Source organism: Gammaproteobacteria bacterium, assembly GCA_032250735.1.
Classification (GTDB): Bacteria; Pseudomonadota; Gammaproteobacteria; order SZUA-152; family SZUA-152; genus SZUA-152.
The window spans coordinates 1-49,120 of record JAVVEP010000021.1 but is presented as its reverse complement, the minus strand read 5'-3'; the positions used below and the strand labels follow the sequence as shown (position 1 = coordinate 49,120).

At 60.1% G+C, this 49,120-nt stretch carries 46 protein-coding genes and 3 tRNA genes; 30 read left to right on the top strand and 19 right to left on the bottom strand.

Annotated elements, in window-relative coordinates; genetic code table 11:
- Nucleotides 1–245 precede the first annotated feature (245 nt).
- The 3 genes from RRB22_11885 to RRB22_11875 all read right to left on the bottom strand — a co-directional run bounded on the left by RRB22_11885 (nt 246) and on the right by RRB22_11875 (nt 682).
- Nucleotides 246–320 (bottom strand) — tRNA-Thr (locus RRB22_11885).
- Between the two features lie 64 nt (nt 321–384).
- A tRNA-Gly gene (locus RRB22_11880) sits at nt 385–458 on the bottom strand.
- 139 nt (nt 459–597) lie between these two features.
- Nucleotides 598–682, bottom strand: a tRNA-Tyr gene (locus RRB22_11875).
- Nucleotides 683–878: 196 nt separating this feature from the next.
- Here RRB22_11875 and RRB22_11870 point away from each other — a divergent pair.
- Nucleotides 879–2,402 carry a fumarate hydratase gene (locus RRB22_11870; GenBank protein MDT8385104.1) on the top strand — a complete coding sequence of 508 codons (1,524 nt, stop codon included), beginning with the start codon at nt 879–881 and terminating at the stop codon, nt 2,400–2,402.
- A gap of 42 nt (nt 2,403–2,444) precedes the next feature.
- Here the strand turns inward: RRB22_11870 and RRB22_11865 are convergent, their stop codons facing one another.
- Nucleotides 2,445–3,008, bottom strand: coding sequence for a YqhA family protein (locus tag RRB22_11865; GenBank protein ID MDT8385103.1), 564 nt, complete (start codon nt 3,006–3,008; stop codon nt 2,445–2,447).
- A 157-nt stretch (nt 3,009–3,165) separates the two neighbouring features.
- A complete protein-coding gene (locus RRB22_11860; GenBank protein ID MDT8385102.1) occupies nt 3,166–3,435 on the bottom strand; it encodes a DUF4398 domain-containing protein in 270 nt (89 codons plus the stop codon).
- A 218-nt stretch (nt 3,436–3,653) separates the two neighbouring features.
- Between RRB22_11860 and arsC the strand changes: the two genes are divergently transcribed.
- Together arsC and wrbA are read left to right on the top strand one after the other, a co-directional pair.
- Nucleotides 3,654–4,013, top strand: a complete 360-nt coding sequence (gene arsC, locus RRB22_11855; GenBank protein MDT8385101.1) for an arsenate reductase (glutaredoxin) — start codon at nt 3,654–3,656, stop codon at nt 4,011–4,013.
- 75 nt (nt 4,014–4,088) lie between these two features.
- Nucleotides 4,089–4,685, top strand: a complete 597-nt coding sequence (gene wrbA / locus RRB22_11850; protein ID MDT8385100.1) for an NAD(P)H:quinone oxidoreductase — start codon at nt 4,089–4,091, stop codon at nt 4,683–4,685.
- A 90-nt stretch (nt 4,686–4,775) separates the two neighbouring features.
- On the opposite strand, the gene rimK is transcribed toward wrbA, so the two are convergent.
- The 5 genes from rimK to RRB22_11825 form a co-directional block, all read right to left on the bottom strand.
- Nucleotides 4,776–6,185, bottom strand: coding sequence for a 30S ribosomal protein S6--L-glutamate ligase (gene rimK / locus RRB22_11845; protein MDT8385099.1), 1,410 nt, complete (start codon nt 6,183–6,185; stop codon nt 4,776–4,778).
- 120 nt (nt 6,186–6,305) lie between these two features.
- The gene (gene hda / locus RRB22_11840; protein ID MDT8385098.1) at nt 6,306–7,001 is read right to left on the bottom strand and encodes a DnaA regulatory inactivator Hda; all 696 of its coding nucleotides are present in this window, start codon (nt 6,999–7,001) and stop codon (nt 6,306–6,308) included.
- A 98-nt stretch (nt 7,002–7,099) separates the two neighbouring features.
- Nucleotides 7,100–8,158, bottom strand: coding sequence for an AI-2E family transporter (locus RRB22_11835; protein MDT8385097.1), 1,059 nt, complete (start codon nt 8,156–8,158; stop codon nt 7,100–7,102).
- A 41-nt stretch (nt 8,159–8,199) separates the two neighbouring features.
- A complete protein-coding gene (locus tag RRB22_11830; protein ID MDT8385096.1) occupies nt 8,200–8,760 on the bottom strand; it encodes a CDP-alcohol phosphatidyltransferase family protein in 561 nt (186 codons plus the stop codon).
- 374 nt (nt 8,761–9,134) lie between these two features.
- Entirely contained in the window at nt 9,135–10,247 is a 1,113-nt protein-coding gene (locus RRB22_11825) for a DUF2066 domain-containing protein (GenBank protein ID MDT8385095.1), read from the bottom strand.
- A gap of 98 nt (nt 10,248–10,345) precedes the next feature.
- Here RRB22_11825 and RRB22_11820 point away from each other — a divergent pair, with 98 nt between their 5' ends.
- The 4 genes from RRB22_11820 (at nt 10,346) to RRB22_11805 (ending at nt 13,259) form a co-directional block, all read left to right on the top strand.
- Nucleotides 10,346–10,498, top strand: coding sequence for a hypothetical protein (locus RRB22_11820; protein ID MDT8385094.1), 153 nt, complete (start codon nt 10,346–10,348; stop codon nt 10,496–10,498).
- The gene (gene purM / locus RRB22_11815; protein ID MDT8385093.1) at nt 10,495–11,568 is read left to right on the top strand and encodes a phosphoribosylformylglycinamidine cyclo-ligase; all 1,074 of its coding nucleotides are present in this window, start codon (nt 10,495–10,497) and stop codon (nt 11,566–11,568) included. The genes RRB22_11820 and purM overlap by 4 nt, the downstream gene beginning before the upstream one ends.
- 183 nt (nt 11,569–11,751) lie before the next feature.
- The gene (gene purN / locus RRB22_11810; protein MDT8385092.1) at nt 11,752–12,441 is read left to right on the top strand and encodes a phosphoribosylglycinamide formyltransferase; all 690 of its coding nucleotides are present in this window, start codon (nt 11,752–11,754) and stop codon (nt 12,439–12,441) included.
- Complete coding sequence (locus tag RRB22_11805) at nt 12,438–13,259, top strand: phosphatase PAP2 family protein (protein MDT8385091.1); 822 nt, start codon at nt 12,438–12,440, stop codon at nt 13,257–13,259. Before purN ends, RRB22_11805 begins: the two co-directional genes overlap by 4 nt.
- Before the next feature lie 102 nt (nt 13,260–13,361).
- Here the strand turns inward: RRB22_11805 and RRB22_11800 are convergent, their stop codons facing one another.
- On the bottom strand, nt 13,362–14,975 hold the full coding sequence (locus RRB22_11800) for a glycosyltransferase family 39 protein (protein ID MDT8385090.1): 1,614 nt from the start codon (nt 14,973–14,975) through the stop codon (nt 13,362–13,364).
- Between the two features lie 196 nt (nt 14,976–15,171).
- Between RRB22_11800 and RRB22_11795 the strand changes: the two genes are divergently transcribed.
- The 3 genes from RRB22_11795 (at nt 15,172) to RRB22_11785 (ending at nt 18,034) form a co-directional block, all read left to right on the top strand.
- Entirely contained in the window at nt 15,172–16,179 is a 1,008-nt protein-coding gene (locus RRB22_11795; GenBank protein MDT8385089.1) for a lysylphosphatidylglycerol synthase transmembrane domain-containing protein, read from the top strand.
- Nucleotides 16,172–16,921, top strand: coding sequence for a DUF3108 domain-containing protein (locus RRB22_11790; protein ID MDT8385088.1), 750 nt, complete (start codon nt 16,172–16,174; stop codon nt 16,919–16,921). The genes RRB22_11795 and RRB22_11790 overlap by 8 nt, the downstream gene beginning before the upstream one ends.
- A 300-nt stretch (nt 16,922–17,221) precedes the next feature.
- Nucleotides 17,222–18,034: a DUF1194 domain-containing protein gene (locus tag RRB22_11785; protein ID MDT8385087.1), complete on the top strand. Its 813-nt coding sequence runs from the start codon at nt 17,222–17,224 to the stop codon at nt 18,032–18,034.
- A gap of 269 nt (nt 18,035–18,303) precedes the next feature.
- Here RRB22_11785 and RRB22_11780 read toward each other — a convergent pair whose 3' ends face one another.
- From RRB22_11780 to apbC, 3 genes are all read right to left on the bottom strand, one after another.
- Nucleotides 18,304–18,693 carry a hypothetical protein gene (locus RRB22_11780; protein MDT8385086.1) on the bottom strand — a complete coding sequence of 130 codons (390 nt, stop codon included), beginning with the start codon at nt 18,691–18,693 and terminating at the stop codon, nt 18,304–18,306.
- Nucleotides 18,694–18,865: 172 nt separating this feature from the next.
- A complete protein-coding gene (dcd, locus tag RRB22_11775; protein MDT8385085.1) occupies nt 18,866–19,432 on the bottom strand; it encodes a dCTP deaminase in 567 nt (188 codons plus the stop codon).
- 177 nt (nt 19,433–19,609) lie between these two features.
- On the bottom strand, nt 19,610–20,701 hold the full coding sequence (gene apbC / locus RRB22_11770) for an iron-sulfur cluster carrier protein ApbC (protein ID MDT8385084.1): 1,092 nt from the start codon (nt 20,699–20,701) through the stop codon (nt 19,610–19,612).
- 224 nt (nt 20,702–20,925) lie between these two features.
- On the opposite strand from apbC, the gene metG reads away from it, so the two are divergent.
- The 19 genes from metG (at nt 20,926) to RRB22_11675 (ending at nt 42,323) form a co-directional block, all read left to right on the top strand.
- The gene (gene metG / locus RRB22_11765) at nt 20,926–23,064 is read left to right on the top strand and encodes a methionine--tRNA ligase (protein ID MDT8385083.1); all 2,139 of its coding nucleotides are present in this window, start codon (nt 20,926–20,928) and stop codon (nt 23,062–23,064) included.
- A gap of 181 nt (nt 23,065–23,245) precedes the next feature.
- Nucleotides 23,246–23,827 carry an electron transport complex subunit RsxA gene (gene rsxA, locus RRB22_11760; protein ID MDT8385082.1) on the top strand — a complete coding sequence of 194 codons (582 nt, stop codon included), beginning with the start codon at nt 23,246–23,248 and terminating at the stop codon, nt 23,825–23,827.
- Nucleotides 23,828–23,888: 61 nt separating this feature from the next.
- A complete protein-coding gene (gene rsxB / locus RRB22_11755) occupies nt 23,889–24,461 on the top strand; it encodes an electron transport complex subunit RsxB (protein ID MDT8385081.1) in 573 nt (190 codons plus the stop codon).
- Nucleotides 24,461–26,137 carry an electron transport complex subunit RsxC gene (gene rsxC, locus RRB22_11750; GenBank protein MDT8385080.1) on the top strand — a complete coding sequence of 559 codons (1,677 nt, stop codon included), beginning with the start codon at nt 24,461–24,463 and terminating at the stop codon, nt 26,135–26,137. The genes rsxB and rsxC overlap by 1 nt, the downstream gene beginning before the upstream one ends.
- Nucleotides 26,134–27,216, top strand: coding sequence for an electron transport complex subunit RsxD (gene rsxD, locus RRB22_11745; GenBank protein MDT8385079.1), 1,083 nt, complete (start codon nt 26,134–26,136; stop codon nt 27,214–27,216). Before rsxC ends, rsxD begins: the two co-directional genes overlap by 4 nt.
- Nucleotides 27,216–27,878 (top strand): electron transport complex subunit RsxG, encoded by a 663-nt coding sequence (gene rsxG, locus RRB22_11740; protein ID MDT8385078.1) that lies wholly within the window; start codon nt 27,216–27,218, stop codon nt 27,876–27,878. Before rsxD ends, rsxG begins: the two co-directional genes overlap by 1 nt.
- Before the next feature lie 25 nt (nt 27,879–27,903).
- A complete protein-coding gene (locus RRB22_11735; protein ID MDT8385077.1) occupies nt 27,904–28,593 on the top strand; it encodes an electron transport complex subunit E in 690 nt (229 codons plus the stop codon).
- 576 nt (nt 28,594–29,169) lie between these two features.
- A complete protein-coding gene (locus RRB22_11730) occupies nt 29,170–29,751 on the top strand; it encodes a GspH/FimT family pseudopilin (GenBank protein ID MDT8385076.1) in 582 nt (193 codons plus the stop codon).
- 63 nt (nt 29,752–29,814) lie between these two features.
- Entirely contained in the window at nt 29,815–30,318 is a 504-nt protein-coding gene (gene pilV / locus RRB22_11725; GenBank protein ID MDT8385075.1) for a type IV pilus modification protein PilV, read from the top strand.
- Entirely contained in the window at nt 30,315–31,358 is a 1,044-nt protein-coding gene (locus tag RRB22_11720; protein ID MDT8385074.1) for a PilW family protein, read from the top strand. The genes pilV (RRB22_11725) and RRB22_11720 overlap by 4 nt, the downstream gene beginning before the upstream one ends.
- A 33-nt stretch (nt 31,359–31,391) precedes the next feature.
- Entirely contained in the window at nt 31,392–31,940 is a 549-nt protein-coding gene (locus RRB22_11715; protein MDT8385073.1) for a PilX N-terminal domain-containing pilus assembly protein, read from the top strand.
- A gap of 76 nt (nt 31,941–32,016) precedes the next feature.
- Entirely contained in the window at nt 32,017–35,730 is a 3,714-nt protein-coding gene (locus RRB22_11710; protein ID MDT8385072.1) for a PilC/PilY family type IV pilus protein, read from the top strand.
- Between the two features lie 35 nt (nt 35,731–35,765).
- The gene (locus RRB22_11705; protein ID MDT8385071.1) at nt 35,766–36,125 is read left to right on the top strand and encodes a hypothetical protein; all 360 of its coding nucleotides are present in this window, start codon (nt 35,766–35,768) and stop codon (nt 36,123–36,125) included.
- A gap of 49 nt (nt 36,126–36,174) precedes the next feature.
- Entirely contained in the window at nt 36,175–36,609 is a 435-nt protein-coding gene (locus RRB22_11700) for a type IV pilin protein (protein MDT8385070.1), read from the top strand.
- Nucleotides 36,610–36,809: 200 nt separating this feature from the next.
- Nucleotides 36,810–37,388, top strand: a complete 579-nt coding sequence (locus RRB22_11695; protein MDT8385069.1) for a GspH/FimT family pseudopilin — start codon at nt 36,810–36,812, stop codon at nt 37,386–37,388.
- Nucleotides 37,373–38,002 carry a type IV pilus modification protein PilV gene (pilV, locus tag RRB22_11690; protein MDT8385068.1) on the top strand — a complete coding sequence of 210 codons (630 nt, stop codon included), beginning with the start codon at nt 37,373–37,375 and terminating at the stop codon, nt 38,000–38,002. The genes RRB22_11695 and pilV (RRB22_11690) overlap by 16 nt, the downstream gene beginning before the upstream one ends.
- 64 nt (nt 38,003–38,066) lie before the next feature.
- Nucleotides 38,067–38,864 (top strand): PilW family protein, encoded by a 798-nt coding sequence (locus RRB22_11685; GenBank protein ID MDT8385067.1) that lies wholly within the window; start codon nt 38,067–38,069, stop codon nt 38,862–38,864.
- A gap of 62 nt (nt 38,865–38,926) precedes the next feature.
- Nucleotides 38,927–39,391: a PilX N-terminal domain-containing pilus assembly protein gene (locus RRB22_11680; GenBank protein ID MDT8385066.1), complete on the top strand. Its 465-nt coding sequence runs from the start codon at nt 38,927–38,929 to the stop codon at nt 39,389–39,391.
- A gap of 76 nt (nt 39,392–39,467) precedes the next feature.
- Nucleotides 39,468–42,323 (top strand): PilC/PilY family type IV pilus protein, encoded by a 2,856-nt coding sequence (locus tag RRB22_11675; GenBank protein ID MDT8385065.1) that lies wholly within the window; start codon nt 39,468–39,470, stop codon nt 42,321–42,323.
- A gap of 104 nt (nt 42,324–42,427) precedes the next feature.
- On the opposite strand, the gene ispH is transcribed toward RRB22_11675, so the two are convergent.
- From ispH to ileS, 4 genes are all read right to left on the bottom strand, one after another.
- Entirely contained in the window at nt 42,428–43,369 is a 942-nt protein-coding gene (gene ispH / locus RRB22_11670) for a 4-hydroxy-3-methylbut-2-enyl diphosphate reductase (protein ID MDT8385064.1), read from the bottom strand.
- Nucleotides 43,370–43,544: 175 nt separating this feature from the next.
- Complete coding sequence (locus RRB22_11665) at nt 43,545–44,012, bottom strand: FKBP-type peptidyl-prolyl cis-trans isomerase (GenBank protein ID MDT8385063.1); 468 nt, start codon at nt 44,010–44,012, stop codon at nt 43,545–43,547.
- A 1-nt stretch (nt 44,013) separates the two neighbouring features.
- Nucleotides 44,014–44,526 carry a signal peptidase II gene (gene lspA / locus RRB22_11660; protein MDT8385062.1) on the bottom strand — a complete coding sequence of 171 codons (513 nt, stop codon included), beginning with the start codon at nt 44,524–44,526 and terminating at the stop codon, nt 44,014–44,016.
- Between the two features lie 24 nt (nt 44,527–44,550).
- Nucleotides 44,551–47,403 carry an isoleucine--tRNA ligase gene (ileS, locus tag RRB22_11655; GenBank protein ID MDT8385061.1) on the bottom strand — a complete coding sequence of 951 codons (2,853 nt, stop codon included), beginning with the start codon at nt 47,401–47,403 and terminating at the stop codon, nt 44,551–44,553.
- 169 nt (nt 47,404–47,572) lie between these two features.
- Between ileS and RRB22_11650 the strand changes: the two genes are divergently transcribed.
- Nucleotides 47,573–48,019: a phosphate-starvation-inducible PsiE family protein gene (locus RRB22_11650; GenBank protein MDT8385060.1), complete on the top strand. Its 447-nt coding sequence runs from the start codon at nt 47,573–47,575 to the stop codon at nt 48,017–48,019.
- A 1-nt stretch (nt 48,020) separates the two neighbouring features.
- On the opposite strand, the gene ribF is transcribed toward RRB22_11650, so the two are convergent.
- Complete coding sequence (ribF, locus tag RRB22_11645; protein MDT8385059.1) at nt 48,021–48,959, bottom strand: bifunctional riboflavin kinase/FAD synthetase; 939 nt, start codon at nt 48,957–48,959, stop codon at nt 48,021–48,023.
- Nucleotides 48,960–49,120 lie beyond the last annotated feature (161 nt).

Here is a 49,120-nt window from a genome sequence, read left to right as displayed (position 1 = left end):
CCAATCGTGCCGACGTTTACATGCGGTTTACTGCGTTGAAATTTTTCCTTAGACATCGGCCGACCCTCTTCTTTTCGTCTGTTTCTGTTAATGACGCCTGCATTCACAGTTACGCCAAAAATAAATAATCACTTACTGCGCAAATAACAAAACCACCTACAAAAACTTCCTGCAAATTCTTGATGACTGTCTTAGATGGCTGGCTGAAACACACCCACCATTCCAATCTCATCCAAAAACAAGACTGGAGCTCATGCTCGGAATTGAACCGAGGACCTCATCCTTACCAAGGATGTGCTCTACCCCTGAGCTACATGAGCCGCTCTAACCTTGCTTGCCGGCCCCCAGGGGTACCTGCCAACGACTTGCTACTTCATAACCAACTGGAGCGGGTGATGGGGATCGAACCCACATAGTCAGCTTGGAAGGCTGAAGTTCTACCATTGAACTACACCCGCAAAGAGTCAATTTTCCAGAACCCGTTCTATGAACCAGAACCTATAAAACCATCGGTAAAAATCAGCGTCTACGCCTTTTCATACCTTAATTTGTGCTATTTTTTATACCGACTGAGACAGCCCGCAACTCTTCTGTTAATGGTGGAGGGGGGTGGATTCGAACCACCGAAGGCGGAGCCGTCAGATTTACAGTCTGATCCCTTTAGCCACTCGGGAACCCCTCCCCGAAAAGAGCGCGTAAGTCTGATTGAAACACCGCATTGTGTCAACCGCCTGGCTGGCTTATATTGCAGGTAATCACCGCGATCGCGCGATCCAGAGACATCTGATAGCCGCGACGTGGCGAGCTGTGACCCTCACCCCCCAACCAGGCCTGGAAGCGGATCCCGCCACACCGGCAACGACAGCGAGGAATACCCCATGACGGTAATCCGTCAACAAGACCTGATTACCAGCATCGCCGATGCCTGCCAGCACATTTCGTACTACCATTCCCGCGATTTTATCCAGGCCTTACACCGCGCCTATACGCGCGAAGAATCCATCGCCGCCAAAGACGCCATAGCGCAAATATTGGTGAATTCCCGCCTCTGCGCCGAGGGCCATCGCCCCATCTGCCAGGACACGGGTATCGTTGTGGTGTTTCTGAAAGTGGGCATGGGCATCTCCTGGGAAGGCAATCTATCGGTACAGGAGATGATCGACGAAGGTGTGCGCCGCGCCTACACCGATGCCGACAATCCACTGCGCGCCTCGGTGGTCAGCGACCCCGCCGGCGCACGGCAAAACACCGGCGACAATACCCCTGCCGTGGTGCACACCGAGCTTGTGCCCGGCAACCGGCTGGAGGTTATCGTGGCCGCCAAGGGCGGCGGCTCGGAGAACAAGGCCAGGTTCACCGTACTCAACCCCAGCGACAGCATCGTCGACTGGGTGCTGGACATCGTGCCCACCCTCGGCGCCGGCTGGTGCCCGCCCGGCATACTCAGCCTCGGCATCGGCGGCACCCCCGAGAAGGCGATGCTGCTGGCCAAGGAGGGCATGATGGCGCCCATCAACATCCAGCAACTCAAGGCCCGCGGCGCGCAAAGCACCGCCGAACAATTACGCCTGGAACTCTACGACAAGGTCAACGCGCTCGGCATTGGCGCCCAGGGGCTCGGCGGACTGACCACGGTGCTGGACATCAAGGTCAGCGACTACCCCACCCACGCCGCCTCCAAACCCGTGGCCCTGATCCCCAACTGCGCCGCCACCCGGCATATCCACTTTACCCTGGACGGCACCGGCCCCGCACAACTGCCTATCCCCCGACTGGCCGACTGGCCGGAGATCGCCCTCAGCGGCAGCGATCAGGCCCGCCGGGTGGATCTCGACACGCTGACCCGCAACGACATCGCCCAGTGGCAACCGGGTGAAACCCTGCTGCTGTCGGGCAAACTGTTGACCGGGCGTGACGCCGCCCATAAACGCCTCATCGACCTGCTCGACCGCGGTGAACCGCTGCCCGACGGCGTCGACCTGCGCGGCCGGTTTATCTATTACGTCGGGCCGGTGGACGCGGTACGCGACGAGGCCGTCGGCCCCGCCGGTCCCACCACCGCCACCCGGATGGACAAATTCACCGACACCATTCTGGAGAAGACCGGGCTGATCGGCATGATCGGCAAGGCCGAGCGCGGTCCTGCCGCCATTGAATCCATCAAACGTCATGGCGCCGTGTACCTTATCGCCACCGGCGGCGCCGCCTACCTGGTCTCCCGGGCGATCCGCTCGGCCAGGGTCATTGCCTTCCCGGAGCTGGGCATGGAGGCGATTCACGAATTTGTGGTCGAAGAGATGCCGGTGACCGTGGCCGTCGACACCCAGGGACATTCCGTGCATCAAACGGGGCCCGCCGAGTGGCGGGCGCACATCGCCGGGATTCCGGTGAGGGTCGTCTAGGAGACTGTGCGAGTTATTTGAAACAGAAGGGCGGCCAACCTATTATGCCTTTTCGGTCCTGGCACCGCCCGCGGCATGGGCGTGGGCGCCACCCTCGTGCGTGAGATACAGGGCCAGGCCCAGCAACGCAATACCACCCGCCAGGTACAACAGATCCAGGGGACCGGCGAATTCCATGCCGACCGCGTGCTCGAAATATTTGACGATCAGGATCATCAGGATCACCTTGGCCAGGCGTCCCTTGAGATCATCCAGGCTGTGGATAATCAACACACTGGAGGCGGTTTCAGAATCCTCCGCCTTATCGATACGGCTAATGAACAGCTCATACAGACCCAGGGCAAAAATCAGCAATACGGTACCCAGCAGATAGCCATCGACTATCTCCACCACATGGGTCACCGCCGCGCCACGAAAGGCCTCACGCGCCTCGCCCACCAACCCCGCCGAGGTATATTCAAACAAGTGGGTCACCAGAAACCAGGCATCAACGGTGGCAATGAAAAACATCACAAAGGCGATGGCCAGGCTGGAGATAACCGCAAACAACACCACGAAGCGACTACTCCAGAGGGCGCTCTCAAACCATTTTTCCAGTTCATTCATTTTTAAGGATACGTGTGAGGGTTGGGGCCTGCATTGTGACCTACGGGGATATTGTGGGTCAAAGCAAATGCGCTGCTAGTGCTGACTGATGCGGAACTGACATGGTACTGATGCGGCACTGATACAGGTGCTACAAACGCACGAAACGCCATCCCCGTTATTGGTTGAGCGATTTATCCTGTGCCTGAACGGCCTGTGCACGCGACGCCTCGGCAGCCTTGCGCGCCTGCTTGTAATCACCCTCCTGCAGGGCCTGCTCGGCACTCTGCAGCAGCGCCTCGGCCGACTGCAACTCTGCCGTGGCGCGGGTTTCGGCACCCACCTCACGCGCCGCCTCCAGTGCCTGGCGCGCATTGCTCATCTCCTGCACCGGCACGCCGGCACAGGCGGACAGGGCCAGCAAGAGCACCAGGGAAGGGATCTTCACACGGTTTTTAAGGCTTTGTTTAGTATGGGCGACAGTGCGCGCGACAGGGATCGAATTCATAGGACCAAGGCTAGCGTTTATGGACAACGGTGACGCATCAAAATTGAAAACAAGGTAGCACCAGCCCCGGATACTATCAACAAAATTACCCAGGGGCGACAATCGATACAGGCAACCGATACAATGCCCGGCAGGCACTTTGTAGAGGAGAAACCGGCATGTCGACCACCATCTATCACAACCCGCGCTGTTCCAAATCCCGCCAGACGCTGGAGCTGCTGAACACCCGCGGCGCCGAGCCCCGGGTCGTGGAATATCTTGAGACACCCCCGGATGCCGCCACCCTCGAACAGCTGCTCACCCTGCTCAAACTGGAACCCCGCGCACTGATGCGCCGGCAGGAGGCCGAATACCGGGACAACCATCTCGACGACACCACCCTCAGCCGCGAACAACTCATTGCGGCCATGGTGGCACACCCCAAACTGATCGAACGTCCCATCGTGATTACCGAGCACAACGGACAGCGCAGGGCCGCCATCGGCCGCCCGCCGGAGGCCGTACTGGATATCCTCTAGGGCTAGGCCAGCGTTCTTTGGCCACCCTGCAAATCCTCTGCAAGCTCTCCACAACCCAACACCAAGGACAACACCATGAGCGATATTCTGGTTCTCTATTACAGCCGCAAAGGCAGCACCGCCGAAATGGCCCAGCTCATCTGCCGCGGCATCGAGCAGGTGGCGGGCGCCCAGGCCAGACTCCGCACCGTGCCCCCGGTATCCACCGTCTGCGAGTCCACGGCCGACGACATCCCCGCCGAGGGCCCGCCCTATGTCATCCACGACGATCTGCGCCAGTGCAGCGGCCTGGTGCTCGGCAGCCCCACCCGCTTCGGTAATATGGCGGCGCCGCTGAAATACTTTATCGACTCCACCTCCGACCTCTGGCTCTCCGGCAGCCTGGCCGGCAAACCCGCCGCGGTCTTCACCTCCACCTCCAGTCTGCACGGGGGACAGGAGAGCACCCTGCTGAGCATGATGATCCCGCTGCTGCACCACGGCATGCTCATCACCGGCCTCCCCTATTCCGAGACCGACATCATGCACACCACCACCGGCGGCACCCCCTATGGCGCGAGTCATTTTGCCGGCGATGACAATAAACGGCCGTTAAGCGATGAAGAGAAACGCCTGTGCAAGGCGCTGGGAAAACGGGTGGCGAGTGCGGCCATCAAGCTTCAGGCCGGGTGACAGGCCCGCCACAGCGGGATGCCAACAGTGGCGAATCCAGTACGGATACTGCGAACGACGACGCGGCCCCGACGGCCCGCGCGATACCGGTCAGTCTGTTTCTTGGCTGGGCACGCTGAGCTCGCGTTTCCAGCCCAGCTTTTTCTCGATAGCGGAAATCATCATGCCGGCGATATCCTTGCCGGTGGCCGCCTCGATACCCTCCAGGCCGGGAGAGGAATTGACCTCTAACAAGAGCGGCCCGTTCCTGGAGCGGATGATGTCCACACCGGCCACTTTGAGACCGAGGGTTTTGGCGGCCTTTTTGGCCAGCTCCCGTTCCTCGGCGGTGATCTTGACGATCGAGGCGCTGCCGCCCTGATGAAGATTGGCGCGGAATTCACCGGGCGCCGCCTCCCGCTGGATCGAGGCCACCACCTTGCCGTCAATCACGAAACAGCGCAGATCCTTGCCGTTCGCCTCCTTGATAAACTCCTGCACCAGCAGATTGGCATTCAGCGCCTTAAAGGCATTGATCACACTCTCTGCCGCCTTTTTGGTTTCGGCCAGCACCACGCCCTCGCCCTGAGACCCTTCCAGCAGCTTCACGATCAGTGGCGCACCACCCACCATTTCAATCAGGTCATGGGTATCGATCGGGGAATTGGCGAAACCGGTGGTGGGTATGCTGATGCCGTGCTTGAGCATTAATTGCAGCGCGAACAGCTTGTCTCTGGATTGGGCCACCGAGGTTGAAGAATTGAGAGCATACACCCCCATGCTCTCAAACTGTCGGGTAAGGGCACAGCCGTAAAAGGTGACGCTGGGCCGAATCCGGGTAATGACCGCATCCAGATCACTGAGGATCTTGCCGCCACGGTAATGTGTCTCTGGCTCGACCGCATCTAACTTCATGTAGCACTGCTTGATATTCAGGAACACCATCTCATGCCCGCGTTCATCACCGGCCTCGAGAATACGCTGGTTACTGTACAGTTCCTGATTACTGGCAAGCAGGCCGATCTTGAGGCCGCTGCGGGTATATTCCTTTTTCCCGTAAAAATCATTCAGCTGCCGGGGGGTCGTCTCCCCGTGGCAAAATCCCACGGCAGGATCGACCAGCATGCGACCGCTCATCGCCTCCCGGCCCAGCAGCATCCTGTAACCCATGGAATCGCGGTTCGCCAGCGTCAGCTCAATCTCCCAGGCATCGCCGCCCAGGCGCATGGTGGTGCTGATGACATAGCGCGTCTCGGAGATACCGCTGGAACTCTTGACCAGTCGTTTATCCACCACCGGGCGCTCACAACGGATGACGATGCGACGGTTATTTTGCAGCGGATGCACCTCAAAACTGACCCAGGATTCACCCTCACGTCGAAAGCGCTGGATATTAAAGGCGTGCAGGGAAGAGGTTTTTGCCCCGGAATCAACCCGCGCCTTGATGGCCGGTATACCGAGACCGGGGAAGGCGCACCACTCTTCACCGCCAACAATCATTTTGGGTTTTTCTTTGCTCATAGGATTACATATCTACATGAGTGATCGTTCAATGTTAACGCTGGACATGATAGTGGCCCGCGCGCGCCCTGCAAAACAACCTTAGCCTATTTGCCGCTGAATAGCTGCGCCGGCGCCAGACTAAATCAGGTTACGCACAAACGGAATCGTCAGCTTTCTCTGCTGCACCAGGGAGGCCTCATCCAGCCGGTCCAGCAGGGCGAATAGCGATGCCATATCCCGACTGCTGCGCCGCATCAGAAACTGCGCCACCTCGTCCGACAGCTCAAACCCCCGCCGCCGGGCGCGCAATTGCAGGGCGCCCATCTTTCCCGCATCGTCCAGCCCGGCCAGCTGCAACACCGGCCCCCAGCACAGACGCGAGTGCAGATCCGGCAGTTGCACAGCCAGCGCCGAGGGCGCCACATCGGCCGTCACCAGCAGGCTGCCGCCCGCCGCCCGCACGCGGTTATAAAAATGCAACAGCGCCTCCTCCCACTCCGCCCGGGCGGCGATCACCTGCACATCATCCACGCACACCAGCGACATCTGCTCCAGCCCCTCAAAGATCTCCGTGGACAGGGTGATCAGTTCGGTCAACGGCAAATAGGCCACGCTGCGCTGATGCTCGGTGGCCGACTGACAGGCGGCCTGCAACAGATGGCTCTTTCCGGCGTTGGCGCCACCCCACAACAGCAAAAACTGCTCCGCCTCGGGGTCGCCCGCCGCCGCGCGCTGCACATGATGCACCGCCTCGGCATTTGCGCCGGTAAAATAGTTCTCAAAGGAGCGGCCATCCCGCCAGCCAAAGCGCAGGGGTATCTGTTCTGTTACCACGTAGTTATCCTAAAAAGTTACCTTAAAAAGTTACCTTAAAAAGTTACCCTGAAAAGTAATCGGAAAAATCATCCATGGGTGGGGGATAACCAACCGCATCACGTATTCGCGTAGAGCTCGCTTTGCTGATACTGCTGCTGCAGGTATCGCACCAGCACCATGATCACCGCAGCCACCGGCAGGGCCAGCATCACCCCCATAAAGCCGAACAACTGTCCGCCCGCCATCACCGCAAAAATGACCGCCACCGGGTGCAGGCCGATCTTGTCACCGACCAGTAGCGGCGTTAACAGCATGCCTTCCAGCGCCTGGCCCACACCAAACACCGCAGCGACTAACAGCAAATAGTAAAGCTCGTGAAACTGCATGAAGGCGGCGACACCCGCCAGCAGGATACCGATAATAAAGCCGAGATAGGGGACAAAGCTTACCAGCCCCGCCACCACGCCGATGATCAGCGCCAGCTCCAGACCGACCCACCACAGGCCCAGCGAATAGACAATCCCAAGCACCAGCATCACCAGCAACTGCCCGCGCAAGAAGGCGCCCAGCACCGTATCGGCATCTGTCGCCAGTCGCACCACCGTGGCCTCCCAACGGCGTGGCAACAGGCTGCGAAAACGCGCCAGCAGGAGGTCCCAGTCACGCAACAGATAGAAGGTCACCACCGGGATCAGCACCAGATTTGCCAAAACCGCCGCCAGCGCCATGCCCGACGAAGACAGCCAGGACATCACCCCCCCCGCCGCACCACCCACCTGGGACCAGTGTTGTTGCAGGCTCGACTTCACGCTCGACCAGTCCAGCGCCGAGGCATCGATACCGAAGCGTTGACTCAGCCACGGCGCCAGATTTTCCTGCGCCCAGTCGAGATAGCCGAGCACGGCCCTGGCCAGGGCAACCAGCTGTTGCTGCAGGGCGGGCAGCAGCAGCAACAGCAGCCCCGCCATGGCGGACAAGAGCAGCACAAAGATCACCGTTACCGCGGCAGCGCGCGGCATGCCTTTCGCTTCCATGCGATCCACCAGCGGATCGCCCAGATACGCCAGCAAGGCGGCGGCCAGAAACGGCGTCAGCACCGGCGCCAGCAGATACAGCAGGAAACCCAGCGTCAGTGTAACAGCGAGTAGTAACCACTTCTGCGAATCATTCAGCATTTCAGTTATTGACCTTTTTGTTGGTTATCAGCCCGCATAGCTCATGCGTTCGGGCCCTTCTGCCGCAGAATATCCAGCGCCCGCCTTCCCCAGGTCCAGATGTAGTCCAGACCACTCAGCGCGGTGGTGGCGAGCACGATATAGACCAGCGCCTCGATAATCCAGGGGGTCAGTGCAAAATCGCCGTGGTAAAAAACCACCGCCAGCACAAACACGATCTGCACAAAGGTATTCACCTTGCTGATCCGCGAGGGCTCCATGTCGAAGCGGCCCAGGCTGTAATGAAAAATCACCCCGCCGATAACGATCAGCAGATCCCGCGCCATCACCGCAATCAGCAGCCACAACGGAATCATCGCCAGCCAGGTGAGGGTGCAGAACACCGACACCAGCAGCAGCTTGTCGGCCAGCGGATCGAGGATGGAACCCAGCCGACTCTGCCAGCCATAATGCTTGGCCAGAAAACCGTCCAGGCCGTCGGACAGGCCGGCCACCGCAAACCACACCAGCGCCGCACCGAACTCCATCTGCAACAGGCTCCACACCACCGGCAGCACCAGCAACATGCGAAACACACTGATGATATTGGGAAGCTGGTTCATCTCCATGACGCTAGGAGCCTGTCGGACTATGGAAGAATCTACTGCGCTGATGGGAAATCGGCCCATTTTTCCGATCATTTTGATGAAATACGTCCTGTATTTCACCCCTTCGGGGTCGCTTGCGCGGTCCCAATCCGCTCCCGGCGGATTGGTCGTTAAATAGGCCCACTATTTTCCTCAAATGATCGAAAATATGGACTCGATTTCCCACCATGCTTGCTACGATTCCCATAGTCCGACAGCCTCCTAGCACTCTTTCAGACGGGTGTGGACGGGCACGGGCAGCATTCGGGTCATCGGGATGCTGCCGCCGCCAAAAACCACCTGAATGAGCGCCCGCCGCCACATTACGATTGAGGGACGTCACGTTCCGTTTACGGCAACAGCTGATAGGTCTGGGTATTCCTCTCCGCCCACTCCACCGGCCCGCCGGTGGCGCTCAACCGCGGCTGGTAGCGTTGCAGGACGTGGCCCAGCGCAATGGTCTGAGCGATGGCATCGGGGCCGCCCTCCACCTCCAGCTCGAAGCTCACCTGGTCGGCATCGACCCGCGTGACCTGCACATGACCGACCTGTTGCAGGGATCGCAGATACTGCGTCACCCGCGCGTAATCACCCAGGCTGCGTACTGCCACCACCGTCATCGGCAAGCGGCCCGCCAGCTCGCCCGCCACCGGGGCATAACGCGAGGCGAGCACCTCGATGGTGCCGGAGACTCCCCCATCAATCACCTCGACCGGCAACACGCCGGCGCTGGCCCAGGATTGGGTCTGCTGGCCCTCCAGCAGGGTCCACTGCGCCTGCCAGTCGCCACCGGTATTGCGGAACATGCGCCCCACCAGCACCGACTCGGTGCGATAGCGGGTGGACGCCTGCAGGATGGGATCGCGAAAACCGGCCCAGACATCGGCAAAGGAGAGGCTGCGTTGATCCTCCAGGTCCATCAGCGGCAGCAGCAGGGCCAGACCGCGCCGCCGGGCCTCGCGGGTCAGCAGCTCAGCAACGGGCTGGATGGAATCAGCGGCCAGCAGGTATCGCTGCTCGGCATCCTGCACCGCCAGCCAGGCCAGGGTGGCGGGCCGCGTCGCCCCCCACACCGGCAGCTGGTGATCGGTCAATACCCGGTCCACCGCAGTCTTATCGAAGCGGAACAGCACCAGCTGCGGATCGGCACCGGTGAGGCCCGCCGCCGCGGCCTCCTGCAGGGCCTGCTCACGTCGCTGATCCGACAGGGCACGATAGTGGTAGCGCTGCAGGAAGGCAGCCGGGCTGCGGGTCGCCTGCACCACGTCCGGCAGCTGGGCCGCATCGGGCTGGCCGCTGACCTTGACCAGCACCTCGGCCAGCGCCGCGGCCATCGCTGTGGCCCGCTCACTGCGCTGCTGGCTGAACACCTGCACCTCCGCCTCGTACAGCCCGCTGACCTCCGCCGTCAGGCCCACCGAGGGCAGCAACAACACGGCCAGCAGCCAGCGCGCTGACACCACAAGATTTATCCAACGGTCTGATTTGCACATAAAACGCACGCTATGCGAGCCACCCCGCCAAGTCAACACGCAAGGCGGCTTAACTATGACTTGAAGGTATGACCGAAGGTACGGCCGATGGTGTGATCGAAGGCATGGCCGAATGCAGCCGCCGTAGCCCGCTTAATTCACCCCTTTCATTGCAGAGCACGGAGCTTGCCGATAAAATACGCGACCCTCAAAACCCTTATTACACAGGTATCTTGCCGTGAGCCGTCCCGATGATAGCGCCAGTTCTTCCCGCCCTGAAACCGCGGGCCTAAGCTACCGCGACGCCGGGGTGGACATTGAGGCCGGCAATCGGCTGATCGACCGCATCAAACCCATCGCCAACGCCACCCGGCGGCCCGGTGTGCTGGATTCCATCGGCGGCTTCGGCGCCCTGTTCGAGATCCCCACCGACCGTTACCAACAACCCGTGCTGGTATCAGGTACCGACGGCGTCGGCACCAAGCTAAAACTGGCCACGGAGATGAACAAGCACGACACCATCGGCATCGATCTGGTGGCGATGTGCGTCAACGACCTCATCGTCGCCGGCGCCGAACCGCTGTATTTCCTCGACTATTACGCCACCGGCAAGCTCAGCCTGGACCTGGCCGAAGACGTGATCAAGGGCATTGGCGAGGGCTGCGTTCAGGCCGGCTGCGCCCTGGTCGGCGGCGAGACCGCCGAGATGCCCGGCATGTACGACGGCGGCGACTACGACCTGGCCGGCTTCTGCGTCGGCGTGGTGGAAAAGGCCAAGATCATCGACGGCAGCAAGGTGGTCGCCGGCGACGTGCTCATCGGCCTCGCCTCCAGCGGTCCGCACTCCAACGGTTATTCGCTGGTACGCAAGATCCTCGAGGTCAGCGGCGCCGATCTCAACGAGGATTTCCACGGCAAACCACTGGGCGAGACCCTGCTGACCCCGACCCGCATCTACGTCAAACCCCTGCTGGCCCTGCTGGAAAAGGTAGATGTGCACGCCCTGGCCCACATCACCGGCGGCGGCCTGCTGGAAAATCTGCCGCGGGTGATGCCCGAGGGCACCCAGGCCATCATCGACAGCAGCAGCTGGCGGCGCCCGCCGATATTCGACTGGTTGCAGCAGCACGGCCAGGTCGAGGCCAGGGAGATGTACCGCACCTTTAACTGCGGCGTCGGCATGGTGCTGTGCGTGGCCGCAGCCGATGTGGACCAGACCCTGGCCCTGCTCGGCGAACAGGGCGAAAGCGCCTCAGTGATCGGCCGCATTCAAGCGTCAACAGGCGACAGCGAGCAAGTGATCGTTAACTAAGATCTATGCTGACGTCGTCATCCAAAAGCAGTCTCATTTATAGCGCTATTAAACTCCCTCTCCCAACACTGGGAAAGGGTTGGGGTGAGGGTTCATGAAGCACACTCCGTGCAGCTCACCCCTCATCCCAACCTTCTCCCCTCGAGGGGAGAAGGGGTAAAAAAACACCCTCGCTCACACACCATGCCCAAACTCCCCATCGTCGTCCTCATCTCCGGCAGCGGCAGTAATCTGCAGGCGCTGATCAACGCCATTGCCCGGGGCGAACTGAGCGCGGAGATCCACGCCGTGATCAGCAATCGACCCGACGCCGGGGGCCTGCAACGCGCCCGCGCGGCCGGCATCCCCGCCGAGGCCCTGGACCACACCGCCTTTGAATCCCGCGCGGCCTTTGATCAGGCCCTGCAGGCGCACATCGACCGCTATGCGCCGGAGCTGGTGGTACTGGCCGGTTTCATGCGCCTGCTCAGCGACGACTTTGTGGCGCATTATTCCGGTCGCATGATCAACATCCATCCCTCGTTGTTGCCGGCCTATACCGGGCTCAACACCCACCAACGGGTGCTGGACGCAGGCGACAAACAACACGGCGCCAGCGTGCACTTCGTCACCGCCGAGCTGGATGGCGGGCCGGTGATCCTGCAGGCCACCGTCGCGGTGCAGCCGACCGATAACGCCCAGACCCTGGCGGCCCGGGTGCTGACCCAGGAGCACAGACTCTATCCGCGGGTGGTGCAATGGTTTGCCGAAGGTCGCCTGCAACTGCGCGACGGGCAGGTCTGGTTCGACGGCGCGGCGCTGAGCCAGCCACTGCAACTGGAGGCCCTGCCCGACGAGGATGGTATGGCCCGGCAAGGGGAGCCTGGGCAGTGACCCCCGCCGCCGGCTCCGCATGGCCCTCGCCCTGGTGGCAGTGGACCGTGCCCGCGCTGTGCCTGCTGGCGGCGGCCCTCATCAGCGTACTGGATCTCAATCAGGGCCTGTTTCTGTGGCTCAACCAGCTCGGTCTGGACAGTGACAGCCACCCCCTCCGCGATCGCTTCTGGGCCAGCGCCACCCTGCTGGGCGACACCCTGGCGGCCTTCTCTCTGCTGGCCCTCTTGCTGCGCAAACGGCCCGACATCGTCTGGACGGTGCTGCTCACCGCCCTGTTCACCACGCTGTGGGTACACGGCCTGAAAAACGCGCTGGATTCACTACGCCCGCTGGCGGTGCTGGGGGCGGAGCAGGTGCATGTGATCGGCGAGGCCCTCAACAAGAACTCCTTCCCCTCCGGCCACACCGCCACCGCCTTCACCCTGGCGGCGGTGATCTGCCTGCGCGGCGTACACCCGGCGCTGGCCGTCGGCGCACTGCTGCTGGCCACCCTGGCCGGGATCTCGCGCATCATGGTGGGGGCCCACTGGCCGCTGGACGTCCTCGCCGGCGCCCTGGGCGGCTGGCTGTGCGCGCTGATCGGCATACGGCTCTACGCCCGCTGGCCCGCACCGGGCCGCCCCGTGGCGCGCCTGATCATCGGCCTGATCCTGCTGGGCTGTGCGCTCAGCCTGCTGCTGATCCACGATTCCGGATACCCACTGGCAAGGCCGTTGCAACTGATCCTGGCCAGCATCAGCCTGGTTGCCATTTTCTGGGCGGGTTGGGAAATGTTTTTGGTCGCAAGACAGAAATCATCAGGGGACAGACCTTAGGTCTGTCCCCGTCGTCGATCGGCTTGGCCGCTTGCAAACCGATATCGGCTTTACTGAACCTTTTACTGAACCCTTTACTGAACTAAGGCTGCCGACAGCTGGCTATTTTGAGGCGGGGGCCTCAGCCGCTGCGGTCAAGCGCGCCAGCGCCACGCCACCCTTGCGATACAGCAACTCGTAGGGTTCCAGCTCGGGCAGATACTTGGATTTGGTCAACACGATCTCGCCCCGTTGCGGGCGGCGCGTCTCGGTCACCCGCTGGATGTAGACGCTGAAGCTGGGGGTATTCAGGTGCCAGCGCACCAGCGTGCCGCTGTCGGCATAGCCCTCCTTATTGACCAGCAAAGCCGCCTCTTTTACCGGCCCCTGATGCAGCCCGGCCACCACCGGCAGCAGGAACGCCGAGATCGACAGGGCGCTGACCACGCCGCTGATCAGCAGTTTGTCCGACAGCAGAAACCGGCGCTCTGCCATACACCACAGGGTGAACATGATCGCCGCCACAAAAAACAGCCGGTAGCCTAACGAGAAGTGGGAAGGGTATTCAGCCAGCATCTCCCGCAGGTACTGGTCCTTGATCCCGGGCAGGGCGCCGTCGATGATCTCGGGCAACAACAGCAGCACTACAAACAGCACCAGCTGCGGCATGTACAGCCACAGCCTCGCGCTCAGCCGGTCGCCCAGCCGGTTCATCCCCGCCTCGTTGATGAACAGCGCCATGACGATGAACATGCCGGTCAGTCCGTACAACACATAGTGCGGCAGCTTGGTGCCGGAGAGGGAAAAAAAGACCACCACAAACCCCAGCCACAGCAGGCCGAACAGGCCCAGCTCATCGCGCAGCAACTGCCGGGCGTTGAGCAGCGCCTTCACAAACACCGTGGTAAAGGGCAGCACTGCCACCAGCAACACCGGCAGGTAATAGAAAATGCCGCCGCCGTGCTGCTCCATGGCGCCACCGAAACGGTCGAGATTGTGTTTGAAGAAAAAGCCCTGAATAAAGGCATCCCCCTCCTTGAGGTACTGCACCACATACCAGGGCAGGGCGATGGCCAGAAAAATCAGGATGCCCAGTGGGTTGAACACCATCTTCAGCCACAGCCGCCACTGCCCTTTGACGGCAAAAAACAGCAGGCTGACCGCCAGCGGCACCAGCACGGCCACCGGGCCCTTGGTCAGAAAGCCCAGCCCGATACAGGCAAAGGCCAGCAGCAGCCAACGGCGTTCGCGCTCCCGCCAGTACAGGTAGACACAAAACAGCGCGCTGGCGATAAACAGATTCAGTAGGGCATCGGCCGTGGCCGCGCTGGCCATCACCGAGACCTCAAAGGCCGTGGCGGTGATGATCGCCGCCAGCAGGGCGCTGCGTTCATCGCGCAAGCGGCGCACAAAGGCGTACACCGCCAGCACCCACAGCGTGGCCGCCAGCGCCGAGGGCAGCCGAAAGGCGAACTCGTTGACCCCAAACACCAGCACGCTGGCCGCCTGCAACCAATAGATCAGGATCGGCTTGTCGTAGCGCGGATTGCCATCGAGATAGGTGGAGACAAAATCACCGCGCACCAGCATCTCGCGCGTAGCCTCGCTGAAGGCGCCCTCGTCCAGGTCAAACAGGGGGACGGCGTAAATGTTCAGATAAAAACTCACCGCCACGGCCAGCAGGGCCAACAGCCGCAATACAAAGTGGCTGAGCGGTATGGGCAGGATGGGGGACATGGCGTTCTCGGTGGCTTTTAGGTGGTTTAAGGCGGCGACGCGGAAGCAACCATCGCGTTAAGCTGCCGGGAATAAAATCATGTGTCATACAACGGCTCTGGGCGCGGATGTTTCAGGTGGTCGCATGAGATAGACTACGGCCTGTTCATCCCGCTCAGGACAGGCGCTACATTCTTCCATCCATGACCTCTCAACCGTGACCGACAAATCCCCACCCCCCGCAGCCACCACAGGCCGCGACCGCGCCCCGCGAAAGCACCCGCTGGTCACGGCCCTGCGCTACCTCATCGGCGCACTGCTGCTGGCGGGGCTGATCCTGGCAGTGGAACGCTGGATCGGCTGGTCGACCCTGCTGAGCCCCTGGCGGACACTGGCCCCCGGCGCCCTGGCCGCGGGCATTATACTGGTATTTTTGAGCTACAGCCTGCGTGCCCTGCGCGTCTACGACTATTTTCTGGCCGACACCCGCGGTCGGTTTGCGCTGTGCCTGCGGCTGTCCCTGCAACACAACCTGCTCAACAACCTCCTGCCCATGCGCTCCGGCGAACTGAGCTTTCCCCTGCTGATGGCCCACGGCTTCGCCATACCCGCGATGCGTTCCGTGCCCGCCCTGCTGTGGTTTCGGCTGCTGGACCTGCACACCCTCATCGCCTTTGCCCTGCTGGTGCTCGGCGAACGCTTCATCGGCCAGACCGCCGGGGCCCTGCTGGGGCTCGCCTGGATGGTCCTGCCCTGGCTGGGGTTCCAACTCTATGGCGCCTGGCAGCGACGTCTGAGACACCACCCCGGTACCATCGGAAAATTCCTGCATCAGGTGCTGGAGAGCCTGCCGCAACAGCCCCGCCTGTTCTGGCGCTCGTGGCTGTGGACCCTGCTCAACTGGGCGATCAAACTGGCGGTATTCGCCTGGATTCTCACCCTGTTTGCCGACATCCCGCTGGGCACCGCATGGATAGGCGCCACCCTGGGGGACTTCACCAGCGTATTGCCCATCCACGGCATCGCCGGTGCGGGCACCTACGAGGCCGGGGTCGTCGCCGGCCTGGCGCCGTTCGGCATCCCACCCACCACCGCCCTGCAGGCCGCCGTGAACCTGCACCTGTTCGTGCTAGGCTGCACCCTGCTGTCTGGCCTGGTGAGCCTGCTGCTGCCCGGTCAGCCCCTCCCGAAAACCACGCCCACCACGGTGACCCCGCATGAATAAGCAACCATCCTCTCATCGCCTGAAACGGCCAAGGCTATCGGTATACGGCTGCCTCGGCACCCTGCTGATCGGCCTGGGAAGCAGCCATGCCGCCGCCCTGCCCGAGCAGTTTTCCGCCACCTACGACGTCAAAAAGTCGGGCGTCACCATCGGCGAGACCCAACGCACACTCCAGCGTGAGGGCGACGCGTACCTGTTTGAATCCATTACCCGCCCGGTCGGCATCGCCAAGCTGTTTACCAGCGGACAGGTCATCGAACGCAGCCACTGGGCCTATTTCCAGGGCCAGCCACGCCCCCTGCAGTACACCCTCTTCAACAGCGGCGGCAAAAAGGATCGTCGCGTACAGCTGGATTTTGACTGGGAAAAGAATCGGGTCATCAACACCGTCGACAACCAGCCCTGGACGATGCCGCTGGAGCACGACACCTCGGACAAACTGCTGTATCAGTTGCGCATCATGCAGGACCTCTCCACCACCGCCACCACCGCCACCACCTTACGCTACCCGGTGGCCGATGGCGGCAAACTGAAATATTACGACATCGAGATCCTCGGCCAGGAACGCATCAAGACTGCGCTGGGAACTTTTGACACCGTGCGTCTGCGCTATATCAAGGGCAGTCGCAAGACCACGATGTGGTGCGCCAGGGAGCTGGCCTACCTGCCGGTGCGCATTGAACAACGCAAGGATGACGACAGCCCAGTCATCGCCGTCCTGACCTCGGTCAGGGGCCTGTAGACCTGCATACCGTGAAAACACCCTCGACCATCCACATATACCACTAGATAGCTCATAGAAAATCCGGATCCACCGCCGCATCAGGGTCGTCGAAAAATTTTACACTCCACCCTTTCTGCTCGCTTTCTATAACACAAAAACACTGTAACAGACTGATAAATATATAAAATGTATCCTCTGGCATGTTCCATGCAGTTATTACTCACCGAATTCTCGCAGTGCAGAGCAATGAGGATAGCTACCTGGTCCAACAGGACAATTAATTGTTTAACCAATGTTGTTTATTCAAGGAGAGGAAAAATGAACGTTTTCAAGAAGTGGACAATCTCTACCAGCTTTGCGCTCGCGCTAGGCGGCCTGGTACCCGGCACCGCCTCCGCCGTACCATTGGAACTGGCCCTGGTGATGGACGGCTCCGGCAGCGTTGGGGCTTCCGGCTGGTCGCTGCAGCTCGCCGGTTACCAGAACGCCTTCGCCTCCGGCACCTTCTATGACACCTATGTCGCCCCCAGCAGCTACGACAGCCTGTGGGTGCGCGCCTATCAATTTGGCACCTCCGTGGTGGAAGAGACCAACTGGTTCCAGATTACCGACAACGCCTCCGCCACCACCTTTGGCAACATGTTCACCGTGGCGAACATGTCTTACAACGGTGGCCTTACCAACACCGAAGGAGCTATACAGGTCGCCACCAATGATATCCTCACCAATGGTATTGATGGGGCAAAAACGGTGATCGACATCTCCACCGACGGCAATCCGACAACCTGTGCCGGTGTAGACCCCCATACCTCAGCAAGCTGCAATACGACCGCTGACGGGGATGCAAGACTGGCCGCCAATGCCGCGCGTGACGCCAATATCACCATCAATGCCCTGGGCGTCGGGTCCGGTATCGACCAAAACTACCTACAGGCCCTGGTGGGCATCAATCCGGCGGATACCCCCACCGGCTTCTTCCTGATGGCCAACAACTTTAACGACTTCGCTGGTGTTATCCAGACCAAGCTGGGCAGAGAGATCACTGATGTGCCGGAACCGGCCTCGCTGGCCCTGATGGGACTGGGACTGATCGGCCTGGGTGCTGCGCGCCGCAGAAAAAAGGCCGCATAATCGGCAGGACTGGTTAATACTAAACGTTCAGCCCAAAAAACTGGACGGCTAAAACCAAAACATCCCTGCCAGTGACTGGCAGGGATGTTTTTTTTGGCCCAATTTTCGCGAGCCTTTCTTTAAACGCGAACTAGGTGGATTTACAGAAAAAATGCAACCGCGTCACGCAGAACCCAAAAATATTCAGTGATACACGCCAGGGAACAAGGCGCACCAGGCTATGATACGCAATCCACAAACCTTCAAGCATCCCCTTACCTTAATGGAAATTAATCAAGCTGAATCATTAAGATCTTACGATAATTATCTTTATTCACATTTATTTGACTATAAATGGTGACAGGCAGCTTATTCACATACGCATCCCGCAAGGTTGCTGCCATTACGCTGTTCGATACAGGCGAACCAGACTTCAGTTGCAATGAATATACCATCTTAGGATTAGTATCTAGAGATACAAATAATTCCGCATCCGTTAGGTTCTTACCCTCACCCAGCTTCATACCTTCAGTCTGCACTCTGTATAAAGTCACTTTCCCTTTGACAGGAACAGAATGACTGTCTGGCTGATCGATTGACTTGGGAGAATCAGCCAACACCACAGGTGCGACAAACAACATCAGGGTACCTAAAAACAGAACGACTCTTTGAATAGCCACGAGAAATCCCTCCTCTTCATCTGATTAGTGTGATTAGTGGTACAACACTGTTACAGGAATTGAAGCCCACAATGGACACAAAAATAACAATCTCCATGTAACTAATACTAGTGCACAAAACTATATATTCAACAAACCAGATTTGTTCACCATGAATATATAATCAAAAAAGCTAGGTCTTTGGCAGGGTGACTCCAGTCTGTCCCTGGTACTTTCCACCGCGGTCCTTGTAGGAGGTCTCGCACACTTCGTCACCGGTAAAGAACAGCATCTGCGCCACGCCCTCGTTGGCGTAGATCTTGGCCGGCAGGGTGGTGGTGTTGGAAAATTCCAGAGTCACGTGGCCTTCCCATTCCGGCTCCAGCGGCGTGACATTGACAATGATGCCGCAACGCGCATAAGTGGATTTGCCCAGGCAGATAGTGAGCGTGTCGCGCGGGATGCGGAAATATTCCACGGTACGGGCAAGGGCAAACGAGTTCGGCGGGATGATGCAGACGTCGGCCTTCACATCCACAAAACTGTTGTCGTCGAAGTTCTTGGGATCGACCACCGCCGAATTGATATTGGTGAAGATCTTGAATTCGTCGGCGCAACGCACGTCATAACCATAACTGGATGTACCGTAGGAAATGATGCGATTGCCGTCGGCCTCACGCACCTGCCCCGATGCAAAGGGCTCGATCATGCCCTGCTGTTCCGCCATGCGGCGAATCCACTTGTCTGACTTGATACCCACTGCCACTTCCCCCTCAGCTTAAATCGCAGTCGTAGTAGGGTGGACACTGCCCACCGGTTTTAATGCAATGAATTATTAACCGCAAAGGTCGCAAAGTCCCGCAAAGGTTTGTTTTTAAATGCTTCGCGTGCCTTTGCGTTCTTTGCGATTTTTATCTTTATAGAACCTGAATCCGTTTTAGTTATTTTGAATCACAATATTCGGGAACTTGGCGCTGAACTCCCTGGCCTTCAGGGAAAGCTTGGCCGCGACACGACGGGCGATCTCCCGATAGATCTGGGCAATGCGACCATCAGGATCCGCCGCCACCGTCGGCGTACCCGCATCCACTTCCTGGCGAATCTGGATGTCCAGCGGCAGGGCGCCGATGAGGTCCACACCGTATTGTTCGGACATGCTCTGTCCGCCGCCCTGACCGAAGATATGCTCCTCGTGACCACACTTGGAGCAGATATGGATACTCATGTTTTCCACGATGCCCAACACCGTCACATCCACCTTCTCGAACATCTTCAGCGCCTTGCGCGCATCCAGCAGGGCGATGTCCTGCGGCGTGGTGACGATGATCGCGCCGCTCACCGGCACCTTCTGCGCCAGGGTCAGCTGGATGTCGCCGGTACCCGGCGGCAGGTCGATGATCAGATAATCCACGTCAGTCCAGTTGGTGTCATTCAGCAACTGCTCCAGGGCCTGGGTGACCATCGGGCCGCGCCAGATCATCGGAGTTTCCTCTTCGATGAGATAACCGATGGACATGGACTGGATGCCGTGGCCCATCAAGGGCGACAGGGATTTGCCATCAGGGGATTCGGGTTTGTCGGAGACACCCAACATGCGCGGCTGACTGGGGCCATAGATATCGGCATCCAGAATACCGACGGTGGCGCCTTCGGCCTTCAGCGCCAGCGCCAGATTCACCGCCGTGGTGGACTTGCCGACACCGCCCTTGCCCGAGGCGATGGCGATAATGTTCTTCACGCCCTTGATCGGCTTCACGCCCTTTTGCGCGCTGTGCGCCTCCACCTTGGTGGTGACATTAATGATCGCGTCGCTGATGCCGTCGATAGCGGTGATCTGCTCTTTCAGCTTGCTGATCAGGGCGGCCTCATGGCCCTTGGCGGGAAAGCCCAACTGCACATCCACCGTAGCTTTATCCCCCTCGATGGCGATGTTTTTGATACACTTCGCGCTCACCAGATCCAGCTGCAGACAGGGATCAATGTATTGTTTGATAGCGGATTCAACCTGTTCGCGGGTGACGCTGCTCATATAAGAGAACTCCTTGGATTATTCATTGGGTTTCACGACACAGGGACTGACAGCCGGCCGGGCCCGTCACTCTGGCCTGAAAACAGAGACGCGAGTTTACACAATTTATCAGCCTATCGTAATATTACCTTTTGCATAAATAGCCAGTAACTCATAGTACCTACAGGGTTTTCCGGCCTCACGCGACCTCACCCGCCCACATCCCACAGAGCCCCAAAACAGCCATGAGCCTTCCGTCCCACACACAGCCCCGCAAGATTCTCGTCACCAGCGCCCTGCCCTATGCCAATGGCAGTATCCACATGGGCCACATGGTCGAGTACATCCAGACCGATATCTGGGTGCGTTTCCAGAAAATGCGCGGTCACCGCTGCACCTACGTGTGTGCGGACGACGCCCACGGCACGCCCATCATGCTGCGCGCGCAGAACGAGGGCATCACCCCGGAACAGTTGGTGGCCCGCATCGGCGAGGAACACCGCGCCGATTTTGCCGCCTTCGACATCGGCTTCGACAATTATCACAGCACCCACTCGCCGGAAAACCGCGAGCTGGCCGAGATGATCTATGGCCGCCTCAAGGCCAACGGCCACATCAGCACCCACACCATCGAGCAGGCCTACGACCCGGAAAAGGAGATGTTCCTGCCGGATCGCTTCGTGCGCGGCACCTGCCCCAAGTGCGGTGCCGAGGACCAGTACGGTGACAACTGCGAGGCCTGCGGCGCCACCTACGACCCCACCGAGCTGATCAATCCGGTGTCGGCAGTGTCCGGCGCCACGCCGATCCGCAAGGAATCCGAGCACCTGTTTTTCAGACTCGCCGATTTCCAGGAGATGCTCGCCGAGTGGACCCGCGCCGGCCACCTGCAGGCCGAGGTCAGCAACAAGCTGGACGAATGGCTGCAAGGTGAGCTGCGCGAATGGGATATCAGCCGCGACAGCCCCTATTTTGGCTTCGAGATTCCCGGTGCGACCGGCCCTTCCGGTGACAAAAAGTATTTCTACGTGTGGCTGGACGCGCCCATGGGCTATTTCGCCAGTTTCAAGAATCTCTGCGAGCGCCGCGAGGATCTGGACTTTGACGAGTACCTGAGGCCCGACACCACCACCGAGCTCTACCATTTCATCGGCAAGGACATCATCAGCTTCCACGCCCTGTTCTGGCCGGCGGTGCTGGCGGGGGCGAACCTGCGCACCCCCACCGCGGTGTACGCACACGGCTTTCTGACCATCAACGGGCAGAAGATGTCCAAGTCCCGCGGCACCTTTATCAACGCCCGCAACTATCTGGATCACCTCGACCCGGAATACCTGCGCTACTATTTCGCCGCCAAACTCACCAGCCGCATCGACGACCTCGACCTCAACTTCGAGGATTTCATCGCGCGGGTGAACAGCGACCTGGTCGGAAAGGTGGTCAACATCGCCAGCCGTTGCGCCGGTTTCATCAGCAAAAAGTGCGGTGGGAAATTGTCCGCCAACTGCAGCGACCCGGCGCTGTATCAACGCTTCGTCGACGCCGGCGAGACCATCGCCGAGCTGTACGAAAATCGCGAATTCAGTCAGGCCATGCGCGAGATTATGGCTTTAGCGGATCTCGCCAATCAGTACATCGACGAACAAAAACCCTGGGTGCTGGCCAAAGACGAGGCCACCGCCGGGCAGGCGCAGGCCGTGTATTCCATGGGCGTCAACCTGTTCCGCGTGCTGATGACCTACCTCAAACCGGTGCTGCCGGTGATGGCGGCAAAGGTCGAGGCCTTTCTCGATATCGACCTACTGCACTGGAACAGCTGCCGGGAGCCGCTGTGTGACCACACCATCAAAACGTTCCAACCGCTGATGACCCGCGTCGAGCTGGAAAAAATCGACGCGGTGCTGGAAGACGCCAAAAAGGCACTGGCGGCAGAACCGGCTCAGGCCAGTAGTTCGACGACCAGCAAACAGGCGAGAAAAGCCTCTACCAAACCCACTGACAAACCAACCTCAAACGAAGGGCAGACCATGGACCCCATCGCCGACAACCCTGTTGCGCCAATGATTGACTACGACGACTTCGCCAGGATCGACCTGCGCATCGCGCGCATCGTCAAGGCCGAGCACGTCGAGGGCGCCGACAAACTGCTGCAACTGACCCTGGATCTCGGCGGCGAAGCCCGTAACGTCTTCGCGGGCATCAAAAGCGCCTACGCGCCGCAAGACCTCGAAGGCAAACTCACGGTGATGGTCGCCAATCTCGCCCCACGCAAGATGCGCTTCGGCGTCTCCGAAGGCATGGTGCTGGCCGCCGGACCGGGCGGCAAGGATCTGTGGATCCTGGAACCCCATGAAGGGGCGCAGCCGGGAATGCGGGTGAAATAAATACAGAGGAAAGATAAAAGGGTAAAGAGAAAAAGTTTTGGCAGGGTGTACCCTCTGGGGCATAAAGGCATCGCCCACCAAAGGCATTGTAATTATGCGTGAATGGTGGACATTGCTCACCCTACAAAACTGATAGCCGCCATTCCTCGCCCTTTTATCTTTTATCTTGTATCTTTTATCTATGCAAGAATACGCCCTCATCCTCGTCAGCACCGTGCTGGTCAACAACTTCGTGCTGGTGAAGTTTCTTGGCCTGTGCCCGTTCATGGGCGTATCGCGCAAACTGGAAACGGCCACCGGCATGGCGCTGGCGACGACCTTTGTGCTGACCCTGTCCTCGGTCGCCAGTTATCTGGTCAACGAATACCTGCTGGCACCACTGGGCCTGGAATACCTGCGCACGATCACCTTTATTCTGGTGATCGCGGTGGTGGTGCAGTTCACCGAGATGGTGGTGCACAAAACCAGCCCGCTGCTGTATCAGGTGCTGGGTATCTTTTTACCGTTGATCACCACCAACTGTGCGGTACTGGGTGTCGCCCTGCTGAACGTGCAGCAACATCACGGCTTTCTGCAATCCGCCGTTTACGGGTTTGGCGCCTCGGTCGGTTTTTCGCTGGTGCTGATTTTATTTGCCGCCATGCGTGAACGCATCACCGTGGCCGATGTGCCGGAGAGCTTTCGCGGCGCAGCCATCGCACTGATCACCGCCGGCCTGATGTCGATGGCCTTTATGGGCTTTTCCGGGCTGGTCAAAGGTTAATCTATTCCATGTTAGAAGTTAGACACCATGCCAGCGGCGGGCTCCTGCTAGAGGCGGGCCCATGCTAGCGGCAATCATCGCCTTATGCATCCTGGCGGCCATTTTTGGCCTGCTGCTGGGTTATGCCGCCATCCGCTACAAGGTGGAAGGTGATCCGCTGGTGGAAAAGATTGATGCCCTGCTGCCACAGACCCAGTGCGGCCAGTGCACCTATCCCGGCTGCCGTCCCTACGCCGAGGCCATCGCCAGGGGCGAGGCCGATATCAACCAGTGCCCTCCTGGTGGCGAGACCACCATCATTGCCCTGGCGGATCTATTGGGCCGCGATCCCAAACCGCTGAACCCGGAGCACGGCGTTGAGGAAGACATCAAAACCGTGGCCGTGATCGATGAACAGATCTGCATCGGCTGCACCCTGTGCATCCAGGCCTGTCCGGTGGATGCCATCCTGGGCGCCGCCAAACAGATGCACACCGTGATCGCCGCCGAATGCACCGGTTGTGATCTGTGCCTGCCACCCTGTCCGGTGGATTGCATCGAGATGGTGCCGGTGGCCACCGACATCAATCACTGGAAGTGGCCCAAGCCCGACGACACGGTGCCGAAGCAGCCGCAACCGGAAAAGACCCGCTGATGCAACGCCTGTTTCAATTTCACGGTGGTGTTCAACTCAAGGAACACAAGAGGGATGCCACCGCGCAGCCGGTGCAGGCCGCGCGGCTGCCCCGGCAACTGGTGCTGCCCCTGCAACAGCACATCGGCACACCCGCCGAGGCCATCGTGGCGGTAGGCGACAAGGTGCGCAAGGGCCAGCTGATCGCCAAACCCGTCGGCGTGATCAGCGCACCCGTACATGCCTCCAGCTCCGGCACGGTGGTGGCCATTGCCAAGCACGCGGTATCACATCCCTCGCACCTGAGCGCACCCTGCATCATCATCGACACCGATGGCGAGGAACGCTGGACCGAGGACCGACAGCCCGTCGCCGACTACCACCAGCTGCCGCCTGAAGCGATTCGCGCGCGCATTCGCGATGCCGGCATCGTCGGCATGGGTGGCGCGGGCTTTCCCGCCCACGTCAAACTCGATCCTAGCCAGCATGCCGTCGACACACTGATTCTCAACGGTGCCGAATGCGAGCCGTACATTACCTGCGACGAGATGCTGCTGCGTGAACACGCGCTGGAGGTTATCGTCGGCCTGCGCATCATGCGCTATGCGCTGCAGGCCCGGCGCTGCATCATTGGCATAGAGAACAACAAGAAGGCGGCCTTCCTTGCCCTGCGCGAACAGGTGCGCAATACCGGCGCCGATTTCATCGACGTGGTGCAGGTGCCGACTGTGTATCCCACCGGCGGGGAAAAACAGCTGATTCAGGTACTGACCGGCATGGAAGTTCCCTCCGGCGGACTGCCGCTGGACATCGGCGTTGTCTGTCACAACGTCGGCACCGCCTATGCCGTTTACCGTGCCATCGAATTTGGCGAGCCACTTATTTCACGTTATGTAACGGTGGCCGGCAGTGTCGCAAAGGCGCGCAATCTGGATGTGCTGATCGGCACGCCGGTTATCGATCTTATCGAAGAATGCGGCGGCAACCGCAACACACTCAGCCGCGTGATTCTGGGCGGCCCGATGATGGGCGTCGCCTTGCACGACGTAACCGTACCCGTTACCAAAACCACCAACTGCATTCTGGCATTCGCCAAAACCGGCGATGTGCCGCTGGCATCCAAAGGCAGCCAGCCCATGCCCTGCATTCGCTGCGGCAACTGTGCAGAGGCCTGCCCGGTGGACTTGCTGCCGCAACAGCTGTACTGGTATGCGCGCGCCAAGGATTTCGACAAGATACAGGATTACCATCTGTTCGATTGCATCGAGTGCGGCTGCTGTGACTATGTCTGTCCCAGCCAGATTCCGCTGGTGCACTATTTCCGTTATGCGAAAACGGAAATCTGGGCTCAACAGCACGAAAAAGCCCTGGCCAACATCGCCCGCGAACGTCACCAGTTTCGCGAACAACGCCTGGAGCGCGAGAAGCTGGAGAAACAGCAACGTCACCAGCAAAAACGTGCGGCGCTGGATGCCCAGAAGGGCGACGCCGGGAGCAGCGCCGATGCCGCCAAAAAGGCCGCCATCCAGGCGGCGATGGAGCGGGCAAAAAACAAACGCGAGGCCAACACCATCCAACCCAGAAATATCGACAACCTCACGCCCGACCAGCAACGAAAAATCGATGAGGCAAATGCCCGGCGCAAGGCGCTCGAAGCCCGGGCCGATGTCGGCGCCGCACAGGACAGCGAACAATGAATCTGGATACCCCGTCGTCACCGCACATCCATTCGGGTGTTCGCATCAACAGCATGATGCTGCGGGTATGCCTGGCGCTGGTGCCGGCCATCATCGCCTACACCTGGTTTTTTGGCTGGGGACTGTGTATCAACATCCTGCTGGCCGTGGCAACCGCGCTGTGTGCCGAGGCGCTGATGCTGCGGATCCGACAGCGCCCCATCGCACCCTTTCTCACCGACGGCAGCGCCCTGGTCACCGGCCTGCTGCTGGCCTTCTGCATCCCGCCCTTTGCACCATGGTGGATCACCGTGATGGGGGCAGCCTTCGCCATCATCGTCGCCAAGCAATTGTATGGCGGGCTGGGCTACAACCCGTTTAATCCAGCCATGGTCGGTTATGTGATGCTGCTCATATCATTTCCCCTGGAGATGACCCAATGGGTGCCACCGAACATCGTCAACCAACTTGAAATAGGTTTTATTGACACACTCAACATCATCTTTACCGGCAATTTTCCCTATCAGCTGAGCATCGATGCGCTCACCATGGCCACCCCGCTGGACACCATAAAAACCGAGCTGGGCCTCAATGTCACCGTCACCGAAATCATTCGCGGCAATGCCATCTTTGGCGACTTCGGCGGCGTGGGCTGGGAGTGGGTGGGCAACTGGGTGCTGCTGGGCGGCATATGGCTGATCTACAAACACATCATCAGCTGGCACATACCGGTAGCCCTGCTGGGCAGCCTGGTTATAATCTCTTTTTTCTTTTTCATGCTGGACCCGGACGCCTACCCCTCACCCATGTTCCACCTGTTCAGCGGCGCGACCCTGCTGGCGGCCTTTTTTATCGCCACCGATCCGGTCAGCGCCAGCACCACACCCCGCGGGCGCATCTATTACGGCATCGGCATCGGCGTCCTCATCTACGTGATTCGCACCTGGGGCGGTTATCCCGATGGCGTGGCGTTTGCCGTGCTGTTAATGAACATGGCCGCACCCACCATCGACTACTACACGCAGCCGCGGGTCTATGGCCATCCGAAGGCTCATCACACCATCCACCCCTCCCGCCGCGACGATGGAGACAAGCCCTGATGCTGGCCAGACACATGAGCCTCAGCGCCATACTGCTGGGCCTGTTTGCACTGGTGGGCACGGGCGTGGTGGCGGTGATTTTCACCGGCACCGAAGAACGCATTGCCGAGGCCGAGCGCGCCTTTATGTTGCGCAGCCTGCATGAGGTCATCCCCGCGGAACTGCACGACAACGATATCTTCAGCGACATGATCACCGTCAACGCACCCGAGCTGCTGGGCACCACGGCCGACGTACCGGTGTTCCGGGCGCGCAAGGACGGTAAGCCGGTGGCGGTGGCGCTCACCCCGATCGCCCCGGAGGGCTATGTGGGACCGATCAGGTTGCTGGTCGCCATCCGGGTGGATGGCACACTGTTGGGCGTGCGGGTGCTCAGCCACCGCGAGACACCGGGGCTGGGTGATGCCATCGAGGCGAAACGCTCGAACTGGATCCTCGGCTTCAACGGCCACTCGCTGGGCAACCCGGAGAGCAAGGGCTGGCGGGTGCGCCGGGACGGTGGCGAGTTCGACCAGTTCACGGGCGCCACCATCACCCCGCGGGCCGTCGTCAAGGCGGTGCATAACGCGCTAAAATTCTATCAGCAGAACCGGGAACGCCTGTTCCGGCAGACGCCAGCCCAGGCGGAAGCGATCCCCAACGTCGAGTCCATCACCCAGTAACCGCTCAATCAGGCGCTCACCCATTATGAAAAGCGAAAACGCACAGATCATCAACGAAGGCCTGTGGCGCAACAACACCGCACTGGTGCAGTTGCTCGGGCTGTGTCCGCTACTGGCGGTCTCCGGCACCGTGATCAATGCGCTCGGGCTGGGCATCGCCACCACCCTGGTGCTGGCCGGCTCCAACGTCACCGTGTCGCTGATCCGTAACCTGGTGCGCCCGGAATTGCGCATCCCCAGCTTCGTGCTGGTGATCGCGTCATTCGTGACCGCGGTGGAACTGCTAATGCAGGCCTACCTCTACGACCTGTACCTGGTGCTGGGTATCTTCATCCCGCTGATCGTCACCAACTGCGTGATCATCGCCCGCGCCGAATCCTTCGCCTCCAAAAACAACGTCTGGCGCTCGCTGCTCGACGGCCTGGCCATGGGCATCGGCTTCACCGCCGTATTACTGCTGCTCGGCGCCATCCGCGAAATCCTCGGCCACGGCACCCTGCTGGCCCAGGCCGAGCTGATGTTTGGCCCCGGCTCCGAGTGGCTCACCATCACCCTCATCGACGACTACCGCGGCTACCTGCTCGCCATCCTCCCCCCCGGCGCCTTCCTGGCACTGGGGCTACTGATCGCCGTGAAGAATGTCATCGACAAACGCCTGGCGCAGCGCGCGCGACAGACGATACCGGTGCAGATCCAGACCGAACCCGCCTCCTGAGAGTGCTGAGTGCTGAGTGCTGAGTGCCGTAGGAGGCCAGCCCTCTGGCCGATGGGTCGAGGCGGCACGATCGTTGGGAGAGAATCGCCGAGAGGGCTCGGCCCCTACAGTGCCGTAGCGCGCAATAACCGTAGGGCATTGCGCCGTATGACACCCGCCACGGAAAAACAACAGCGTAGCGCGCCTTTTCGGGAGCCTACACCCGCCCCAGCCAACGAGTGACACCAGGGCAACGATTAAAAGACTGCTCTGCCAGGCATTTCCCATCGGTCACTCAACACGATTCTACTTTGGGAGATATTACATTCGGCGCAATGCCCTTCGGTTATTGCGCCGTACGCAACTCCGCACTAAAAAAGCGACCCACGTCACACTTTCCCCCGCCCTCCCTCCCCTCACCCTTCCCGCCGGGACCGGTGGCTTCATATTCCTGACCAGCGGTCGATAAGACGGGCACCAGGTTCTCTTTCCGGGCATAGACTCTAGGCAACAGATTTAGACAACGGATTCAGGCAATAGCAAGAACCGCCCAAAGACAATGAAACGTAGCCTTATCACGCAGCACCACGAGAAAAGATGATGAAACAGCATAGCCAAGCAGGTTTTACCCTCATCGAATTGATGATCACCCTGGTGATCGCCGCCATCGTCCTGACCCAGGGGGTGCCGAGCTTTATGGCCACGGTGCAGAACAACCGCCTGATCACCTACACCAACGATCTGGTCAGCGATATCAACCTGGCCCGTAGCGAGGCTGTCAAACGTGGCAGCCGCGTAGTGCTGTGCCGCACCGCCGACCCCAGCGCCGCAGCGCCCGCATGCGGCGGCACCGCCAACACCTGGAGCACCGGCTGGCTGGTGTTTGCCGATGCCGATGCCGATGGCAGCTTTAACGCCGGCGACACCCTGGTGCGTGTCGGCATGTCCGTCAATACCAGCACCACCATCATCAGCAACGCCGTTGCCAACAGCAATCTCCAGTACAACGGCGATGGCACCACCAATGCGGCCGGCGGCACCGGGGTATTTACCCTCTGCGACAGCCGCGGCGCCGGCAATGGCCGCCAGATCCAGGTCAATGCCATGGGCCGTCCTCAACTGGTGAAAGGCAGCGATGCCAATGTCACCCTGAACTGCACCGCCCCGGCAGCGGTGTAAAGCGGCCGCTACTGACAACGAATACAACGAATGACAACCCACCATTTTATAACGGGAACCCGCATGGTTAATTTAACAACACACCAGCAATCACGCCCCGCCCCACAAGGGCCAGCCTGTCTGCGCCGGCAACGCGGCTTCACCCTGCTGGAGGTGCTCATTTCACTGATCGTGCTGTCCATCGGCCTGCTGGGCCTGGCCGGCCTGCAGATGAACGGCCTGAAAAGCAACAACAGCTCGTATCAACGCACCCAGGCCAGCCTGCTGGCCAATGAGATGATAGACCGCATCCGCGCCAATCGCGCCGGCCTGATGCTCGGATATTACAGCAGCATTTCAGGCACGCCCCCGACCAACCCCAACTGCCTCACCACGGGTTGCACGGTGCAACAGATCGCCGATTACGATGCCTTTTTGTGGGCGGGGGAACTGGCAGACCGCCTGCCGCTGGGCACCGGTACGGTGACCGGCAACGGCGTCAACACCATCTTCACCATTACCGTCAGCTGGGATGACAACCGCAGTGGCAGCGCCGACACCAGTTTCGTCATGAGTACAACACTATGAATATCACCTTGACCACCCCGGCCCGCCGGCAGCAGGGCATGACCCTGGTAGAGATGATGATCGCCATGACCCTCAGCCTGATCCTGCTGGCCGGGGTATTACAGATCTTCATCGGCAACAAACAGACCTACAACGTGCAGGATGCCATGGCCCGCCTGCAGGAGAGCGGCCGCTTTGCCATGCGCTTTATCACCAGGGACCTCCGCATGGCCGGCTTCAACGGCTGCGCCAGCATCAATAGCAGCATTGTCCCCACCAACATGGCCGACGTAGCACCGCACGACGGCGTGGCGGACGCCGTCTCCGGCTTCACCGGCAATGGCCTGCAGGGCTGGGAAACCAGCCAGTTACCGGTCGCCCTGAGCGACACCCAAAATCTGACGGTCGGTACCACGCTTGGCACGGTGCTCGACGGCACCGACGTCATCAGCATCAAACACGCCTCGGACACCGGCGTGCGCCTCACCGGCAACATGACCACGGTCAATGCCAACGTGCAACTGCTCACCGCCACGGTCAACGGCATGTTCTCGGACGGTGACATCCTGATGATCTCCGACTGCGAAAACGCGGACATCTTTGCCGCCAATAATGTTTCCAACGGTGCAGGCACAACCACCATCGCTCATTCCAATGCAGTGAATATCGGCAATTTCCTCGCCACCACCTACGGCACCGACGCCGAGGTCATGCGCATGATCAACACCGCGTATTACGTCGGCAACAACGCCAATGGGGTCCCCTCCCTGTTCCGTCAGGAGATGGGCAACGCCGGGGTACTGGCGCAGCAGGAACTGGTTGAGGGCATCGAGGACATGCAGATCAGCTATGGCGAAGACACCGATGGTGATCGCACCGCCAATGTCTATGTCGACGCCAATGCCGTCACCGATATGACCCAGGTGGTCAGCGTGCGGCTCTCCTTCATTGTACGCAGTATCGAGGACAACGTGGCCACCAGCACCGACGCCACCTATAACGACCGGCGGCTGCGCCGCACCTTTAGCACCACCATCACCATTCGTAATCGCGTGGTATAGACCAGACCCACACCCAAAACACCGGAATTCACTATGAAACGAACAGACACTCACATCGCAAACCACCAACAGGGATCAGCACTTCTGGTTAGCCTCATCATCCTCGTGGTGATGACCCTACTGGGCCTGTCCGGCATGCGCACCTCGGTGATGGAAGAAAAAATGGCCGGCAACATGCGCGACAGCGAACTCGCCTTTCAGGCCGCCGAGGCCGCCCTGCGGGCAGCCGAAAGCCTTATCCAGACCAACGTCATCTCCACCGCAGCCTTTGATGCCAATGGGGCGGATGGTTTTTACAACAACGCCGACAGTCGCATCTGGGAAAGCATCGACTGGACCGACAGCAGCAGCCTGGAATACAGCGCCTTCGATACCGGCGCCGCAGGCATCACTACCCCACCTCGCTATGTGATTCAGCACCTGGCCTCGGTGGGCAGCGCAGCCGACAAACTCAATCTCGGCAACGCCGGTCAGGGTACCGGCGCCGGCACGGTGGAAACCTTCACCATTACCGCGCGCGGCACGGGTGGTTCGGACAGCGCCGTGGTCTATCTGCAATCCACTTTTGGCAAGCGTCTGTAAAACCCTGTTAACCCAGCAAATAACCCAGAAATTTTTTTCATGTCGCCGACATGATTGATGTAACCGGAGACGGATCATGAGTAAACACATTAAGCAGCAAGCCGACCTTCAAAAGCGTGATTTACAAAAACGCGCGCGAATCGCGCTTGCCGTTGTCCTGGGCCTGACTGCCGCCACCACCATGGCGGCCGACCTGAACCTCTCCAACAATGCCCTGGAAGTGGTGACGGCAGTGGAACCCAACATCATGATCGTCACCGACGACTCCGGCAGTATGGACTGGGAGATCATGTCCACGGATTATGCTAACGGCGGCCGCTTTACCGGCACACAGCCCGACGGCTCCAGCCCGGCAGGCTCGGGCAGCGTCAAACACCGTGACGATAATAACGACGGCACCGCGGATTGCGGATTTAACGACGGTTACTCTACCGGTTATCTCTATATCGTCGAGTTCGGCAACAACAACTACAGCGACAGTGGTCTCGATTGCAACACCGCCGATGACGAGGCCTGGCGTATCCGCAACAGCGACTTCAACCCCATGTATTTTGACCCCACCAAGACCTATCTGCCCTGGGAGGGCGTCGATGCCAGTGGCAACAGCTATGCCGATATCGATATCACCAATGCCCCCGACAATCCCTACAGTCCTAACGAGTGGATCGACCTGACCCGGCACAACTCTGATCGAAACGACAGCACTGGCGCACGCTTCACCAGCGACCGTGACGGCGACGGTAACCCTGACGGCTTCCGCTACTACACCTGGACCGACGCCAACAGCAACGGCCTGTTCGATGACGGCGAGGAAACTGAGCACAAAATCCGCGACAAGGACGCCACCACCCAGCAAAACTTTGCCAACTGGTTTGGCTATTACCGCAAACGCGACCTCACCGCCAAGGCGGCCTTCAGCCAGGCCATCACGCCCGCGGATAACGTGCGTATCGGCTATGCGACCATCAACAACAGTGGCAGCGATAACCTGCGTGTTGCCTCCATGAATGTCTCCCCCGCCAGCGGCAACAAAAGGTCGCTGTTCGACAAACTATTCGCCACCACCCCCTCAGGGGGCACACCGCTGCAGATAGCCCTACGCAATACAGGCCGTTATTTTGACTGTGCCGCGTATGATATTTTCGGCTCTACCGCCAGCTCCGCCCCTGGCAGCAGTACTTGCCCGGTTGAGGCCGCGCCGGTCGGCCAGTGCCAGCAGAACTACACCATCCTGATGACCGATGGTTTCTATAATCCAGGAAGCCCCGGTGTCGGCAATGTCGATGACGACGGTGGTGACTTCGCCGGCGGTGCCTTTGAAGACAGCTACGAAAACACCCTGGCCGACATCGCCATGCACTATTACAAAACCGACCTGCATAGCGCCGCAGACAATGTGCCGACCTCGGCCCGGGACATCGCCGGCTACCGCGGGGCGACCAGCCCCTTTGAGACCATGCACCAGCACATGGCCACCTACACGGTCGGCTTTGGCGTGGAAGGCAGCCTCACCGCCAGTCCCTCGGATCCGAATATGACTACCTTTGTCTGGCCCAATCCTGCGGATGGCAATGCCGAAAAGATCGATGATCTGCGTCACGCCGCCTACAACGGGCGTGGTCAGTTCCTCAGCGCCAACGACCCGGTCGCGCTGGCCACCGCGATGGAAAACATCTTCAACGACATCGCGGCCGCAACCGGCACCGCCACTGCGGTCGCCTTCAATACCCAGGAGGTGGAGTCCGGCACCCTGGTATTCCGCGCCTCCTTCAACACCAAGACCAACGAGGGCGATCTGGTGGCCCAGCATGTGAATCCTGATGGCACGGTTAACCCCGCCATTGTCTGGAGTGCGGCCACCCAACTGGATAACAAGACCTCCAGCGATGCCGATACACGCACCATCATCACCTATCAAAACAACGGTGACTCCACCAGTACCGGCGTGCCCTTTCAGTGGGCCAGCCTGAACGCCGCGCAGCAGGCCCTGCTGAATGCCCCGCAGCCGGCCAACGTTCTCGCCGCAACCAACACCTTTGGTGACGAGCGCCTGGAACACCTGCGTGGCCACAGCCAGTATGAAGGCACCAATTACGACAGCGGCGAATTCCGTGAACGTGCGGATGTGGCCGGCAAGCTCGGTGACATCGTGCATTCCACGCCGGTGTTCGTCGGCAAGCCCGAATTCCTGGGCCGCAGCGGTGGCGCCTACCCCAATACCACAGGCAATCTCTATGCCGATTTTGTGAGCGCACGACAGACGCGACCAGAGGTGACCTACACCGGCGCCAATGACGGCATGTTGCACGCCTTCAACACCACGAACGGTTCGGAACTGTTTGCCTATGTGCCGAATATCATGATGAGCAATCTGTCCGATTTAACCGACCCGGACTATGCACACCGCTACTATGTGGATCTCTCCCCCGCCATTAACGATATCTATTTCTCACCGTCCAGCGGCACCAACAGCGGCACCCTGAGCTGGAACACCGTATTGATCGGCGGCCTGGCGGCCGGTGGCAAGGGCTACTACGCGCTCAACGTGACCGACCCCGGCGATCTTGATACCGAGGCGGAGGCCAAGGAAAACGTGCTCTGGGAATTCACCGAGGCGGATGACGGTGGCGTTGGTAGCAGCGATCTCGGTTACAGCTATAGCCAGCCTATCATCGCCATGAGCAATGCCGACGATGGCAGCGGTAACAAGGAATGGGTGGCGATCTTTGGCAACGGCTACAACAGCACCAGCACGGATGGCGATTCCGCCCTGTATATCCTGCGCATCGAGGGGGGCCAGGATGGCGTCTGGACATCCGGCACCGATTTCATCAAGGTCAGCACCGGCTATGGCAGGACCGAAAGCGGCACCGATACACCCAACGGCATCGGCGGCGTGCGCGCCATCGACACCAACGATGATGGTACCGTGGATTATGTCTACGCGGGTGACCTGCAGGGCAACCTGTATCGCTTTGACCTGACCAGCGGCACAGCAAGCGACTGGGCCGGCGCGCCGAAAATCCTTTTCACAGCAAGTTATAGTGGCACCCTTCAACCAATCACCACCAGCCCCATCGTGGTGGCCCACCCGACCACTCCAGGAGAGTTCGTGGTGATCGCCGCCACCGGCAGCTGGATGACCACCGAGGACGCCACCAGCACCGACATCCAGTCCATTTATGGCATCTGGGATGACATGTCAACCAACCCGCTAGTTCTCAGCAGCGCATTACAGGAACAGGTATTCACCAACCACGTCAGCGCGGAACACGGTTTCACGGTACGCACCCTCACCAACAACGATGTGAACCTGGTGACTTCGGGTCCCCCGGCTGACAGGGACAAAGGTTGGTATATCGATCTGGATGTGCCGCCCGCCGTCGGTAGCGGCGTGGAGTTCCCCGGTGAACGCGCCACGCGCAATCTGCAACTGCGCGGCGGCATCCTGTTCGTGAACACCATCATCCCCAAAGACACCGCCGCCTGCAGTGTGGGCGTGGGTGGTTACGAGCTGGCCTTCGACCCCACCACTGGGGGCTCCGGCAGCACGGTGATCTTCGACCTCGATGGCAACAACAACTTCGGTGACGAAGACAATGTCAACGACACCACCGGGGATGCCAATATCGTCACCGGTATTCAGTTTGACGGCGGCACCCCGTCCGACGCCGCCTTCATCGGCAGCCGTCGCATGACCCAGGTGGGTGATGAGATTCGCAGCTTCAACACCAACACCGGCGACTCCCCGAACACCGGCCGCACCTCATGGCGCGAAATCACCCAGTAAACGGGCCAATACAAGGATCACATAAGGACACCATTATGCAGACGATATATCGACAACTACTGGCCACCGTGTTCACCGCCCTGCTATCGATCTCGATGGTCCACGCGGCAGAACCGCCCATGCCCGACAACACCCCCTTAGCACCGGGCTACCCCTTAAGCTTCCCGGCCAGGGGGATTGTGGGACAGGTGAGCTCCACCAGCCTCACGGTCGATGGCACGCGCTACCGCGTTGCGATCAGCGCAATGGTGCATTCCCTGTCGGGAGACCGCGCCTCGCTACTGGATTTACGCAGCGGCAGCGAAATCGGCTTCTCGTTTGAGCGCCAGGCCAATAACCGGCGCACCATCACCGAGATCTGGATCCTGCCCCAGGGCAGCATCAAACCCAGCTAGGTCGTGATATAAATAGCAGACACCGTTGAACACAGGAGCTTTGTCACACATGAATAACCCTTTCACAGCATCCCAACCCCTGCCCTGGCGCGGGATCCAGCCTCGGGGTTTCACCCTCATCGAGCTAATGATCGTCATCGCCATCCTTGGCATCCTCGCCGCCGTTGCCTATCCGTCTTACCAGAGTTCGGTGATCAAGGCGGGGCGGGCCGATGGCAAGGGCTCGCTATTGAGCGCCGCCCAGGCGATGGAGCGCTGCGCCACCACCAACAACAATTCCTATGCCACCTGTGCCGTGCCGGCCACCTCCAGCGAGGGCAAATACACCCTGGCGCTGAGCAACCTCGCGGCGTCAACCTTCACCATCACCGCCACCCCGGCTGCAGGCACCAGCCAGGTCAATGATGCCGATTGCACCACTCTGACCATCAACCAGGCGGGCCTGCGCGGCGCTACCGGAGGAAATACCGCGGTGTGCTGGTAGATCGCCGGTCTCTGGCAGGCGGCCGGATTTGCAGAAAACAGCTAACATCACGACCCAATATCACGATAATTGACCCTGCCCGCCCCCTGCGGGCAGGGCCCGTCCAGTCCCACCCTTCCATTAGGCCGCCCATCGGCTGATCCCTACCACTGGTCACGAATCCCCTCGTGCTGGAGGCCGAGGCCGGTATACTACGGCCCATGAACAGGCAGAATGGATTCACCTTGATTGAACTTGCCATCACCCTGGCGATCGCCGCCATTGTGCTCGCCATTGCCGTCCCCAGTTATCAGACCTCGGTGCAGAATAATCGCCGCACCACCGCTGTCAACGATCTCGCCACCGCCCTACAGCTGGCCCGCAGCACCGCCATTTCACGGCGGGTCACGACCACCGTGTGCAAAAGCAGTGATGGCGCGACCTGCCCCATCGGGGGAGGTTCCGGCGACTGGTCACAGGGCTGGATGGTGTTCACCGACGCCAACAACAACGCCACCCTGGATGCCGGGGAGACCCTGCTGCGCGTACATAGTGCGCTCGCCGGCACCGCCACCTTCGTTGGCAATAACAATGTCGTCAATAGCGTCTCATTTTCGCCGCAGGGCCTGGCCCGCGGCAGCAACGGCACCATCAGGCACTGCGATTCACGCGGCGCCGCTGACGCCAGCGCATTGGTTATTTCCGTAGGCGGGCAGGTTCGACATGCTACCGATAGTCCCGGTGATAGCGACACGATTGTCGACGTAGAAGGAGTAAACGTTACATGTCCCACACCGTAAACCCATTCAGATCAACCACACATAGCCGCCGGGATCACTCAGGCTTCACGCTCATCGAGGTGCTGGTCACCGTGGTGGTGGTGTCCATCGGCCTGCTGGGGCTGGCGGGGCTACAGATCAACGGCCTGCGCGCCAACCTGAGCTCCGAGGCCCGCAGCAAGGCCACCCTGCTGGCCAGCGACATCATCGAGCGCATGCGCGCCAACCCGCTGGGCGTTGCCAATAACGATTATGCCAACATCAACACCGCGGGCATCGGCTGCGGTGCGGCGCCCGATCCATTTTGCAGCAACAATAGCGGGGGCATCGCGCTCGTCACCGCACCCGAAGGTTGCACCCCCACGGAAATGGCCAGCTTCGATGCCTGGATCTGGGCCTGTGGCCTGCCGCAGGCCAATGCCGACGTCCTACGCGGCGGGGTCACCAACCAGTTAAATCAGGGAACCGGCAATGTGGCCTGTAATGACGGCGACACAACGGATGCCGATCCCTGCTCAGCCGGTTCCACCTATACCGTCAACGTCAGCTGGAACGAGCTCAACCCCAACAGCACCGACCCGGCCACCTCCGGTGCCAACACCCAGCAAAACATCTCGCTGGTGGTCGTTCCCTGAAGCGCCGCAGCCTTAATTGCCCTCTCAATAGCCGCAGCATAAATACTGCCAAGTGAGTCATCCGATGATCAAGACAAGCCCTGCCAGCCTCCAGACACGCCCGCACCGGCCCCGCCGGCAGCAGGGTTTCACCCTGGTCGAAATCATGGTGGCCCTGACCATTGGGCTGCTGATGATGGCGGGCATCCTGCAAATCACCCTGGCCAATAAAGAGTCCAGCCGCCTGCAGCGCAATATGGGATTTGTGCAGGAGAACATCCGCAATGCCATGGAGTTTCTCGCCAGAGACGTGCGCATGGCCGGCCACTACATCGACAACAATCCTGCAGGGCGCATTCTCACGCCACCGGCCCCCTTCATCAATGTGAGCGCTGCCACCACCGTGACCACGGCCCCGCTGACCGCCGATGGTGGCACAAACAACAATGACCAGATCACCCTGACCCGCGAAAGTAATTTTGACTGCCTCGGCCAGGCAACCCCCGCTGATGCCAACGGCAATAATTTTGCCATCAACCACTATTTCATCGCCAATCAACGCCTGATGTGCCGGGGTAATGGCAGCGCCGCCGCCCAACCCCTGGTGGAGGGTGTGGAAAGCCTGCAGATCCTCTATGGCGAAAACACCGACAACGATCCCCGCTCCGCCAACCGCTACGTGCGCCCCGAGCAGGTGGCCAACATGGCAAACGTGGTCAGCCTGCGCATTGGTATGCGTTTCATCAGTCGCGAGGCCGTGCGCCAGGCCGCTGGCACCAATCAATATGCCTTGCTGGATGCCACGCCCTTTATCCCTGCGGCCAACGACCGTCTGCTGCGCCGGGAAATCACCACCACGGTCTCACTGCGTAACGACTCATAGTCCTGGCAATAGCGGATCACACACAACAACAGACCCAGCAAATGATGACGGAGAACCCGACCATGCCACCCCTGCCCACTATCACCCCTCACCCACAACAACGCGGCGTCGTGCTGGTGGTGAGCCTGCTGATTCTGCTGGTACTGACCCTGCTCGGCATCAGCAGCCTCGATGGCTCGATCATGGAAGAAAAGATGGCCGCCAATGCGCAGACCTCGAGCCTGACTTTCCAAACGGCCGAGTCCGCCATCCGCGAGACCTTTTTTGAGGAGAGCAACGACCCGGTTGGGGCCTTTATCAATGCAGAGAATGGCGATACCGAAAACTATGATGACGCCAGTCGCAACATTACCGCCGGCACGCTGATGGCGATACCGACCAATATCATCAAGACACCGATTTACAACAGTAGTGCCGGCCTGTTCGATGCGCGCAGTATCGAAATTATCGGCACGGCCAATATCGATGACATCAACAGCCGTAACACGCAGGGCTATCGCATCTACCCGATGTTACCGGGCTCATAACCGGCCCTGTCGCTGACTGCCGCCCCTGCCTATCGACAACGCTATCGCCAACGTTACCTCCAACGAGAGAACCGCCATGATCAGACCAACATTTCATCTTCGTAGCCTGAGCGCCACCCTGCTCGTCCTGCTCTGTGCCGGCCATCCCGTACTGGCCGACGATACCGAGGTCCTCATTGGACCCGGCGGTCAGGCCTGGGCCAAACCCAACGTGCTGTTCATCATGGACACCTCGGGCAGTATGGGTACCAACATCGCCGGGGGTGTTGCCACCGCCGCCGATCCATCACGCCTGTCCATCGTACAGGGTGTATTCGCCGACCTGATGAACACCAACTCCGGCTTCAATGTTGCCCTGATGCGCTTCGATGCCAGTGGTAACGGCGGCTATTTCGTCACCCCCATGCAGGAGCTGAACGATAGCACCCGTAGCAGCATCATCACCGCATCAAATAACTTAAGTGATGGTGGCAATACCCCCCTGTCCGAGACCCTGTATGAAGCCGCCCGTTATTACGGTGGACTAACCGTCGACTACGGCGACAGCAGCACCCCTGGTATCAATCACGCCGATGTCTTCTCCGGCAACAATTACGACTCACCCATCACCTCACAGTGCCAGGCCAATTACATAGTGTTGCTCACTGATGGCGAACCCACCTCAGATACTAATGCCAACGACAATATTCGCGATAATTTTCTCAATGGCACGGCCTGCACCAACAACTGCCTGGACGAGGTGGCCGGCTATCTGCACACCGCCGATCAGAACAGCACCATTCCGGACACCCAGACCGTGGAAACCTACACCATCGGCTTCACCACCAACCAGGCCCTGTTGCAGGATACCGCCACTGCGGGCGGTGGCGCCTATATCACCGCCAACAATGCCCAGGATCTCTCCGCTGCCTTCGCGACGATCCTCGATACCATCACCGACACCAATGACAGTTTTTCGCCCCCCGCACTGGCCGCCAACAGCTTTAGCGGGGTCTCGCACCACAACCGGCTGCATTTTGCGCTGTTCGAGCCGGCCGCCGCACCGCAATGGCCCGGCAACGTCAAACCCTACGCCATAGATGACAACTTCCAGCTAGTCGATGCCGACAATCAGCCGGCCGTCGACACCCGCGGTTTCTTTGTCGACACCTCACGCAGCTTCTGGTCGAATAGTGACGATGGCGACAGCATTGCCGCCGGGGGCGCCAATGGCCAGCTCCCCGCCGCCGCCAGCCGCAAACTCTATACCTACACCAGTGGCTATAGCAGCAGCGGCGTGCCGGATGTGCCGGCACTCAGCGCCGCTACCAATGCGCTGAAAAACGACATTGCCAGCAACCTGACCGCCGCCATGCTGGGACTCAGCAACCCTGACGCCACGGCACTGGAGGCCGAATTCACCAGCGTGCTCGACACCATTCGCGCCAGCAAAATCGGTGCGCCACTGCACTCCCAACCTGCCATGGTCACCTACGGCGGCACCGAAGCCAGCCCCGACCTCACCCTGTTCGTCGCCACCAATGACGGTTTCCTGCATGCCCTCAATGCCGGCAGCGGCGTCGAGCAGTTTGCCTTTATCCCCAAGGAACTGCTGCCCAACCTGCCGACCCTGACCCGCAACACCGGCAGCCACCCACACGGGCTGGACGGCGACATCAGCGTCTGGGTAAAAGAGAGCAATGATGACGACCAGACGATCGAGGCCACTGAAGGCGATCATGTCTTTGTCTACGTCGGCATGCGCCGCGGCGGAAACAACTATTATGCGTTAGACGTGACCAACCGCGATGCGCCGACACTCAAGTGGGTGATCCAGGGTGGCGCCGGCGGCACTCCCGGTTTTGAGGAACTGGGACAGAGCTGGTCCAGGCCGACACTCACCAGCATCCAGTACGGTGCCAGCTCGAAAAAGGTGCTGATCTTCGCCGGCGGCTACGATACCGCGCAGGACGCCAATCCGCTGAATGCGGATGACAGCATCGGCCGCGCCATCTTCGTGGTGGATGCGGATACCGGCAGTCGCCTGTGGTGGGCCGGCCCCGCGGGCAGCGCAGCCGATGTCGAACTGGCGACCCTCACCAACAGCATCCCCTCAGAAGTGCGCCTGCTGGACAGCAATCTCGATGGTCACACCGACCGCCTCTATGTCGGTGATATGCGCGGGCAGCTGTTCCGCTTCGATCTTGCGGCTACCGCTAGCAGCATGACAGGCACTGGCGTGCGCCTGGCCAACCTCGGTGGCAACACCGAGGCCGACAATCGCCGTTTCTATTATCCCCCGGACGCGGTGGTCACCCGCCATCAGGGCACCTATGTTTCGCTCAACATCGGCTCGGGATATCGCGCCCATCCGCTCAATCCGCTGAACCCCAATGGCACAGCCGGACCACGCGTGAATGACCGCTTCTATTCGCTGCGTGATCCCTATGTGGTCAGCCCCGTACCCGACCCCTATACCAGCCTTACTCATGGCAACCTGTTTGACGCCACCAGCAGTCTGGTCACCAGCCCTGCCGACATTGCCAGCCTGGCCAGTGCCAGCGGCTGGTATCTCACCCTGGGTAGCGGCAACGGTGAAAAGGTGCTGGCCCCGGCGATCACCATCAATGGCGAGGTCTTCTTCACCACCTACACGCCACCGACATCGGTCGCCCTCAGCAGCTGCGCACCACCTCCCGGCACCGGGAGCCTGTATCGCGTCAGCCTGTTTAATGCCAGCCCAGTTATCGACGTTAACGCAGACGGCGATCTCGATGATCTCACTGACCGTAGTCTCGACCTGCCACGCCCTGGCATACCGCCTGCACCCGCAGCCGTGTTCCACAAAAATAGCAGTGGCAAAGTCGAGCTTGGCCTGTGTGTAGGCACCGACTGCGAAGAAATGCCCAATGCCATCCAGATGCAGGAGACCTACTGGACGGATGGCAGTTAACCGCTGTCGCAAACAGACAGCCTGAAAAAAGGCCCCTTTCTTCCCATGAAGAAAGGGGCCTTTGCCTATCCGCGAGACTAAAACACCAGCCTCTCAACACCGGGTTATCGTTTTACCTGCAACGCCCTGGGCAACGAAAACACCACGTTCTCCACGCTGCCCTCTGACTCCATTACCGTGGCGTCGGTGAGCGCCTGCAGGTGCTCGACCACCTCATGCACCAGCACGTCCGGCGCTGAGGCGCCTGCGGTGACGCCGATCACATCGTCCTGCTGCAGATCCACCAGCCACGCCGGCTGTATCTGCGTGGCGTCATCGATCAGGTAAGCGCGGGCCCCGAGTCGCTGCGCCAGCTCACGCAGGCGATTGGAGTTGGAGCTATTGGCCGATCCGACCACCAGCACAAGGGCACAGCGCGTGGCCAGCAGCTTTACCGCATCCTGCCGGTTCTGCGTGGCGTAGCAGATGTCATCCTTTTTGGGGCCGTGGATATTGGGGAAACGCGCGCGCAGGGCGTCGATCACCTGCCGGGTATCATCCACCGACAGGGTGGTCTGGGTGACATAGGCCAGCGCCTCGGCATTATTCACCTCCAGCCTGGCGACATCGGCCGGCGACTCCACCAGATACATGCCCTGGCCCGCATACTGCCCGAGCGTGCCCTCCACTTCCGGGTGGCCAGCATGACCGATCAGCACCACCTCTTCCGCCGCCTTTTCGTGACGCACCACCTCCATATGCACCTTGGTCACCAGCGGGCAGGTGGCGTCAAACACGCGCAGACCACGATCCCCCGCCTGCTTGCGCACGGCCTGCGATACGCCGTGGGCACTGAAGATCACCGTGCCGTTATCCGGCACATCCGTCAGCTCATCCACAAACACCGCGCCCTTGTCGCGTAGACCATCCACCACAAAGCGGTTGTGCACCACCTCGTGACGCACATAGATCGGCGCGCCAAACAGATCCAGCGCGCGCTCCACGATCTCGATGGCGCGATTCACGCCGGCACAGAAGCCACGGGGATTGGCTAATAAAATTTTCATCTCAGGGTTTCACTCTTTAACACTGTGTTTTTGAACCTCGCGCGCAGAGGTTTTCTGTTGGCGTCTTCATTACAGCCTGTATTGCCGTTTCCCCCGTCATACGGCGCAATGCCCTGCGGTTATTGCGCCCTACGGGGGAGAGATAGTGCTGAGTGCTTAGCACTTAGCCCACATCCTACTGTACGATGAGCACATCCTCACCGCCCGTCACTTCCAGGATCTCGACCTCAAACAGGATCTCATGACCGGCCAGTGGATGATTAAAATCCACCGTCACCTGCGCGCTACCCACTTCCTTGATCATGCCGGGATATTCCTCACCATCCGGCATCGCAAAACTCACGATCATCCCCCGCTCCAGCGGCATATCCTCGGGGAAATCACCACGATCCATGGCGTGCACATTGCTGGGATCAGGATAACCGTAACCATTTTCCGGGCCGATCTTCAGGCTCTGCCTGTCACCCGTCTTCAGGCCGTACAGGGCCAGTTCCAGGCCTTCCACCAGGGTCTCATCGCCCATCACAAAATGCAGGGGATCGCCCTGCTCGGTGGCCTCGGCCACGGTGCCGTCTTCGAGGGTGATGGAAAAATACATGACGACATCGCTGCCGTATCCAATGCTAGGGCTTTGCTCTGTCACCTTAGACCTCGTTATGCTTGTTGCGTTGTTTGGCATCCACCGTTGTCGCAGCCACACTGCGGTCACCGCGTAGACTGTCGATTACCAGCAACACGGCGCCGACACTGATGGCAGAATCGGCGATATTAAAGGCGGGCCAATGGTATTGCTGGTAATACAGGTCAATGAAATCCACCACGTAACCGAGCGTGACCCGATCCCACAGATTGCCGACCGCCCCACCCAGCACCAGGGCCAGGCCAACCGCCAGCAGGGTTTGTGTCGCGTTCAGGCGTCTGATCCAGAGGGTGATGCCGATACTCACCGCCAGGGCAAGCACGCTGAAAAACCAGCGCTGCCAGCCGGATTCGCTGGCCAGAAAACTGAAGGCCGCGCCGGCATTGTGGGCCAGGGTCCAGTTAAACCCGGGGAATACCGGCAGCGGCTGGTATAACGTCAAATAGTGAGTGGCAATGGCCTTGCTGGCAAGATCAAGTACCACCACCACTGCAGACAACCACAACCACTTCAACATGCTGTTTTTTCCCATCATGACCACTTACGCAAAACGCCGCTGTTCGCCATCGCCATCGACATTGCTGATGCAGCGACCACAGAGCTGCGGATGTTTGTCACTGCTGCCGACATCCTCACGCTGATGCCAGCAACGGCTGCACTTGGCGTGCGCCGAAGGGAATACCGCCACCCACAGCTCATCACCATTTTTCAGCGTGACATGCACCGCGTCATCCGTCTTCTCGGTATCACGATGCAGCCGTGCGTAAGAGGTGATCAATACAAAACGCAGTTCATCCTCAAGGCTCATCAGGCGCGTATAAATCTCACTGCCGCAGTAGAGGTCCACCTCCGCCGCCAGCGATGAGCCGATACCACCGGCGACACGCAGGTTTTCCAGCTCCTTGCCCACGGCCTCACGCACCTCCAGCACCTCCTGCCAGAAACCCGGCCCCATCAGCTCATCCCCAAGCGCGGGGAAGGCGTACCACTGTTCGAGGAAAACCGACTCACCGCGTTCACCCGGGATGAATGACCAGAGCTCTTCCGCGGTGAAACTCAGGATCGGCGCAAACCAGCGCACCATGGCCTCGATGATATGGTACATGGCGGTCTGGCAGGAGCGTCGCGCCAGGCTGTCGGCCTGGGTGGTGTACTGGCGATCCTTGATCACGTCCAGGTAGAAACTGCCCATGTCGCCGTTACAGAAGTGGTGCACCTTCTGATAAATGTGATGAAAGTCATAACGGTCGTACGCCGCAATAATATCTACTTGCAGTTTTGCGGCATGCGCCACTGCCCAGCGATCCAACGCCAGCATCTCCGCCGGGGCCACGCTGTGTTGGGCCGGATCAAAACCATTAAGATTCGACAACAGGAAACGGGCCGTGTTGCGCAGCCGGCGATAGGCATCCGCCGAGCGTTTGAGGATCTCGTCGGAGACGGTCATCTCGTTGCGGTAATCCGTGGCCGCGACCCACAGGCGCAGGATATCGGCCCCGAGGTTGTTGACCACCTTTTGCGGCGCCATCACATTACCCCTGGACTTGGACATCTTCTGTCCCTTGGCGTCCACGGTAAAGCCGTGGGTGAGCACGGCCTTGTACGGTGCCTTGCCGAAGGCCGCCACCGAGGTGAGCAACGATGACTGGAACCAGCCCCGATGCTGATCGGAACCCTCCAGATACAGATCCGCCGGGCGTGCCAGATCAGCGCGTCGATCCAGCACACAGGCATGAGTCACGCCCGAGTCAAACCACACGTCCAGGGTATCCGTCGCCTTGTCATACTCGCCTGCCGCATCACCCAGCAGCGCTTTCGCGTCTAACTCGAACCAGGCATCAATACCCTTTTCTTCCACCCGTAGCGCAACCTGCTCGATCAAGGCCGCGGTATCGGGATGCAGCTTGCCGGTCTGCTGGTGCACAAACAACGGAATCGGCACCCCCCAGGTGCGTTGCCGGGAGATACACCAGTCGGGGCGGTTGGTGACCATGCCCTCGATGCGGGCCTTGCCCCAGTCCGGCATCCACCGGGTCTGCGCAATCTCCTGCATCGCTGCATCACGCAGACCGTTTTGGGTCATGCTGATAAACCACTGCGGTGTGGCACGGAAGATGATCGGCGTCTTGTGCCGCCAGCAATGCGGATAGCTGTGCCGCAGGGCCGCTTCATGCACCAGCATGCCGCGCGTCTTCAATACCTCCACCACCTGCGGGCCGGCCTTCATCACATGCTGGCCCGCGAACAGTTCGGTGTCGGGCAGGAACACGCCATTGCCCGCCACCGGGTTCTCCACCGGCAGGTGATATTTCATGCCCACCACAAAATCCTCCTGGCCATGACCGGGCGCCGTATGCACGCAGCCAGTACCGGCCTCGGTGGTGACGTGATCACCCAGGATCACCGGCACCTCGCGGGCATAGAACGGGTGGCCCAGCTTCAGGCCTTCGAGATCGGCGCCACGGCAATAGGCGATGACGCGATAACTGTCGCGTCCCCAGCGGCCCATGGCCTCTTTCAGCAGGGCCTCGGCCAGCAGCAGGCGCTCCGGGCCGTGCTCGCCTTCGGTCTGCACCACGACATAGTCCAGCTCCGGGTTCAGCGCCACGGCCTGATTGGCGGGCAGGGTCCAGGCGGTGGTGGTCCAGATCACCACCGCGAGCGGGCCTTCACCGCGGTGTCTTTTCTCCACGTCCTCGGCGTGATGCACCCGCGCAAACAGGGCCTCTTCATCCAGCACGGCGAAACGCACGTCAATGGCCAGCGAGGTCTTGTCCTCATATTCCACCTCGGCCTCGGCCAGTGCCGAACCGCAATCGGTACACCAGTGCACCGGTTTGGAACCCTTGTGCAGATGCCCCGCCTCGATAATCTTGCCCAGTGTGCGGATGATGTCCGCCTCAAACTGGAAATCCATGGTCAGATAGGGTCTGTCCCAATCGCCAAATACGCCCAGCCGTTTGAAATCCTCGCGCTGGCCATCCACCTGCGTCTGCGCATAGTCGCGGCAGGCCTCACGGAAAGTAGCGGCATCCACCTTCACTCCGGCCTTGCCGACCTTTTTCTCCACATTCAATTCGATGGGCAGACCATGGCAATCCCAGCCCGGCACATACGGCGCATCAAAACCGCTGAGGGTCTTGGATTTGACGATGATGTCCTTCAGCACCTTGTTGACCGCATGGCCGATATGGATATCCCCGTTCGCATACGGGGGGCCGTCGTGCAGGATGAATTTCTTCCGGCCTGCGCCGGCCTGACGCAAGCGGGCGTAAAGATCGCTTTCCTGCCAGCGCTGTAGCAGCTCCGGCTCTCGCTGGGCCAGATTGCCGCGCATGGGAAAATCCGTCTCGGGCAGATTCAGCGTCGCCTTGTAATCGGCCTTATCCTTCATGTCATTGCTCACAATCGTCACTCGCGTAGAAATTTCTGTGTATGGGCCGGTGGCGGGAATGCCATAAGGCCACCGCGGATGGGCATTTTACCTGTTTGCGGGGGGCAACGGCTAGGAAATACCCGGGCGACTGGTTTTCCCTGCAGGCATTCGTGCTAACCTTCGCCGCATGACGGATAAAACACGAAAATTTGGCCGACGTTCGCTCAAGCTGATCGAGTACGGCGGCCTGATTGTCATCACCATCGCCACGCTCGTTGCCGGCATCCAGGAAATCCTGAGCATGGTATCCGTCGGTCGGGTCACCCTGGCCGACCTGCTGATGCTGTTCATCTTCCTGGAGGTGATCGCCATGGTGGGGGTCTATCTCGACTCCGGCAAGCTGCCGGTGCGCATGCCGCTGTACATCGCCATCGTCGCCCTCGCCCGCTATCTGGCCCTGGATATCAAGCACATCGACAGCTGGGAAATCTTCGCCGTGGCCGGCGCGATCCTGATCCTGTCTGCGGCCACCCTGGCGATCCGCTACGGCAACCTGCGCCTGCCCTATCCCCCGTGTGATTCCGATCAGGCACCGCAGGTCGAGAAACCGCCCGCCGCTCAGGATAAAAACTAGCCTAAAATTTCTGGCCCCGCGCAAAAAATTGCCGGGCCTGTTCGGCATCACGCCCGATCTGCGCCCGAAGGGCATCAAACGAATCGAAACGCCGCTCATCACGCAGCCAGTGCAGAAAATTCACATGCACATGGCGGCCGTAGATATCACCCTCGAAATCAAACAGGTGCACCTCCAGCAGGGTTTTCATGCCGCCCACCGTCGGCCGGGTGCCGAGATTGGCGACACCGCACAGCGGCTCGCCCTCCAACCCAAACAGCTGCACCGCAAACACCCCACGCAAGGGGGTGTTGATGCGGTGCAAATGGATATTGGCGGTGGGAAAGCCGATGGTGCGGCCCTTTTTGTCACCATGCGCCACCCGGCCGCTCATGCGGTAGATGCGTCCCAGCAGCTTTTCCGCCGCATTGAGATCCCCCTCCGCCAGCGCCGAACGCACCCGCGTACTGCTGACCCGCTTACCATCCAGCACGAAGGTGTGCATGTTCACCACCTCAAAGCCGTGCCTGCGACCCGCCGCCTGCAACTGCGCAAAATCACCGGCGCGATCCTTGCCGAAGCGAAAATCATCGCCAATCACCAGATACTTCACCCCCAGACCGTCGACCAGCAGACGCCGAATAAACGCCTCGGGGGACTGCTGGGAAAAGGCCCGGTTAAACCTCAGCGCCACCACACGGTCCACCGCATATCGGCGCAGGGCCTGGACCTTTTCCCGAAAACGAGTCAGCCGGGGTGGCGCCTGTTCCGGCCGGAAATATTCCTGGGGCTGAGGTTCGAAGGTCACCACCGTGAGCGGCAGGCATAATTTTTCCGCCTGCTCCGCCAGCTGGCCCAACACGGCCTGATGGCCAAGATGGACGCCGTCAAAATTGCCGATGGTGGCGACGCAGCCACGATGTACGGGTTTTAAATTGTAGGTGCCGCGGATGATTTGCATGGGCATTTAGTTAAAGCCCCCGTCCCATCAGGGTCCGCAGCCGGACCCCCAGCAGCAGCAACACCCCAAAATAGACCAGACTCCCCGCCACCACCCACACCGTCAGCCAGCCCACCCGTTGCCACAGGCCCCACGCCAACCAGCCCGACAGGTCCCCCACC

Coding starts and splice junctions, on each gene's coding strand:
- RRB22_11870 (MDT8385104.1), top strand. CDS start 879: ATGACGGTAATCCGTCAACAAGACCTGATTACCAGCATCGCCGATGCC.
- RRB22_11865 (MDT8385103.1), bottom strand. CDS start 3,008: ATGAATGAACTGGAAAAATGGTTTGAGAGCGCCCTCTGGAGTAGTCGC.
- arsC (MDT8385101.1), top strand. CDS start 3,654: ATGTCGACCACCATCTATCACAACCCGCGCTGTTCCAAATCCCGCCAG.
- wrbA (MDT8385100.1), top strand. CDS start 4,089: ATGAGCGATATTCTGGTTCTCTATTACAGCCGCAAAGGCAGCACCGCC.
- rimK (MDT8385099.1), bottom strand. CDS start 6,185: ATGAGCAAAGAAAAACCCAAAATGATTGTTGGCGGTGAAGAGTGGTGC.
- RRB22_11835 (MDT8385097.1), bottom strand. CDS start 8,158: ATGCTGAATGATTCGCAGAAGTGGTTACTACTCGCTGTTACACTGACG.
- RRB22_11830 (MDT8385096.1), bottom strand. CDS start 8,760: ATGAACCAGCTTCCCAATATCATCAGTGTGTTTCGCATGTTGCTGGTG.
- RRB22_11820 (MDT8385094.1), top strand. CDS start 10,346: ATGACCGAAGGTACGGCCGATGGTGTGATCGAAGGCATGGCCGAATGC.
- purN (MDT8385092.1), top strand. CDS start 11,752: ATGCCCAAACTCCCCATCGTCGTCCTCATCTCCGGCAGCGGCAGTAAT.
- RRB22_11800 (MDT8385090.1), bottom strand. CDS start 14,975: ATGTCCCCCATCCTGCCCATACCGCTCAGCCACTTTGTATTGCGGCTG.
- RRB22_11790 (MDT8385088.1), top strand. CDS start 16,172: ATGAATAAGCAACCATCCTCTCATCGCCTGAAACGGCCAAGGCTATCG.
- RRB22_11785 (MDT8385087.1), top strand. CDS start 17,222: ATGAACGTTTTCAAGAAGTGGACAATCTCTACCAGCTTTGCGCTCGCG.
- apbC (MDT8385084.1), bottom strand. CDS start 20,701: ATGAGCAGCGTCACCCGCGAACAGGTTGAATCCGCTATCAAACAATAC.
- metG (MDT8385083.1), top strand. CDS start 20,926: ATGAGCCTTCCGTCCCACACACAGCCCCGCAAGATTCTCGTCACCAGC.
- rsxA (MDT8385082.1), top strand. CDS start 23,246: ATGCAAGAATACGCCCTCATCCTCGTCAGCACCGTGCTGGTCAACAAC.
- rsxB (MDT8385081.1), top strand. CDS start 23,889: ATGCTAGCGGCAATCATCGCCTTATGCATCCTGGCGGCCATTTTTGGC.
- rsxC (MDT8385080.1), top strand. CDS start 24,461: ATGCAACGCCTGTTTCAATTTCACGGTGGTGTTCAACTCAAGGAACAC.
- rsxD (MDT8385079.1), top strand. CDS start 26,134: ATGAATCTGGATACCCCGTCGTCACCGCACATCCATTCGGGTGTTCGC.
- rsxG (MDT8385078.1), top strand. CDS start 27,216: ATGCTGGCCAGACACATGAGCCTCAGCGCCATACTGCTGGGCCTGTTT.
- RRB22_11735 (MDT8385077.1), top strand. CDS start 27,904: ATGAAAAGCGAAAACGCACAGATCATCAACGAAGGCCTGTGGCGCAAC.
- RRB22_11730 (MDT8385076.1), top strand. CDS start 29,170: ATGATGAAACAGCATAGCCAAGCAGGTTTTACCCTCATCGAATTGATG.
- pilV (MDT8385075.1), top strand. CDS start 29,815: ATGGTTAATTTAACAACACACCAGCAATCACGCCCCGCCCCACAAGGG.
- RRB22_11720 (MDT8385074.1), top strand. CDS start 30,315: ATGAATATCACCTTGACCACCCCGGCCCGCCGGCAGCAGGGCATGACC.
- RRB22_11715 (MDT8385073.1), top strand. CDS start 31,392: ATGAAACGAACAGACACTCACATCGCAAACCACCAACAGGGATCAGCA.
- RRB22_11710 (MDT8385072.1), top strand. CDS start 32,017: ATGAGTAAACACATTAAGCAGCAAGCCGACCTTCAAAAGCGTGATTTA.
- RRB22_11705 (MDT8385071.1), top strand. CDS start 35,766: ATGCAGACGATATATCGACAACTACTGGCCACCGTGTTCACCGCCCTG.
- RRB22_11700 (MDT8385070.1), top strand. CDS start 36,175: ATGAATAACCCTTTCACAGCATCCCAACCCCTGCCCTGGCGCGGGATC.
- RRB22_11695 (MDT8385069.1), top strand. CDS start 36,810: ATGAACAGGCAGAATGGATTCACCTTGATTGAACTTGCCATCACCCTG.
- pilV (MDT8385068.1), top strand. CDS start 37,373: ATGTCCCACACCGTAAACCCATTCAGATCAACCACACATAGCCGCCGG.
- RRB22_11685 (MDT8385067.1), top strand. CDS start 38,067: ATGATCAAGACAAGCCCTGCCAGCCTCCAGACACGCCCGCACCGGCCC.
- RRB22_11680 (MDT8385066.1), top strand. CDS start 38,927: ATGCCACCCCTGCCCACTATCACCCCTCACCCACAACAACGCGGCGTC.
- RRB22_11675 (MDT8385065.1), top strand. CDS start 39,468: ATGATCAGACCAACATTTCATCTTCGTAGCCTGAGCGCCACCCTGCTC.
- ispH (MDT8385064.1), bottom strand. CDS start 43,369: ATGAAAATTTTATTAGCCAATCCCCGTGGCTTCTGTGCCGGCGTGAAT.
- lspA (MDT8385062.1), bottom strand. CDS start 44,526: ATGTTGAAGTGGTTGTGGTTGTCTGCAGTGGTGGTGGTACTTGATCTT.
- ileS (MDT8385061.1), bottom strand. CDS start 47,403: ATGAAGGATAAGGCCGATTACAAGGCGACGCTGAATCTGCCCGAGACG.
- RRB22_11650 (MDT8385060.1), top strand. CDS start 47,573: ATGACGGATAAAACACGAAAATTTGGCCGACGTTCGCTCAAGCTGATC.
- ribF (MDT8385059.1), bottom strand. CDS start 48,959: ATGCAAATCATCCGCGGCACCTACAATTTAAAACCCGTACATCGTGGC.